The 56,846-nt window shown below is 60.0% G+C and carries 53 protein-coding genes and 4 tRNA genes (2 of these 57 cut by a window edge); 41 read left to right on the top strand and 16 right to left on the bottom strand.

Annotated features, from left to right (window positions below):
* The 3 genes from AAE484_RS12920 to AAE484_RS12910 form a co-directional block, all read right to left on the bottom strand.
* Positions 1–296, bottom strand: partial view of a hypothetical protein gene (locus AAE484_RS12920; protein WP_341938818.1) — the 5' portion only. The gene continues 352 nt to the left of window position 1, outside the view; only the first 296 of its 648 coding nucleotides appear in the window; its start codon is at positions 294–296; its stop codon lies off the left edge, out of view.
* 710 nt (positions 297–1,006) lie between these two features.
* Positions 1,007–1,897, bottom strand: a complete 891-nt coding sequence (locus tag AAE484_RS12915) for a hypothetical protein (RefSeq protein ID WP_341938817.1) — start codon at positions 1,895–1,897, stop codon at positions 1,007–1,009.
* Positions 1,898–1,909: 12 nt separating this feature from the next.
* Positions 1,910–3,037 (bottom strand): hypothetical protein, encoded by a 1,128-nt coding sequence (locus tag AAE484_RS12910; RefSeq protein ID WP_341938816.1) that lies wholly within the window; start codon positions 3,035–3,037, stop codon positions 1,910–1,912.
* Positions 3,038–3,436: 399 nt separating this feature from the next.
* Here AAE484_RS12910 and AAE484_RS12905 point away from each other — a divergent pair, with 399 nt between their 5' ends.
* Positions 3,437–4,144, top strand: a complete 708-nt coding sequence (locus AAE484_RS12905) for a transposase (protein WP_341938815.1) — start codon at positions 3,437–3,439, stop codon at positions 4,142–4,144.
* A gap of 68 nt (positions 4,145–4,212) precedes the next feature.
* Here the strand turns inward: AAE484_RS12905 and AAE484_RS12900 are convergent, their stop codons facing one another.
* On the bottom strand, positions 4,213–6,042 hold the full coding sequence (locus AAE484_RS12900) for an ABC transporter ATP-binding protein (protein WP_341938814.1): 1,830 nt from the start codon (positions 6,040–6,042) through the stop codon (positions 4,213–4,215).
* 124 nt (positions 6,043–6,166) lie between these two features.
* On the opposite strand from AAE484_RS12900, the gene AAE484_RS12895 reads away from it, so the two are divergent.
* The gene (locus AAE484_RS12895) at positions 6,167–6,559 is read left to right on the top strand and encodes a hypothetical protein (protein ID WP_341938813.1); all 393 of its coding nucleotides are present in this window, start codon (positions 6,167–6,169) and stop codon (positions 6,557–6,559) included.
* Positions 6,560–6,674: 115 nt separating this feature from the next.
* On the opposite strand, the gene AAE484_RS12890 is transcribed toward AAE484_RS12895, so the two are convergent.
* Together AAE484_RS12890 and AAE484_RS12885 are read right to left on the bottom strand one after the other, a co-directional pair.
* Positions 6,675–7,526 carry a pirin family protein gene (locus tag AAE484_RS12890; protein ID WP_341938812.1) on the bottom strand — a complete coding sequence of 284 codons (852 nt, stop codon included), beginning with the start codon at positions 7,524–7,526 and terminating at the stop codon, positions 6,675–6,677.
* Between the two features lie 27 nt (positions 7,527–7,553).
* Positions 7,554–8,159, bottom strand: coding sequence for an FMN-dependent NADH-azoreductase (locus tag AAE484_RS12885; RefSeq protein ID WP_341938811.1), 606 nt, complete (start codon positions 8,157–8,159; stop codon positions 7,554–7,556).
* Positions 8,160–8,289: 130 nt separating this feature from the next.
* On the opposite strand from AAE484_RS12885, the gene AAE484_RS12880 reads away from it, so the two are divergent.
* Positions 8,290–9,177: a LysR family transcriptional regulator gene (locus tag AAE484_RS12880; protein ID WP_341938810.1), complete on the top strand. Its 888-nt coding sequence runs from the start codon at positions 8,290–8,292 to the stop codon at positions 9,175–9,177.
* Between the two features lie 183 nt (positions 9,178–9,360).
* On the opposite strand, the gene AAE484_RS12875 is transcribed toward AAE484_RS12880, so the two are convergent.
* A complete protein-coding gene (locus tag AAE484_RS12875; RefSeq protein ID WP_341938809.1) occupies positions 9,361–10,746 on the bottom strand; it encodes a class II fumarate hydratase in 1,386 nt (461 codons plus the stop codon).
* 53 nt (positions 10,747–10,799) lie between these two features.
* On the bottom strand, positions 10,800–11,645 hold the full coding sequence (locus AAE484_RS12870; RefSeq protein ID WP_341938807.1) for a fructosamine kinase family protein: 846 nt from the start codon (positions 11,643–11,645) through the stop codon (positions 10,800–10,802).
* 228 nt (positions 11,646–11,873) lie between these two features.
* On the opposite strand from AAE484_RS12870, the gene uvrB reads away from it, so the two are divergent.
* The 4 genes from uvrB to uvrC all read left to right on the top strand — a co-directional run bounded on the left by uvrB (position 11,874) and on the right by uvrC (position 17,414).
* The gene (gene uvrB, locus AAE484_RS12865) at positions 11,874–13,883 is read left to right on the top strand and encodes an excinuclease ABC subunit UvrB (protein ID WP_341938806.1); all 2,010 of its coding nucleotides are present in this window, start codon (positions 11,874–11,876) and stop codon (positions 13,881–13,883) included.
* Positions 13,883–14,527, top strand: coding sequence for an alpha-ketoglutarate-dependent dioxygenase AlkB family protein (locus AAE484_RS12860; protein WP_341938805.1), 645 nt, complete (start codon positions 13,883–13,885; stop codon positions 14,525–14,527). The genes uvrB and AAE484_RS12860 overlap by 1 nt, the downstream gene beginning before the upstream one ends.
* Positions 14,528–14,697: 170 nt before the next feature.
* Positions 14,698–15,333 (top strand): response regulator, encoded by a 636-nt coding sequence (locus AAE484_RS12855; RefSeq protein ID WP_445928857.1) that lies wholly within the window; start codon positions 14,698–14,700, stop codon positions 15,331–15,333.
* Positions 15,334–15,581: 248 nt separating this feature from the next.
* Entirely contained in the window at positions 15,582–17,414 is a 1,833-nt protein-coding gene (uvrC, locus tag AAE484_RS12850) for an excinuclease ABC subunit UvrC (RefSeq protein ID WP_341938803.1), read from the top strand.
* Positions 17,415–17,616: 202 nt separating this feature from the next.
* On the opposite strand, the gene AAE484_RS12845 is transcribed toward uvrC, so the two are convergent.
* From AAE484_RS12845 to AAE484_RS12830, 4 genes are all read right to left on the bottom strand, one after another.
* Positions 17,617–17,704: transfer RNA gene (locus tag AAE484_RS12845), tRNA-Leu, on the bottom strand.
* A gap of 18 nt (positions 17,705–17,722) precedes the next feature.
* Positions 17,723–17,796, bottom strand: a tRNA-Cys gene (locus AAE484_RS12840).
* Between the two features lie 91 nt (positions 17,797–17,887).
* Entirely contained in the window at positions 17,888–18,457 is a 570-nt protein-coding gene (gene pgsA, locus AAE484_RS12835; protein WP_341938802.1) for a CDP-diacylglycerol--glycerol-3-phosphate 3-phosphatidyltransferase, read from the bottom strand.
* Between the two features lie 154 nt (positions 18,458–18,611).
* The gene (locus tag AAE484_RS12830) at positions 18,612–19,115 is read right to left on the bottom strand and encodes a MarR family winged helix-turn-helix transcriptional regulator (protein WP_341938869.1); all 504 of its coding nucleotides are present in this window, start codon (positions 19,113–19,115) and stop codon (positions 18,612–18,614) included.
* 301 nt (positions 19,116–19,416) lie between these two features.
* On the opposite strand from AAE484_RS12830, the gene ectA reads away from it, so the two are divergent.
* From ectA to AAE484_RS12745, 17 genes are all read left to right on the top strand, one after another.
* A complete protein-coding gene (gene ectA / locus AAE484_RS12825) occupies positions 19,417–19,938 on the top strand; it encodes a diaminobutyrate acetyltransferase (RefSeq protein WP_341938801.1) in 522 nt (173 codons plus the stop codon).
* Positions 19,939–19,975: 37 nt separating this feature from the next.
* Complete coding sequence (locus AAE484_RS12820) at positions 19,976–20,374, top strand: ectoine synthase (protein ID WP_341938800.1); 399 nt, start codon at positions 19,976–19,978, stop codon at positions 20,372–20,374.
* Between the two features lie 85 nt (positions 20,375–20,459).
* Positions 20,460–21,896, top strand: a complete 1,437-nt coding sequence (locus tag AAE484_RS12815) for an aspartate kinase (protein ID WP_341938799.1) — start codon at positions 20,460–20,462, stop codon at positions 21,894–21,896.
* Positions 21,884–22,792 (top strand): CDC27 family protein, encoded by a 909-nt coding sequence (locus AAE484_RS12810; RefSeq protein ID WP_341938798.1) that lies wholly within the window; start codon positions 21,884–21,886, stop codon positions 22,790–22,792. The genes AAE484_RS12815 and AAE484_RS12810 overlap by 13 nt, the downstream gene beginning before the upstream one ends.
* Positions 22,793–22,867: 75 nt before the next feature.
* Entirely contained in the window at positions 22,868–24,469 is a 1,602-nt protein-coding gene (locus AAE484_RS12805; RefSeq protein WP_341938797.1) for a BCCT family transporter, read from the top strand.
* A gap of 23 nt (positions 24,470–24,492) precedes the next feature.
* On the top strand, positions 24,493–25,398 hold the full coding sequence (locus tag AAE484_RS12800; protein ID WP_341938796.1) for a 5'-nucleotidase: 906 nt from the start codon (positions 24,493–24,495) through the stop codon (positions 25,396–25,398).
* A 223-nt stretch (positions 25,399–25,621) separates the two neighbouring features.
* Positions 25,622–26,596, top strand: a complete 975-nt coding sequence (gene cysB, locus AAE484_RS12795) for an HTH-type transcriptional regulator CysB (RefSeq protein ID WP_341938795.1) — start codon at positions 25,622–25,624, stop codon at positions 26,594–26,596.
* 367 nt (positions 26,597–26,963) lie between these two features.
* Positions 26,964–27,929 carry a YbgA family protein gene (locus AAE484_RS12790; RefSeq protein WP_341938794.1) on the top strand — a complete coding sequence of 322 codons (966 nt, stop codon included), beginning with the start codon at positions 26,964–26,966 and terminating at the stop codon, positions 27,927–27,929.
* Positions 27,913–28,884, top strand: coding sequence for a MerR family transcriptional regulator (locus tag AAE484_RS12785; protein ID WP_341938793.1), 972 nt, complete (start codon positions 27,913–27,915; stop codon positions 28,882–28,884). The genes AAE484_RS12790 and AAE484_RS12785 overlap by 17 nt, the downstream gene beginning before the upstream one ends.
* Positions 28,884–29,324 (top strand): nuclear transport factor 2 family protein, encoded by a 441-nt coding sequence (locus tag AAE484_RS12780; protein ID WP_341938792.1) that lies wholly within the window; start codon positions 28,884–28,886, stop codon positions 29,322–29,324. The genes AAE484_RS12785 and AAE484_RS12780 overlap by 1 nt, the downstream gene beginning before the upstream one ends.
* Positions 29,325–29,330: 6 nt before the next feature.
* Positions 29,331–30,773, top strand: a complete 1,443-nt coding sequence (phrB, locus tag AAE484_RS12775) for a deoxyribodipyrimidine photo-lyase (protein ID WP_341938791.1) — start codon at positions 29,331–29,333, stop codon at positions 30,771–30,773.
* Positions 30,760–31,524: an SDR family NAD(P)-dependent oxidoreductase gene (locus AAE484_RS12770; RefSeq protein ID WP_341938790.1), complete on the top strand. Its 765-nt coding sequence runs from the start codon at positions 30,760–30,762 to the stop codon at positions 31,522–31,524. The genes phrB and AAE484_RS12770 overlap by 14 nt, the downstream gene beginning before the upstream one ends.
* Positions 31,521–32,798 (top strand): NAD(P)/FAD-dependent oxidoreductase, encoded by a 1,278-nt coding sequence (locus AAE484_RS12765; protein WP_341938789.1) that lies wholly within the window; start codon positions 31,521–31,523, stop codon positions 32,796–32,798. Before AAE484_RS12770 ends, AAE484_RS12765 begins: the two co-directional genes overlap by 4 nt.
* The gene (locus tag AAE484_RS12760) at positions 32,798–33,586 is read left to right on the top strand and encodes a DUF1365 domain-containing protein (protein ID WP_341938788.1); all 789 of its coding nucleotides are present in this window, start codon (positions 32,798–32,800) and stop codon (positions 33,584–33,586) included. The genes AAE484_RS12765 and AAE484_RS12760 overlap by 1 nt, the downstream gene beginning before the upstream one ends.
* Positions 33,587–33,588: 2 nt before the next feature.
* Entirely contained in the window at positions 33,589–34,857 is a 1,269-nt protein-coding gene (locus tag AAE484_RS12755) for a cyclopropane-fatty-acyl-phospholipid synthase family protein (protein WP_341938787.1), read from the top strand.
* Between the two features lie 3 nt (positions 34,858–34,860).
* Positions 34,861–35,382: a DUF2878 domain-containing protein gene (locus tag AAE484_RS12750; RefSeq protein ID WP_341938786.1), complete on the top strand. Its 522-nt coding sequence runs from the start codon at positions 34,861–34,863 to the stop codon at positions 35,380–35,382.
* Positions 35,367–36,074 (top strand): hypothetical protein, encoded by a 708-nt coding sequence (locus tag AAE484_RS12745; RefSeq protein ID WP_341938785.1) that lies wholly within the window; start codon positions 35,367–35,369, stop codon positions 36,072–36,074. The genes AAE484_RS12750 and AAE484_RS12745 overlap by 16 nt, the downstream gene beginning before the upstream one ends.
* Here AAE484_RS12745 and AAE484_RS12740 read toward each other — a convergent pair.
* The gene (locus AAE484_RS12740; protein WP_341938784.1) at positions 36,071–36,364 is read right to left on the bottom strand and encodes an EscU/YscU/HrcU family type III secretion system export apparatus switch protein; all 294 of its coding nucleotides are present in this window, start codon (positions 36,362–36,364) and stop codon (positions 36,071–36,073) included. The genes AAE484_RS12745 and AAE484_RS12740 overlap by 4 nt on opposite strands.
* On the bottom strand, positions 36,361–37,902 hold the full coding sequence (gene fliK / locus AAE484_RS12735; protein WP_341938783.1) for a flagellar hook-length control protein FliK: 1,542 nt from the start codon (positions 37,900–37,902) through the stop codon (positions 36,361–36,363). Before fliK ends, AAE484_RS12740 begins: the two co-directional genes overlap by 4 nt.
* Positions 37,903–38,036: 134 nt before the next feature.
* On the opposite strand from fliK, the gene ccmA reads away from it, so the two are divergent.
* From ccmA to AAE484_RS12700, 7 genes are all read left to right on the top strand, one after another.
* Entirely contained in the window at positions 38,037–38,717 is a 681-nt protein-coding gene (gene ccmA, locus AAE484_RS12730; protein WP_341938782.1) for a cytochrome c biogenesis heme-transporting ATPase CcmA, read from the top strand.
* The gene (ccmB, locus tag AAE484_RS12725) at positions 38,701–39,399 is read left to right on the top strand and encodes a heme exporter protein CcmB (RefSeq protein WP_341938781.1); all 699 of its coding nucleotides are present in this window, start codon (positions 38,701–38,703) and stop codon (positions 39,397–39,399) included. The genes ccmA and ccmB overlap by 17 nt, the downstream gene beginning before the upstream one ends.
* Before the next feature lie 82 nt (positions 39,400–39,481).
* Positions 39,482–40,270 (top strand): heme ABC transporter permease, encoded by a 789-nt coding sequence (locus AAE484_RS12720; protein ID WP_341938780.1) that lies wholly within the window; start codon positions 39,482–39,484, stop codon positions 40,268–40,270.
* Positions 40,270–40,467, top strand: a complete 198-nt coding sequence (ccmD, locus tag AAE484_RS12715) for a heme exporter protein CcmD (protein WP_341938779.1) — start codon at positions 40,270–40,272, stop codon at positions 40,465–40,467. Before AAE484_RS12720 ends, ccmD begins: the two co-directional genes overlap by 1 nt.
* Positions 40,468–40,546: 79 nt before the next feature.
* Positions 40,547–41,014, top strand: coding sequence for a cytochrome c maturation protein CcmE (ccmE, locus tag AAE484_RS12710; protein WP_341938778.1), 468 nt, complete (start codon positions 40,547–40,549; stop codon positions 41,012–41,014).
* Positions 41,004–42,986, top strand: coding sequence for a heme lyase CcmF/NrfE family subunit (locus AAE484_RS12705; RefSeq protein WP_341938777.1), 1,983 nt, complete (start codon positions 41,004–41,006; stop codon positions 42,984–42,986). Before ccmE ends, AAE484_RS12705 begins: the two co-directional genes overlap by 11 nt.
* The gene (locus tag AAE484_RS12700) at positions 42,983–43,513 is read left to right on the top strand and encodes a DsbE family thiol:disulfide interchange protein (protein WP_341938776.1); all 531 of its coding nucleotides are present in this window, start codon (positions 42,983–42,985) and stop codon (positions 43,511–43,513) included. The genes AAE484_RS12705 and AAE484_RS12700 overlap by 4 nt, the downstream gene beginning before the upstream one ends.
* 717 nt (positions 43,514–44,230) lie before the next feature.
* On the opposite strand, the gene AAE484_RS12695 is transcribed toward AAE484_RS12700, so the two are convergent.
* Both AAE484_RS12695 and AAE484_RS12690 read right to left on the bottom strand, forming a co-directional pair.
* Positions 44,231–44,307 (bottom strand) — tRNA-Asp (locus tag AAE484_RS12695).
* Positions 44,308–44,320: 13 nt separating this feature from the next.
* Positions 44,321–44,396 (bottom strand) — tRNA-Val (locus AAE484_RS12690).
* Positions 44,397–44,582: 186 nt separating this feature from the next.
* Here AAE484_RS12690 and AAE484_RS12685 point away from each other — a divergent pair.
* From AAE484_RS12685 to AAE484_RS12640, 10 genes are all read left to right on the top strand, one after another.
* Positions 44,583–45,098 carry a cytochrome c-type biogenesis protein gene (locus tag AAE484_RS12685; protein ID WP_341938868.1) on the top strand — a complete coding sequence of 172 codons (516 nt, stop codon included), beginning with the start codon at positions 44,583–44,585 and terminating at the stop codon, positions 45,096–45,098.
* The gene (ccmI, locus tag AAE484_RS12680; RefSeq protein ID WP_341938775.1) at positions 45,095–46,384 is read left to right on the top strand and encodes a c-type cytochrome biogenesis protein CcmI; all 1,290 of its coding nucleotides are present in this window, start codon (positions 45,095–45,097) and stop codon (positions 46,382–46,384) included. Before AAE484_RS12685 ends, ccmI begins: the two co-directional genes overlap by 4 nt.
* Before the next feature lie 205 nt (positions 46,385–46,589).
* Positions 46,590–50,099, top strand: a complete 3,510-nt coding sequence (gene smc / locus AAE484_RS12675; protein ID WP_341938774.1) for a chromosome segregation protein SMC — start codon at positions 46,590–46,592, stop codon at positions 50,097–50,099.
* Between the two features lie 69 nt (positions 50,100–50,168).
* Positions 50,169–51,314 carry a cell division protein ZipA gene (zipA, locus tag AAE484_RS12670; protein ID WP_341938773.1) on the top strand — a complete coding sequence of 382 codons (1,146 nt, stop codon included), beginning with the start codon at positions 50,169–50,171 and terminating at the stop codon, positions 51,312–51,314.
* Between the two features lie 73 nt (positions 51,315–51,387).
* Positions 51,388–53,430, top strand: coding sequence for an NAD-dependent DNA ligase LigA (gene ligA / locus AAE484_RS12665; protein ID WP_341938772.1), 2,043 nt, complete (start codon positions 51,388–51,390; stop codon positions 53,428–53,430).
* Positions 53,427–54,032 carry a transglycosylase SLT domain-containing protein gene (locus AAE484_RS12660; protein WP_341938771.1) on the top strand — a complete coding sequence of 202 codons (606 nt, stop codon included), beginning with the start codon at positions 53,427–53,429 and terminating at the stop codon, positions 54,030–54,032. Before ligA ends, AAE484_RS12660 begins: the two co-directional genes overlap by 4 nt.
* A 98-nt stretch (positions 54,033–54,130) precedes the next feature.
* Complete coding sequence (locus AAE484_RS12655; RefSeq protein WP_341938770.1) at positions 54,131–54,556, top strand: hypothetical protein; 426 nt, start codon at positions 54,131–54,133, stop codon at positions 54,554–54,556.
* A 270-nt stretch (positions 54,557–54,826) separates the two neighbouring features.
* Positions 54,827–55,807 (top strand): porphobilinogen synthase, encoded by a 981-nt coding sequence (gene hemB / locus AAE484_RS12650; protein WP_341938769.1) that lies wholly within the window; start codon positions 54,827–54,829, stop codon positions 55,805–55,807.
* 34 nt (positions 55,808–55,841) lie between these two features.
* Positions 55,842–56,174, top strand: coding sequence for a DUF3012 domain-containing protein (locus tag AAE484_RS12645; protein ID WP_341938768.1), 333 nt, complete (start codon positions 55,842–55,844; stop codon positions 56,172–56,174).
* Positions 56,175–56,183: 9 nt separating this feature from the next.
* Positions 56,184–56,846 carry the 5' portion of a Wadjet anti-phage system protein JetA family protein gene (locus AAE484_RS12640; RefSeq protein ID WP_341938867.1) on the top strand. The gene runs 846 nt beyond the window's last position, so 663 of the gene's 1,509 nt are visible here — the first part of the coding sequence; its start codon is at positions 56,184–56,186; its stop codon lies beyond the right edge, outside the window.

Raw genomic sequence — 56,846 nt, 5'->3', positions numbered from 1 at the left:
GTACAGCGTGCCCCAGAAACGGGCAGATCCCGCAATGGCCTCCAGTTCATAGGGCCTCGGCACGGAAAGCCAGCATCAACACCGCTGTGCCCGTATTGTGCGTTCAGGAAGTCCGCCACCACATTCTCAAAAACGCGTGGATGAAAAAAGGATGCGTTTTGATACTCATGGTCTTTATCACGCCCCACAATAGTTACAGCCATGACCAGCTGAGCTTTGGCTCCAGTCATCCAGGGTCCCCAAAAAGCCCATTCCCGTCGAAATATCGTCCGCGAGCGCCAGAAATTATTGGCCATTACGTCACTCGCATATGGCTGAAGGCCTCCGGACAACTCATCATGCTTGTACTTGTTGGGCTCCGTGCTAATGTTTTGTCGCCGGTGAGGACTGTGTTTTGGAGCACCGAACTTTAGTCGACTACCCCCAATGGTGAAGCTTATCGGTTGAGCATTTGATATGCTCGGCCCACGAGGAGTGCAAGAATTATCGCGCTTTCGCCAATCTAGTGGTAAATACTTGACAGAGTTCCACATACAATCACCCTTTTCTACCTAGGCGTTTAAACTTGTGCGCATGGGGTTGCACGATATCCTCCGCGATGGCGCGCGCCTAGAGCAGCAGATGCCGTTCCAGTCGCACTTCCCAGCGCTGAGGTGATTGCCGACACCATGGGGAACGTCCCGCCAAGGAATCCGCCCGCTGCGGCACCTACCCCCGACACAACAACCATCTTACCAACGGTTGTCCAACGAGCTTTGCGGTGGGCTTTAGCCTAAGAAGGGGACGGAGGGATTAAATAATAGACAAACTGGTAAAGTTAACATCGCTCCGTCCCTTACATTCAACGCTCCGTTGGACCTGTCGATATCAAGGCGCGTACTGCCATTGATCAGGGACGAGTCTGTGGGTGCTGGTGGTGACGTAGGTCTGGTTATTGGCGTGGAAATTAAAGCCTATTTGGCAAGTTTTAATCGAATATCTCTCACGGATCGGCTTGTTTAGATAGTCAGGCCGCGCCGCTATTGAGATATCTTCGCTCTTCCTCGAGAGTGGCGTTGTCCCACTTCAACGGAGGAAAGCCCTTGACCAGGTTGGTATTGTCCAGCCCGGCCAGCGCCCTGACTTTTTGGGCTTTGGCTTCGGGAGACAGTTCCAGTTGAATGCTGCTGATAATATTGTCCATCAGATCGAGCATTGGCTCAATACTTACCCGCTTGTCTAGTTCCGAGCGAGGCAGACCAAGTATTCGGCTGGGCATAAAATGTAGCTTGGCCATAACGTTATCCGCAATGGGAAAGAACATTAAATGACTTATTGTTCTATGAGCTGAAAAATCTCTTGGAGTCGCTTCCATTTTGACCGCGTTGACTGGTAAATGACGCAGAGGCTGCCAATTAACTGGTGCATCAAATTCCTGAATGTAACCGCGAGTTACACTTAAATGATGCGAATACATGAAGGTTAAATACTCGCCGATGAACTGTTCCATTGCTCGAGGATGAAACAACGACATAGAACTGGGGAAGTTAACCGCTTTAATGAAGTCAAACGACAAATTCAGCTCTGCCACGGTGCCGGAGAACCAAGGGCCGCAGAAGGCCCAGGCGTGGTAGAAAAACTGTAGTTTCTCAAAATGATCTTTCAGTCCCGCTTCAGCCTTGTGGTCGCTATACATGCTGCAAAAAGGCAACGTGCCATCCGAATAGCGAGCTGATCGGTAGTGGTGATCGGGCAGTCTCGGTAAGTGATTGGAGCGGCGAGGGCTATGCCGGGGTGCTTTAAAACTGATATACGTGCCATCCACGTCACTGCGGAAGGTTCGCGCCCGGCGAAAATCGGGGCCTTTGGGGACGACTAACTGTTTTGGTTGCCGCAGTTTTAGGCGAAAATTCATCATCGGCCAGATCCTTTATTTGTACTTTTTGCCTTTGAGTTTTTGGGCGCCAGACTGCACGGTAGTGCTTACATAGTACATGGCGCCACCCAACCCCACAATGCCGGCGGCGGTGGGTCCTAGTCCGAGAACACCAAAAGCGGCGCTGGCTGTCGATAGGCCAAACAGCCCGGTTTTAAGCGCCCCTTGGGCTGAAACATCCGAGCGCAAGTGGTTGCCAGTGATCTCTGAAGGGCGTAACCCAGCTATCTTACCTTTCTCGGCCAACGTCATCTTAAGATCTGCGGCCATTTTTAAAGCTTCGGAACTGCTAGAGGTGGGGCGGTTGAGGAACACAGAGTGTTTATCCAACTTAATGTTTTGGCCCTTTAAAACCTGCAAGGCGCGCGTCAGCACCGCCGAGCCACCCCAGTCGGCGAACCAAAGTACTCCTTGAACATCCCGCGATCTATGCATGGTATTGGCCAGCAGGGTGGCAGATTCCACCAAGGCCTGATCTTTCGAAGTGGCTAAGGCATCTTTGGCCTTCTTCAGACCCACTATCCCACCGTCGCCGGGGGTATGGTGCAAGTCAAATCCTGAGTTTCTCACCATGTCTTTGATGGTGGTGTTGATCGTAGTCAAATCATCACGTGCCGCCTGGGCGACTTGGTGAGGGTCATTATTCGCCCTGTCACCAATCACCACGGGACGATATTTCTCGTTTAGAATGCGCCCGTCTTTCTGGAATATCGGGCGCTCTTCTGCGTCCTCCAGCACCCGCCAGAGTCCTGGTTTCTGCTTGTTCTCCTGGTGCTGTAGATAATTCATGTCCGCTTTCAGCGTCTGCAGTAGGTAGGTTCCATCCGTACGATCTTCCAGGGTAGCAGTTACTCCCGGCAAGACCACGTAAAACAGCCCCTTTCCGTAAGCTAGGTTGGTTTCCTTTTCCACATAGATATTGTCCATGTGCAGTCGGCCGGAGGCCAGTCCCCTGATGCCTTTGACAACGAGACCGGCCCAGTAATTGCCGTTGGAAAGTGCGACCAGCTGATTAAATACCGGCAGCGCTTGCGGAGAACAGGAGACACGTTTGCCTGCGGACTGGCCGGCGATAGTGGCGGGTTTACGGTCCATTGAGTCTAGACGATTTTGCTGAAGCATTAATTACTCTCCTTTTGATCCTTTTAATGCTGGTTTAAGCTATTGATTGTATATTCCGTTCTATCCGGTGTCCACAGTCGTATTTTATACCTTTCAGGATCTCAAAGCCCTACGAGAAAATGCTTCGCAATGACAGCGCGTTTGCGATGTCGTTTTTTGGTTTAGACATGCGCCACTTCGAATGTAGGTATACGAATTCAGTGAGGAGTCATTCTGCGATAGCTGCAATTAATGTGATGTGTGTCACAGAACGCATTTGATCGCGTAGTGTAGAACGAAAGTGCACGGTATCTTTATTATCGCTGTTCTGTGAAGCATAGAACCTACTTGTTTCAAGTAGGGAGCAAAGGATTGTTTTCGACCAACCTTTTCTACCAGGCAATTATAAAGGAGCTATATATGCCAAGGCGAGCACGCCATTATCTTGCCGGCTTTCCGTACCACATTGTCCAGCGCGGAAATAATCGCCAGAACTGCTTCCTGGATGATGAGGATCACCAGTTCTATCTGGAGCTCTGGCAAAAGCAGTCCGAACGCTACGGCGCTCAGGTTCATGCCTACTGCTTGATGACCAACCATATTCATTTTTTGGCTACGCCTCTGGAAGAAGATGCGTTGTCCGCCACCATGAAAGTGGTCGGCAGCCGCTACGCGCAGTTCGTCAACCGAAAATATGAAAGAACCGGAACCCTCTGGGAAGGACGCCACCGCGCCAGCCTGATCGAGACCGGTCGTTACCTTTTGTGTTGCTATCGCTATATCGAACTGAATCCGGTTAGAGCCGGTATGGTGAGCGCCCCCGAGGAGTACCCCTGGTCGAGTTATGCCGCCAATGCCCTGAACCAGGAGAGCTGGATTGTGCCGCACTCCGATTACTTGTCTCTGGGAAGTACTGAGGAGGCTCGGTCACAGAACTATCAATCGCTGTTCAACCAACAACTTAATCACGAAGACATCAAACGGTTTCGAAAAGGTGCTCACTACTGTCACCCGGTCGGCAGCCAGGCGTTTCTGGAAGAAGTCGAGTCCAGATACAACCTCAGAGTCGGCAAGATGGGTCTCGGTCGCCCACGGAAAAGGGAACGACTCAATAAAGGGGATCAATAAAGGGGACGGAGGGATTAAAAAATGATCAAATTGATCAAAATAAAATCCCTCCGTCCCCTTTTTGGGGGTCAGGATTCGCCGAGGAAGCCGCCGGACTGGTGGGACCAGAGTTGGGCGTAGAGGCCGCGGTGGGCGATGAGCTCGGAGTGGGTGCCTTGCTCGACGATTTTGCCTTTGTCCAGGACGATGAGGCGGTCCAGGGCGGCGATGGTGGAGAGGCGGTGGGCGATGGCGATCACCGTTTTGCCTTCCATCAGGCGGCTGAGGTTGGACTGGATGATGCTTTCCACTTCCGAGTCCAGGGCGGAGGTGGCTTCGTCCATGATCAGGATGGGGGCGTTTTTGAGCAGCACCCGGGCGATGGCGATGCGCTGGCGTTGGCCGCCGGAGAGTTTGACCCCGCGCTCGCCCACGTGGGCGTCGTAGCCGGTGCGGCCCTCGGCGTCGCTCAGGCCCTGGATGAAGTCATGGGCTTCGGCCTGGCGGGCGGCTTCGATCATCTGCTCTTCGGTCGCGCCCGGTTTGCCGTAGAGCAGGTTGTCGCGCACGGAGCGGTGGAGCAGGGCGGTGTCCTGGGTGATCATGCCGATCTGGGCGCGCAGGGTTTCCTGTTGCACTTGGCAGATGTCCTGACCGTCAATCCGGATCTGGCCTTTTTCCAGATCGTAGAAGCGCAGCAATAGGTTGACCAGTGTGGACTTGCCCGCACCGGAGCGACCTACCAACCCGATTTTTTCGCCGGGCTTGATGTCCAGTGAAAAGTCTTCCAGCACGCCTTCGCTGTCGTCGTAGTGAAAGCTGACGTTGTCCAATTCGATTCGACCTTCCTGCACTTCGAGCGGCTGGGCCTGCTCTTTGTCTCCGACTTTGCGTGGATGGGACAGCGTATTGATACCGTCTTTGGCGGTGCCGATGTTTTCAAACAGGGTGGAGACTTCCCACATGATCCATTGCGACATGCCGTTCAGTCGCAGAATCAGGCCCATGGAGGCGGCAATGGCACCGACGGACACAAGGTTGGCGCCCCAGAGCCAGAGTGCCAGCGCGGCACTGGAGAAGATCAGCAGGGCGTTGATGGTCCAGACACCGCTGTTGAGCAAGGTGGCCAGACGCATCTGCGGGTAGACGGTGTGCAGAAACCGGTCCATGCCCGAGCGGGCGTAGTCGGACTCGCGCCGGGAGTGGGAGAAGAGTTTGACCGTGGCGATGTTGGTGTAGGTATCGACCAGGCGCCCGGTCATGTCGGCCCGGGCGTTGGCCTGGCGGGTGGCGACGGCGGACAGGCGCGGCAGGAAAAAGCGCAGGAGCGCCACATAGGCGACAAACCAGACGGCCAGGGGAATCATCAGTCTCAGGTCGAGCGAGCCGAGCAGGAGCATCATGCTGGTGAAGTAGACGAGCACGTACACCAGAATATCCAGCAATTTCATCACGGTTTCGCGCACGGCGAGGGAGGTCTGCATGACCTTGGTGGCGATGCGCCCGGCGAATTCATCCTGAAAAAAGCCGACGCTCTGACCCAGCAGGTAGCGGTGTGCCTGCCAACGGATGATCATGGGGTAGTTGCCCAACAGAGTCTGGTGAATCAGCATGGAGTGGAAAAACACCGTGACCGGTATCGCGAACAGCACCACCGCGCCCATCAGAAACAGGTGAGTTTTGTGTTCTTCCCAGAGGCTTTGCGGTGAATGCTCGCCCAGCCAGTCGACCACCAGCCCCAGAAACTGAAACAGGGCGACTTCCATCACCGCGATCATGGCCGCCATGATCGCCATGATGATCAGAAAGCGTCCGGCCCCTTTGGTGTAATGACGGCAGAAGTCGTACAGCCTTTTGGGCGGCTGCTTTGGCTCTTCCGGCGGAAAGGGTTTGAGTAGGCTTTCAAAAAAGGCGAACATAGTCAGTCAGCGGCTCAGAAATGGAGGCAAGTTGAGAGCCGTTATACTACAGGTTTTTGCGAGGCAGGCGTAGGGTGAAAGGGAGGCACCCGCCGGTTTTTTGATCAATTGATGGGGAGTGAGAATGCGACGATTGCTGGTGGTCTTTGGTGCCGGGGCTCTGGGTGGTCTGGTGAACAGTCTGGTGGTCTGGCTTTTCGGATTTTATGACATCAATCAGTCGCTGGGCGTGGAGATTACCCCCGCGCTGACCCCGGATTGGTTGTATCCGCGGGTGGTCTGGGGTGGCCTCTGGGGCTTTCTGTTTCTGTTGCCGATGTTGCGCAGCCGGATGCTGGCGCAGAGTTTTGTGTTGAGTCTGTTCCCGACGATTGTGCAGTTGTTGGTGGTGTTTCCGTACCAGATGGGTGTGGGGATTGCCGGGTTTCAGTTGGGGTTGCTGACGCCGGTGTTGGTGGTGTTTTTCAATTGGGTGTGGGCTTTGACCGCGGCGGTTGCGTTGCGGTTGGGGCGGTGATGGTAGAGGCGGAAAGTGGGGTTGTGGCGGATGCGCTTGACGCTCCGATACGTCGGACCGATCCGCCCTACAGAAACCTCGAGGGTCGCATCCGCCACAACAACTCCTTCTAATATTAACCGGCCAACTTGCCCGCACGGTAATCGTTGATGGCTTCCTCGATTTCATCCGAGGTGTTCATCACGAAGGGGCCGTACTGGGCGATGGGCTCGCCGATGGGCTTGCCGGCCAGCACCAGCGCGCGGGCGCCCTTGTCGCCGGCGGTGAGGGTGAGCTCATCCCCGTCGCTCAGGATACCGGCGCTGCCGCTTTTCAGCTGGCGCGGTGGTTCGCCCACGGTCAGCTCCCCTTCGAACACGTACAGAAAGGCGTTCAGGCCTTTTGGCAGCGCCTGGTCAAAGCGGGCGCCGGCCGGAAGCTGCACATCCCAGTAGCGCGGCTCGGTGCTCAGGCCCTGGATGGGACCCTCCGCAACCTGATCGCCCACACTGACGGCGCCGGCGATGACTTTCACCTTGCCGCCGTTGGCCAGATCCAGCCTCGGAATGTCGTTGGCCGGAATGTCGCGATAGTGCGCTGGCTTCATCTTCTCCGCCGCCGGGAGGTTCAGCCACATCTGAAAACCGTGCATGCGGCCTTCTTCCTGTTGCGGCATTTCCGAGTGGATGATGCCGCGACCGGCGGTCATCCACTGAACGTCGCCACTGCGCAGGTTGCCCTGATTGCCCATGTGGTCTTCGTGCAGCATGTGACCCTCGAGCATGTAGGTCACGGTTTCGAAACCCCGGTGCGGGTGCGACGGGAAGCCGCCGATGTAGTCGTCCGAGCTTTCGGAGTTGAACTCGTCCAGCATCAGGAAGGGGTCAAGGCGCGCCTGCTGGCTTTGCCCCAGGCTGCGTCTGATTTTCACCCCGGCACCATCGCTGGTGCCGAGTGCCGGAATTAACTGTTGCAGTTGGCGTTGCATGATTGCTACCTCCAATAGAGGCCGTTATTACGCGGCCGCCAGTTGTGTGATTTCGGCCTGAGCACTTTCCAGAGCTTTCTCTTTGTGGTCACCGCTCATGGCCATGCCTTCGGCGTAAACAAAGTGGGTGTCGGTCAGCCCCAGGAACGCCAGGAAGGTATTCAGGTAGCCGGTCTGCGAGTCGGCGTCCGTCCCCTGATAAATACCACCGCGCGCGGCAAAAATATACACCGGCTTGTCGTCCAGCAGACCTTCGGGGCCGCTGCTGGTGTAGCGGAATGTCTCGCCCGAGCGTGCCACATGATCAAAGTAGGCTTTGAGGGTGGAGGGTACGCCGAAATTGTACATGGGCACACCGAAGACCACTGCATCGGCCCTACGCAGCTCGTCGATCAGTTGATCCGAATAAGCCACAATCTCTTCCTGCGCTTGGGTGCGCTTGTCCGCCGGGGTGATGAACGCATTCAGGCGCTCGGCATCCAGGTGCGGAATGGCCTGACGGGCCAGATCGCGCACGATCACCCGACCGCCGGGGTTGCGCTCGCGCCAGCGCTCGGTGAATTGGTTGGCCAGCGCACTGGAATGTCCCTGGTCGCCCGACAGGCTGCTGTTGATCTGCAGTAATGTAGCCATAACGCGTCTCCTTGAAGAGGTTTGAGTAGACTGAATGTCTATGGGCTTATTAAACGATTTGACGAGCGAATGATAAACAGCGATATTTAGCTAGGTTTGATCGAAAAATTTGATGTATGGAGGTTTGCCTGTGGAACCCAGGGTCAGTCTGGAGCAGTGGCGCGCGTTTCTGGCGGTGATTGACGCCGGCGGTTACGCCAAAGCGGCGGAGCAGTTGAGCAAGAGTCAGTCGGCCGTGTCCTACGCCATCTCTCAGCTGGAGACCGCGCTGGGTGTGGCGGTGTTCGAGTTGCAGGGGCGACGGGCGGTGCCCACGGCGGCGGGCGATATGCTGTCCCGGCGTGCCCGGCACCTGTTATTGGAGGCCGAGCGGCTGGAGAGCGCGGCCTGTCAGCTGCACAATCAGGTGGAACCGCTGATCAGTGTGGCGGGGGATGTGATTGTGCCCCCGAGCCAGGTGCTGGCCTGTTTGAGCCACTTTGCCGAGCGCTTTCCGGAAACCCGGGTTGAGCTGTATGAGTCTGTGATGGGCGGTACCGAGGACGCGCTGGTGCAGCACAAGGTGGATCTGGCGATTGCTGCCCGGGTGCCGCCCGGATTCTCCGGCGAGTATCTGATGTCGGTGACGTTTCGCGGGGTAACCAGTCCGGAGCATCCGTTGCAGAAGCTGGGCCGGCCCGTCAGCTTTGAGGATCTGCGTCATTACCGCCAGTCCATCGTGCGCGATTCGGGCATCCACCGGCGCTATACCGAGGGCTGGCAGGAGGCCGAGCAGCGCCTGACAGTGAGCCACATCCACACCTCGCTGGAGGCGATTCGTCTGGGTTTGAGTTACGCCTGGCTGCCGGAGGCGTACCTGCATGAAGATCTGGAGCAGGGACGCCTGAAGCTGTTGCCCATGGAGACCCCGAGCGAGCGGGTGCATGCGTTGTATCTGATTTTCGCGGATCGGGAGTTGGCCGGGCCGGCGGCGCGGCATTTGGCGGAGGTGCTCCAGGCGCGGTTGCCGTTAATGTAGGTTTTGGCGGATGCGCATTAGGCTCGGAGACGTCGGACCGATCCGCCCAACGGATGGCCTGGTGGTTGTTTGGGCGTTTTGTGGCGGATGCGCTTGACGCTTATCCGCCCTACGATAACTTCGTACCAAGGTTGCCCGTAGGGCGGATAAGCCTAAGGCGCATCCGCCACAGAATAGCCGAGGTTATTCGCCCGGCAAGCCTCCGCGTGTCAGCTTCTCCGGATCGAGGAGCTGTTCCAGCTCGTCGCGGGGGAGGTCGGTTTCCTGTTCGGCGACGTCGATGATGGGGCGGCCTTCGGCGTAGGCTTTTTTGGCGATGGCGGCCGCTTTGGCGTAGCCGATGATGGGGTTGAGGGCGGTGACCAGGATGGGGTTGCGGGCCAGGGCGGCGTTGAGGTTATCGGCCCGGACGGTGAAGCTGGCGATGGTTTTGTCCGCCAGGGCGGTGCTGGCGTTGGCCATCAGGGTGGTGCTGCTGAGCAGATTGTGGGCCACCAGCGGTAGCATCACATTGAGCTCGAAGTTGCCCGACTGGCCCGCGACGGTGATGGCCGTGTCATTGCCCATGACCTGGGCGCTGGCCATGGCGACCGCTTCGGGGATCACCGGGTTGACCTTGCCGGGCATGATGGAGGAGCCGGGCTGCAGCGCTTCCAGTTCGATTTCTCCCAGACCGGCCAGCGGGCCGGAGTTCATCCAGCGCAGGTCGTTGGCGATCTTCATCAGGGACGTGGCCAGGGTTTTCAGTGCGCCGGAGGTGGCCACGGCGGTGTCCTGACTGCCCTGGGCGGCGAAGAAGTTCTCGGCCGGGGTGAACACCAGGCCCAGGTTCTCGGTCAGTTGCCGGGTAAAGCGCGCGGCAAACTCCGGGTGGGCGTTGATGCCGGTACCCACGGCGGTGCCGCCCTGGGCCAGGGCGCAGAGCTGATCCAGGGCCTGATGCAGGCGCTGCTCGTTGCTCTCGATCTGATTCGCCCAGCCGCGCAGGCTCTGACCCAAAGTCACGGGCATGGCATCCATCAAGTGGGTGCGACCGGTTTTCACCACCTGATCCAGCTCTCCCGCACGCGTCTCCAGAGTCGTGCGCAGATGCCGCAGGGCGGGCAACAGCTGGGTATTGAAGGCGAGGGCGGTGCTCAGGTGGATCGCCGTGGGAATCACATCATTGCTGCTCTGGCTCATGTTGACGTGGTCATTGGCGCCTACCGTCTGGCCGCAGCTCTCGCTGGCCAGATGAGCCACAACTTCGTTGACGTTCATGTTGGTGCTGGTGCCGGAGCCGGTCTGAAACACATCCACCGGAAACTGGTCGGCATGGCGGCCGGCGATGATGGCATCGCAGGCGGCGACAATGGCGTTGGCCGGCACCTCCTCCAGCAGTCCCAGTGACTGGTTGGTCTGCGCGGCGGCTTTCTTGATCTGGGCCACGGCCTGGATGAACCGGCCGGGCAGGGGGGTGCCGCTGAGGGCGAAGTTGTCGATGGCCCGCTGGGTCTGGGCCCCGTAGAGTGCCTCCGCGGGGACCTGAATCTCTCCCATACTGTCGGTTTCTGTGCGGTAATCGCTCATGGCTCGGGCTCCCTAAACGGTGAGTGAATAGATTTCACTTTAACTAATGGACTTTAACTGTATCTCTCAAGTATCTGAATTACCTGGGGATGATAGCTGCTGCCAAACAGGTTCAGGTGGTTCAGCAGGTGGTAAAGGTTGTGCAGCGGTACCCGTTCCTGCCAGCCCGGCTCCAGCGGATGAACCTCCTGGTAGCTCGCATAGAAGTGGGGACCAAAGCCACCGAACAGTCGGGTCATGGCGATTTCGGCTTCGGGCCAGCCCCAGTAACAGGCGGGGTCGATCAGCACGGGCGCGCCCTGTTCATCGTTGTGAATGTTGCCCGCCCAGAGGTCACCGTGCAGCAGGGCCGGCGACTGCTCGGGAATCAACTCCGGCAAACGCTGACAGAGCCGCTCCAGCTGTTCGAATTCGCTCTGGGTCAAATGCCCGGCCTCCTCGGCCAGCTCGCCCTGATAGAGCAGCCGCTGGTCGATATAGAATGAGTGCCCCTTGTCGCTGCGGGGGTTGGGTTGCCGGTTGGTGCCGCAATAGTTGTCCCGGGTGAAGCCGAAGGCGGGGGCGGGCTGGTTGTGAAGCTCGGCCAGGCCGTGCCCCAGCTGCTCCCAGTAGTCCGGGCGGCGACGGCCCGCCTCGATGTATTCCATGGCGATGAAGGCCGGCTCGGCGGCGTAGACCTCCGGAACCCGAAGGGTCCGGCTGTCGCGCAGGGCGGCGAGGCCGGCGGCCTCGGCGGGGAAAAAATCACTGGGCGCTTCGGGTTGTTGCTTGACGCACAGGGCGCGGCCGTCGGTGGTGACGATCCGTTCGGTCTGGCAGATGTCACCCCCGGCCAGTACGTCGCGCCGGTCGATGTCGGTGTTAAAGGTGCTTTTGAGCCACTGTTTTACGTCGTTCATGATCCGTCGGGTCCGTTCGTTGGTACATTCGGGTCATTTTGTTGTCAATGGTGGGCGGAGCCCATCATCCGTAGGGTGGGGTTTCCCCACCGGGGCCAATCGTAGGGTGGGGTTTCCCCACCTTGTTTTTTGGTGGGCGGAGCCCACCCTACACTCTGGTGCGGGCAGGGTTTACAATGCCCTGTTCGTCTTCTGCTTCGATTCCGATCATCAAGGTATCCCGTCTCCATGTCCAAGAAGTTTGTGGTTCAGAGCAATTTTCAACCCGCCGGCGATCAGCCCAAGGCAATTGCCGGCCTGGTGAAGGGGATCGACGCCGGTCTCGCGCACCAGACCCTGCTCGGGGTGACCGGTTCCGGCAAGACCTTCACCATGGCCAATGTGATCGCCTCCGTGCAGCGGCCTACCTTGATTATGGCACACAACAAAACACTCGCGGCCCAGCTGTACGGCGAGTTCAAGGAGTTTTTCCCCAATAATGCGGTGGAATACTTCGTCTCCTACTACGACTATTACCAGCCGGAGGCCTATGTGCCCTCGTCCGATACCTTCATCGAGAAGGACGCCTCCGTCAACGAGCATATCGAGCAGATGCGCCTGTCCGCCACCAAGGCGTTGATGGAGCGCAAGGACGCCATTGTCGTGGCGACGGTCTCCGCCATCTACGGCCTGGGTGATCCGGATTCCTACCTGAAGATGGTGCTGCACCTGGTGCGCGGTGACAACGTGGACCAGCGCCAGATCCTGCGGCGCCTGGCCGAACTGCAGTACACGCGCAACGATACCGACTTTCAGCGTGCCACCTACCGGGTGCGCGGCGATGTGATTGATATTTACCCGGCCGATTCGGAATACGAGGCGATCCGGGTCGAACTGTTTGATGACGAGATTGAACAGATCTCCATTTTTGACCCGCTCACGGGCGAAGTGCAGGGCAAGGTGGCCCGGGCCACGATTTACCCCAAATCCCACTATGTGACGCCGCGCAGCACCATTGTGGATGCCATTGAGCACATCAAGGTGGAGCTGGAAGAGCGCCTCAAGCAGCTGCGGGACAATCACAAGCTGGTGGAGGCTCAGCGGCTGGAGCAGCGCACCCGCTATGACCTGGAGATGATGCAGGAGCTGGGCTACTGCAACGGCGTGGAGAACTATTCACGCTATCTGTCGGGGCGCGAGCCGGGCATGCCGCCACCCACGCTGTTTGACTATCTACCCGATGAAGCGCTGCTGATCGTGGACGAATCCCACGCGACCATTCCCCAGATCGGCGCCATGTACAAGGGCGACCGCTCGCGCAAGGAAACCCTGGTGGAGTATGGCTTCCGGCTGCCCTCGGCGCTGGATAACCGGCCCATGCGGTTCGAGGAGTGGGAGCGGCTGGCGCCCCAGATGATTTTTGTCTCGGCCACTCCGGGACCCTATGAGCAGGAGCACTCCGGACAGGTGCTGGAGCAGGTGGTGCGGCCCACCGGTCTGGTGGATCCGATGATTGAGGTACGCCCGGCCACGACCCAGGTGGATGATGTGCTCTCGGAAATCCGGCTGCGGGTGGATCTGGACGAGCGGATTCTGCTCACGGTGCTGACCAAGCGCATGGCCGAGGATCTGACCGAGTATCTGGCCGAGCACGGAGTGCGGGTACGCTACCTGCACTCGGATATCGATACGGTCGAGCGGGTGGAGATCATCCGCGATCTGCGCCTGGGCGAATTTGACGTGCTGGTGGGCATCAACCTGCTGCGCGAGGGCCTGGATATGCCCGAAGTCTCGCTGGTGGCGATTCTGGACGCGGACAAGGAGGGCTTCCTGCGCTCCGAGCGCTCGCTGATCCAGACCATCGGCCGGGCGGCCCGTAACCTCAACGGTCGGGCGATCCTGTACGCGGATCGGGTGACCGGCTCCATGCAGCGGGCCCTGGACGAAACCGAACGGCGTCGGACCAAGCAGCTGGCGCACAACGAAGAGCACGGCATTACCCCGATTGGCATCCGCAAGAGCGTGACCGACATCATGGAAGCCGGGCCGGTGCCGGGCTCCGGCGGCCGAGCCCAGCGCAAGGCGGCGGTGGCCGAGAAGCGGGCCCGCTATGAAATTGAAGCCACCGATGGCGATGTCATGAAGGCGGTGGCACGCCTCGAGAATGCCATGCATCAGGCGGCCAAGGATCTGGAGTTCGAGGAGGCGGCCCGTCTGCGCGACCAGATTCAGAAGCTGAAGCATCTTGGCGCTGCGTGATGGTGGAGCCGGGCACTCAATCGTCCCTGTTTGGCGGTGAATCCGCACCGGACCAGCCGGAACAGCTGATCCGCGAGGACGGCGATGTCCGACTGTATCGACACTGGTGGTCGGAGGAGGTGGCGACCGAGCTGTTCGCGCGCCTCAAAGAGGAGCTGGCCTGGCAACAATCCCACATCCGTATGCACGGAAAGGTGGTTGCCGTGCCCCGACTGGATATCTGGTATGGTGACCCCGGTCGCCGTTATCGTTATTCTGGCGTCCAGTTCGACCCGGAGCCCTGGACGCCCACGCTCAAAGCGATAAACGGTGAGTTAAAGGCGCGAGAGGGCTTGACCTTTAATAGCGTCTTGGCCAATCTTTACCGGAATGGTCAGGACAGCGTGGCCTGGCACAGTGACGATGAGCCCGAGCTGGGGCGCAACCCGGTGATTGCCTCGCTCAGTCTCGGCGCCGAGCGGCGGTTTTCCCTGCGGCATAAAACGCGACGGGACCTGTCGCCGGTGCGCCTGGATTTGCCGGCTGGATCCCTGTTGATCATGGCGGGGACGACGCAGCACCACTGGCAGCATCAATTGGGCAAGACCGCGCGGGCGGTCGGCCCACGAATTAATCTGACGTTTCGAACGGTGTTCGAACGTTGAGCTTTGAATTATCATACGTTTAATGGAGAAGACTGACAGTCATCGAGGGAGCGGGCGTGTGGCCAGTTCCTTCACGCCTGCTCCCATTGCGACGCAGTCGATTCAATAAGAACAAGCGGAACACACTGGCAAGAGCCAGTTGGGGGCTAAAGTTGACAAAGATTCTCGTTGTGGACGACCACGACCTGGTACGCATGGGCATCGTGAGAATGCTGGCGGACGTGGACGGTTTTGAAGTGGTCGGCGACGCCAAAAGTGGAGAAGAGGCCGTTTCCAAGGCCCGACAGTTGGCGCCCAATGTGGTGCTGATGGATGTGAAAATGCCCGGTATGGGTGGTCTTGAGGCGACCCGGCGCCTGCGCCAGGTCAATCCCGAGATGAAGATCATTGCCGTCACCGCCTGTGACGACAGCCTTTATCCGACGCGCTTGATGCAGGCCGGTGCGGTGGGCTATGTGACCAAGGGCGCGGAGTTTACCGAAATCACCGATGCCATCAACAAGGTGATTCGCGGCGACCTGTACATGAGCAACAGCATCGCCCAGCAGCTGGCCCTGAAGAATTTTGGCGGGGAGGGGGAGTCCAGCTCGCCGTTTGAAAAGCTGTCCCAGCGGGAGCTGCAGACCGCCATGTTGATCGCCAACGGCCAGAAGGTGCAGGACATTGCCGATACTTTCTGTGTCAGCCCCAAGACTGTGAACAGCTACCGCTATCGCATTTTCGAGAAGCTCGATATCAACAGCGATGTGGAGTTGACCCTGCTGGCAGTAAAACACGATTTCCTGGATCCGGAAGCGGTGGTATAGCCACCACCAAAATGAGTAGGGTGGGCTCTGCCCACCGTTCGTTTTTCGGGGTGGTGGTGGGCGGAGCCCACCCTACGGTGGGGTTTTTCCGCCGCCGGTAGGGTGGGGTTTCCCCACCATGGTCTTCTGGTGGGCGGAGCCCACCCTACGGTGGGGTTTTTCCGCCGTCGGTAGGATGGGGTTTCCCCACCATGGTCTTCTGGTGGGCGGAGCCCACCCTACATCCAAATCTGGTATTCTTGCCCCCCATGACTGCCCCCGACGTATTTGACCACAAGCGCTTTCTCGCCAACACCACCCAGCAACCCGGCATTTACCAGATGTACGATGCGCAGGGTGGTCTGTTGTATGTGGGCAAAGCCAAAAATCTGAAAAAACGCCTCGCGAGCTATTTCCGTCCGACCGGGCTCTCCCCGAAAACGGCCGCGCTGGTGGCCAAAATCCAGCAGATTGATGTCACGGTCACTGGCAGCGAAACCGAAGCGCTGATTCTTGAACAGAACCTGATCAAGTCCAATCGTCCGCCCTACAATATTCTGCTGCGGGACGATAAGTCCTACCCCTATATTTTTCTGTCCAGCAACGACACCTTTCCACGCATCAGCTTTCACCGGGGCTCCAAGAAAAAGCGCGGTGAATACTTTGGCCCTTACCCCAATGTGGGCGCGGTGCGCGACAGCATGAATTTTCTGCAGAAAACCTTCATGGTGCGCCAGTGTGAAGACAGTGTGTTCAGAAACCGTTCGCGCCCCTGCCTGCAGTACCAGATCGGTCGCTGCACCGCTCCCTGTGTCGACTACATCAGCGCCGAGGATTACGCCAGCGATGTGCGCCATACCCGCATGTTCCTCCGGGGCGAGAGCGATGAGCTGATGCGCGAGCTGGCGGACCAGATGGAGGCGGCCTCGGTAGCGCTGGAGTTTGAGCGGGCGGCGGCGATTCGCGATCAGATTACCGCGCTGCGCGCCATCCAGTCGCAGCAGCTGATGGAGGAGGGTAGTGGCGACCTGGATGTGATTGCGGTGGTGCTGCAGGCCGGATTGATCTGCGTACATGTGCTGTTTGTCCGGCGCGGCCGGATTCTGGGCAGCCGGAGCTTCTATCCCAAGGCCAGCCTGGCGGATTCGGAAAGCGAAGTGTTGAGCGAGTTTCTGCCGCAGTTTTATCTGGCGAGCGAAGGCCGGGAGATTCCACGGGAAATTGTGGTGAGTCACCCGGTCGAGAGTGCCGAGGTGCTGGTGGATGCCTTGCGTCAGGCGTCCAACCGCCAGATTCACTTGACCGACAAGGTGCGTAGCCACCGCGCCCAGTGGTTGCAGATGGCTGCGACCGCCGCGCAGCAGAACCTGGCCAGCCGGGTGAACAGCCGTCAGAACAGCATGGACCGCTTTCTGGCGCTGCAGGATGCGCTGGGTCTGGATGAAATGCCCCAGCGGCTGGAGTGCTTTGATATCAGCCACAGCAGTGGTGAGCTGACCCAGGCTTCCTGCGTGGTGTTCGATACCAACGGGCCGCTCAAGTCCGATTATCGCCGGTTCAATATCGAGGGGATCACGCCGGGTGACGATTACGCGGCCATGGCCCAGGCCCTGCAGCGGCGCTATACCCGTCTTCAGAAAGGCGAGGGCAAGTTGCCCGATATTCTGCTGATCGATGGTGGCAAGGGGCAGTTGGGGAAGGTGCGCGAAGTGTTGGCGGAGCTGGGGGTCAATGACGTGCCGCTGCTGGGTGTGGCCAAGGGCTCGACCCGCAAGGCCGGCTTTGAAACGCTCTATTGGGATGAAACCGATGAGGAGATCGTCATGCCGGGCGATTCCTCGGCGCTGCACCTGATTCAGCACATTCGCGACGAGGCCCACCGTTTCGCCATCACCGGGCACCGCGCCCGGCGCGACAAGAAGCGTCGCACCTCGACCCTGGAAGATGTGCCCGGCATCGGCGCCGGTCGGCGGCGGGAGTTATTGCGCTATTTTGGCGGTCTGCAGGAGGTGCAGAAGGCGAGTGTGGCGGATTTGAGCAAGGTACCCAGCATCAGCCGCCGCTTGGCGGAGGAGATTTATGAGCATTTTCATAGTGGTTGAGGGGGGTGCGGCGGTTGGGCATCGGCGGATGCGCATACAGTTCCGAAGCGTCGGACCGATCCGCCCAGCGAAACCACCGTGCCATTTTTGACCTTATGGCGGATGCGCTTGACGCTTATCCGCCCTACGGGAGACCGTGGCACGGAGTAGCTGTAGGGCGGATAAGCCTAAGGCGCATCCGCCGTTTACCGAAATAGGGATATGGTGCCCGGAGCCGGACTTGAACCGGCACAGCTGCGATAGCCGGCAGATTTTAAGTCTGCTGTGTCTACCTATTCCACCACCCGGGCTAAGGGAAGGTGTAAAAGTGGAGGCGCGAGCCGGAGTCGAACCGGCCTAACCGGATTTGCAATCCGGGGCATAACCGCTTTGCTATCGCGCCTTATTGAAGAGGGCCGAATTCTATCGGAATCGGCTGAAAAATCCTAGGGTTTTCTGGCACTTATCCCGAAATTCTTGTGGCTCAAGCCGATTTATGGCTCCTCCGGCTCGTCCTCGGGAGTCGCGGTGGCGCGCATATAGGGCCAGGCGGCGCGCAGGTAGAGGATCATGGACCAGAGGGTGAGGCCGGCCGCGCCGTAGAGGGCGATGTAGCCCACCCAGAGCAGCAGCGGAATGTCCGCCAGCAGGACGATCAGGGCGGTCATCTGCATGGTGGTTTTGATTTTTCCGATATAGGAGACCGCGACGCTGGCGCGTTGACCCAGCTCCGCCATCCACTCGCGCAGGGCGGAGATCACGATTTCACGACCCACAATGACAATGGCCGCAGCGCTGAACCAAGGGGACTGGTGCAGGCCTACCAGCAGCACCAGGGCGATGACCACCATCAGCTTGTCGGCTACCGGATCGAGAAAGGCGCCAAACGGGGTGCTCTGATGGTATTTGCGTGCGACATAGCCGTCGGCCCAGTCGGTGATGGCCGCGACACTGAAAATCAGGGCCGAGACGAAATGCGCCCAGCCAAAGGGCAGGTAGAACACCACCACGAACAGTGGGATGAAGACGATGCGTACGAGTGTCAGTTGGTTCGCCAGGGTCATGGAGCGGGTCTGTCTCTGAGGCTGGTTGTCGGGGCGGACCACAGTGGCGGAGGCCGCTGGGCACATCGTTGTGATGGGCGAATGATACAGCCGTCAGAGACCGCTGGCCAGCCCGAAAAACGACTCGGCACCCCGGGAGCCGGCGCCCGGGATGTCAGGGGGTCGGGCGCTCGGGAATGGCCCGATCGAGAGCACCGATGTCCAGGAAAGGAGAGGCGTCAATATCCTTGGCGTCCATCATCTCTGCCACCCGCTGCAGTGAGGCCAGGATCATGCTCTGTTCCCACTCATCCAGCTCCCGGAACCGGCGGACAAAATTGTCCTGCAGGGCGGTCGGGGCATTTTCCAGTATCTTGCGCCCGTGAGAGGTCAGCCTGGGGTGGACCTTGCGCTTGTCGGTCTCGGAGCGGACCCGCTCCACCAGCTCGCGTTTCTGCAGGCGGTCCAGAATGGTGGTGACCGTCGCCTGGCTCAGGCTCATGTCCTTGGCCAGATCGCTGATGGTCATCTCCCCCTTGTTCTGCACGATCTGCAGCAGCAGCAACTGGGGGCCGGTCACGCTCATGGTCTTGACCAGCTGTTTGGAGTGCAGGTCGGTGGCGCGGATGACCCGGCGCAGGGAAACCAGCACCTGCTCGATCTTGTCGGAAGTGCTCATGGCTTTGAAAACAGCGCGATTCTGCTCCGCTTTGGAGGCCAGGCAGGTGGCCTCGGAGTGGGGCGCGTCGGTGTTCTGGTCGGTCATGTTGATGGCTCCTTAACAATTCCGGTTTGTCAGTGGTGTGCTGGACTCGTCATAAACCTTAGTGTACTATAGATATATCTTTAGTTCCCTAATTATTTCAACTCAAAGCAACATTGAGTGGTTTCTGATGGGTCTTGAAAGGCCTGCTAGACTTGATGTGTTGGGGTTTGCACCCATAGACCCTATAATGTTTTTACTTGGTGAAGGATCTGATATGAACGACAAACCCTCAGACAATCTGGAGTTTCGTCGCCCCACGGCCGAAATGGGGTACCCCCTCCATCGCCTGATTGCCGACAGCCCGCCCCTGGACCCCAATTCCATCTATTGCAATCTGCTGCAGTGCTCCCACTTCGCCGACACCGGTGTGGCGGTGTTTGATGGCGAGCAGCTGGTGGGTTTTGTCTCCGGTTACGTCCTCCCCAACAAGCCGGACACGCTCTTTGTGTGGCAGATCGTCATCTCGAGCGAGGCGCGGGGCAAGGGCCTGGCCAAGCGCATGCTCAAGCACCTGCTGGAGCGTGAGGCCTGTGTCGATGTACGCTATATCGAGACCACCATCACCCCCGATAACGAAGCGTCCTGGGGGCTGTTCCGCAGCCTGGCGCGGGACCTGGATACCGAGCTGGACAGCGAAGTTTATTTCGAGAAGGACACGCATTTTGGCGGTCAGCACGACGATGAGCACCTGCTGATCATTGGCCCCTTTCACGTTGAGCGGGGCTCGGAAGTTTAACCCTTAATGATCGATTAACAGACTATTGGAGTAGCATATGATCGTCCGCAAATTACAAGACGCTGAAAAGTCCAGCCGCAAAATCGAATCCACCGGTTTCGACAGCACCCGGCTGCTACTGAAAAACGACAATATGGGATTTTCATTCCATATCACCACGATTTACCGCGGTGCCGAACTGCATCTGCATTACCAGAACCACCTGGAGTCTGTGTACTGCATCAGCGGCAAGGGTGAGGTGGAAACCCTGGATGATGGCAAGGTTTACCCCATCGAGCCGGGCACCATTTACATCCTGGACAAACACGACAAGCACATTCTGCGTGGCTTTGAAGAGATGAAGATGGCCTGTGTTTTCAATCCGCCGCTGCATGGCAACGAGAAGCACAACGCCGAAGGCGCCTATGAATTGACCGGCGACGAAGTGTCCGACTGATCGGAAGCGCTTGGTAGGTCGACCCGGTCGTCAATGTTCACAGAAACAGACACGACCGGATTATTAAGTCCAAAATGGAGGAACTATGTCACATACCGTAGAGAAAATCGGCGGTACTTCAATGAGTGAGTACGAGGCCGTGCGCGACAATGTCGTGCTCAAGAACGGTAGAGACGAAGATCTGTATAACCGCATCTTTGTGGTTTCCGCCTATGGCGGCCTGACCGATCTGCTGTTGGAGAACAAAAAGAACGGTCAACCGGGTGTTTACGGTCTGTTTTCCAGCACCAATGACGACGACCCCTGGATGGAAGCCTTTGATGCGGTGCGCAAGAAGGTGCATGAAATCAACAAAATGTACTTTGCCGATACCGAGCTCCTCAAGGAGGCGGACGATTACATCAAGCTGCGCCTCGATGATGCCGAGCGCTGCCTGACCGACCTGCAGCGTCTGTGTCAGCACGGTCACTTTGAGCTGAACGCGCACCTGTTCACCGTGCGCGAAATGCTCGCCAGCATCGGCGAGGCGCACAGCGCCTGGAACATGGCCCGACTGCTCCAGCGCGATGGTGTCAATGCCCGGTTTGTCGACCTGTCCGGCTGGAAAGCCGACGGCGCGCTGCCGCTGGATGAGATGATCCGCAAGTGCTTTGAGGGTATCGACTTCGCCAAAGAGATCCCCATTGTCACCGGCTACACCCACTGTAAAGAGGGCCTGATGGCCAGCTTTGACCGTGGCTACAGTGAGATGACCTTCAGCCGCATCGCGGTTTTGACCGGTGCTCACGAAGCGATCATTCACAAGGAGTTCCACCTGAGCAGTGCGGACCCCCGTCTTGTCGGTGCCGACAAAGTGGTTCCCATTGGTCGCACCAACTATGACGTGGCGGACCAGCTGGCCAACCTGGGGATGGAAGCCATTCACCCCCGCGCCGCCAAAGGCCTGCGTCAGAGTGGTATTGCCCTGCGGGTGAAAAACACCTTTGATCCGGATCACGCGGGTACGCTGATCACTGGCGATTACGTAAGCGAGAAGCCCTGCGTGGAGATCATTGCCGGTCGCAAGCGTCTGTACGCCATCGAGTTGTTCGACCAGGACATGATGGGTAACATCGAGAAGTACGACTCGGGTATTCTGCATGAGATTTCACGCTTCAAGGCGCACGTGGTGAGCAAAGACATCAATGCCAACACCATCGTGCACTATGTCTCGGGCAACCTGAAAACCGTCAACCGGATCCGTAATATTCTGGAAGAGAAGTACCCGGATGCGGAAATTGACGTGCGCAAGGTCGCCGTCGTCTCCGCCATTGGCAGTGACATGAAGGTGCCCGGCATGTTGGCCAAAACCGTCTCGGCACTGTCGTCAGCCAATATCAGCGTATTGGCGATGCATCAGTCGATCCGTCAGGTGGATATGCAGTTTATTATCGACGAGGACGACTATGAGCTCGCTGTGCAGAGCCTGCACCGTTGCCTGGTAGAAGTACATGACCACGGTGACGCCATATGCGCCGCCTAGCTCTGCTGACGACGTTTATGATGCTACTGCCTGTCGGGTCCGCGTTCGGCGATGAAGAGCCGGACGCGGGCCGACAGCGCGTGGCCGAAGAGATCGACAAGCTGCAGGAACCCATGTACAACCCGTTCATTGAGCGCTACATGCTCGATGAGCTGAAACAACTGCGGGTGGATCTGTCCAACCAGCGGGCGGATCTGATCCAGCAGGTGGTGGATCGAGAGATTTCCTCCATTGATCGCGGAGTGACCTACGCCACCAACACGGTGACCTATTTTTTCTATCTGATTGCAGCGGTGAGCTCCATTCTGGTGCTTCTGGGGTGGAATTCCATTCGCGACATCAAGGAAAAGATGAGTCACCTGGCGGATGAGGAAGTCGGCAAGCTGGTCAATGCCTACGAGGTCCGCCTGCGGGGCATTGAAAAGCAGCTGACACAGAAAACGCAGCATATTGATGCCAATCGGGAAGAGATTGAGCGCACGCAGGAGCTGCATTCGCTCTGGTTGCGCGCCAATCTGGAGCACACGCCCGCCAACAAGATCGCCATCTACGATCAGATTCTGCTGATGAAGCCCGAGGATTGTGAGGCCTTGGCCTACAAGGCCGATGTGGTTCTGGAGTTGGGTGAGCCGCAGTGGGCGGTCAACCTGTGTCAGCAGGCGCTGGCCATTGATTCCGATAACGCTAATGCGTTTTATCAGCTGGCCTGTGCCCACACCACCCTGCATCACTACGATGACGCCGTCCACTTTCTGGGCGAGGCACTCAGGCGCGCCGAGAGCTATCGGGACGCGGTGATGGAAGACCCCGCACTCTTCCCACTGCACGATCTGCCGGCGTTCAGGGAGCTGCTCGGCCAACCCCTGGCCGAAGAACCCAAGGGTGATAACAGCTGAGCTTTTGAATAATAATGATGATCCTAATAAGATAAGGCGTCGCCACACCGGCGGCGCCGCCAGAAGGAGCACCAGATGTTCGAGAAATTGGGGCAAAAGTTGGGGCTGAGCGCGATTCCCCAGATCTTTTTCATTTCCGTTGCAATCGTTGTCCTGTTCGTCGGCTTTGCCATTCCCTTCAATGAGGAGTTCGCCGCGTTTTTTGATACGCTCGGCGGCTTCACTTTCTCCAATTTCGGCTGGTTTTATGTACTCAGTGTCAGTGGTCTGTTGCTGTTTCTGATCTGGGTCGCCTCGAGCCGCTACGGGAAAATCCGCCTGGGGCCCGATGACGAGGGCCCCGAGTACGCTACCACCACCTGGTTCTGCATGCTGTTCGCGGCGGGTATTGGCACGATCCTGATGTTCTGGGGCGTGGCCGAGCCCATGTATCACTTCGCTTCGCCCCCGCTGCCGGAAGTGGAGGGTGGCACCAAGGATGCAGCACGGCTGGCGATGACCATCTCGCTGTTTCACTACGGGCTGCATACCTGGACCATTTTCACCCTGCCGGCGCTGGCCATCGGCTACTTCACCTATCGCCAGGGCCTGCCCATGCGCATCAGCAGCGTGTTCTACTCGGTGCTGGGCAACCGCATTTACGGCCCCATTGGCTGGACCATCGATATCATTGCGCTACTGGGTACGCTGTTTGGTGTCGCCGTCTCGGTGGGGCTGGGGACCATGCAGCTCAACAGTGGCATGAACTACCTGTTTGGTCTGCCGGTCAACCAGGTGTCGCAGATGTTCATTGTCGCCGCCATTACTTTTGTCGCTTCCGTCTCGGTCGCCCTGGGGCTGGATAAGGGCATCAAGCGACTCTCGGAGTTCAACATCGCTCTGGCACTGGTTATTCTGCTGTTTGTGGCGGTGGCGGGGCCCACGCTGTTTATCGTCTCCGGCACCGTTCAGAATATCGGGGCTTACCTGGATAATCTGGCCTGGCTGGCGTTCTGGACCGAGGCCTATAACGAAGGCAACTGGCAGCGCACCTGGACGGTCTTCTATTTCGCCTGGACCATTTCCTGGGCTCCCTATGTGGGCATTTTCATCGCCCGCATCTCCAAGGGACGCACCATCCGACAGTTTGTGTTCGGCGCCCTGGGCTCGCCCCTGATTTTCACCGTGGTCTGGTTCTCGGTCTTCGGCCTGGCCGCCATCGACCTGGAACTGAATCAGGGCGTCGCTATCTCGGAGCAGGTTCAGGAGGATGTATCGGTGGCGCTGTTCAGTTTTCTGGAACAGTTTCCCTGGGCAGGCGCCATCTCAGCGCTGGCGGTGGTGGTGATTGTTGTGTTTCTCACCACCTCGGTCGACTCGGCGGCGCTGGTGGTTGATCTGCTTTCGCGCAAGGACGACCAGCCATCACGCACCGTTCAGCGTGTGTTCTGGACCGTGCTGTTGGGACTGGTGGCCGCGACCCTGTTGCTCGGCGGCGGGCTCCAGGCATTGCAGAATGTGATTACCGCCCTGGGTTTCCCGTTCTGTGTACTGCTGGTCTTCATGGCGGTATCCTTGACCCGCGCGCTGCACGCTGACTATCTGGGGTATTCCCTGAAAGACCTGGCCGAGGGCGAGGCACCGCCTTTGAGTCCCATGGGTTCCATGCCCCATGAGCGCAAAGACCAGCAACCCTAACCGACAGCGGGACACACAACCCTATGCCCAAAGGCTTTGGCAACAAACTGGTGATCGCCATCTCGTCCCGGGCGCTGTTCAACCTGGACGAGAGTCACGAGGTGTTCGTGAACGACGGGCTGGAAGCCTACGCCCAGTACCAGATCGAGCGTGAGGACGAAGTCCTCAAACCCGGCGACGCCTTTCCCATGGTGCAGAAGCTGTTGCACCTGAACGAGAGCCTGGAAGGGGACCCACGGGTCGAGGTGATCCTGCTGTCGCGCAACAGTGCCGATACCGGGCTGCGGGTGTTCAACTCCATCGAACACTACGGCCTGAACATCACCCGCGCCGCCTTCTGCAGTGGCAGCAGCCCTTATCGCTATGTCTCGGCCTTTGGTTGCCATCTGTTTTTGTCCACGGATGGCGAAGATGTCCGCCAAGCCCTGAACCAGGGCGTGGCCGCCGCCACGCTGGTCGCCGCCAAGAATAAATCCGAACACGAGGAAGAGTTGCGCTTCGCCTTTGACGGGGATGCCGTGCTTTTCTCGGACGAAGCCGAGCAGGTGTTCAAGAGCCAGGGGCTGAGCGCCTTCACCGAGAGCGAGCGGGCGTCGGCCAAAACCCCGCTGACCGGCGGACCCTTCAAGGCCTTTTTGTCGGCGCTGCAGGGCCTGCAGAGCGAGTTCACCGAATCCCGCTGCCCGATCCGCACCGCACTGGTCACCGCCCGTTCGGCGCCGGCCCATGAGCGGGTGATCCGTACCCTGCGGGCCTGGAATGTGCGGATTGACGAATCCCTGTTTCTGGGCGGGCTGCCCAAGGGAGAATTCCTAAAGGCCTATGGCGCCGATGTGTTCTTTGATGACCAGCAACAGCACTGCGTCTCGGCCAGTGAGCATGTGGCCACCGGCCATGTGCCTCATGGGGTCGCAAACAATGGATCTTGAAAGTCGCGAACAATGAGGTCTGACGGTAGCCTGACATCTGTCGTTATATAGTCTAAAGTTATAGCAAGCGGCAAAAATGTGCTGTCAGGGCTGGAAATTTGCCTGGCAAGCCTCTATTCTGCAGAGGAATAATTACCGTAATTTTAATAACACCATCCTTCAGGCCGTTGGATATGTCGGTGGTTTGCAATGGCCTGCCGCAAGGGGCCGTCCGGAGGGCAATATGAAGCTGCAACAACTGCGTTATATCTGGGAAGTGGCGCACCACGATCTCAACGTCTCTGCCACCGCTCAGAGCCTGTACACGTCCCAGCCGGGGATCAGCAAGCAGATCCGACTGTTGGAAGACGAGCTCGGTGTTGAGATATTCTCCCGCAGCGGCAAGCATCTCACCCGCATCACGCCGGCCGGTGAGGCCATTCTGAAGACCGCCGGAGAGATTCTGCGCAAGGTCGACAGTATCAAGCAGGTGGCCCAGGAGTTCAGTAACGAGCGCAAGGGCAGTCTGTCCCTGGCCACTACGCACACCCAGGCGCGCTATGCGCTGCCTTCCGTTATCGGGCCCTTCATCGAGCAGTATCCGGATGTCTCCCTGCACATGCACCAGGGCACGCCCATGCAGATTTCGGAAATGGCGGCCGACGGCACGGTGGACTTTGCCATTGCCACTGAGGCGATGGAGCTGTTCAGTGATCTGGTGATGATGCCCTGTTACCGCTGGAACCGCTGCATTGTGGTGCCCCGCGATCATCCTCTGGCGCAACTTCAGCATCTGACGCTGGAGGAGGTGGCCAAGCACCCGATTGTGACTTACGTGTTCGGTTTTACCGGCCGCTCCAAGCTGGACGAGGCCTTCATCAATCGCGGTCTGGCGCCCAAGGTGGTGTTCACGGCGGCGGATGCGGATGTGATCAAGACCTATGTCCGCCTCGGGCTGGGCATCGGTATCATCGCCAAGATGGCCTACGACGAGCGCCAGGACACGGATCTGGTGGCGCTGGATGCGAGCCATCTGTTCGAGAGCAGTGTCACCAAGATCGGCTTCCGCCGGGGCACGTTCCTGCGCGGCTTCATGTACGATTTCATCGAGCGTTTCGCCCCCCATCTGACCAAAGATGTGATCGACGAGGCCTACAACCGCCACTCCCGCGCGGAGCTGGAGGAGCTCTTCCAGCACCTTGAGTTGCCGTCTTATTGAAGCGGTGATTGGGGCGGGGGGTTGCGTCACGCCCGGCCCGCTCAGGGGTAGGCTGTTCCCGGACACGGCGTGAACCCGGTCCCCTTCGCGCTCCCGGCGCTTCGGGACACTTCCCACATCCATGTGGGGCGTCCACGGGGCCTCTCCACCGACATCCTGTCGGTGACGGTCCGGGAAGACCTTACCCCAGATCGGTCCTCCGTACCCCGTAGAACCCACCATTGCGATCCCGTAGGGCGGATAAGCCTAAGGCGCATCCGCCGCAATCCCTCTCCGCCATTAACAAAACTTATACAAAACCACTTGCTTTGTACAAGGCTCTGAGCTAATACTTATACAACGCTCACCAACTTGTACAAGGTTTGTTATGGACACCGGTTCTCAGAAAATACCCGTCGGAATCAGCGAATGCCTGCTGGGCGAGCCCGTGCGGTTCGATGGGGGACACAAACGCAACCGCTTCCTCACCGACGTCATGAGCCGGTACTTCGACTACCGGCCCGTCTGCCCCGAGGTCGCCATTGGCCTGGGCATTCCGCGCAAACCCATCCGCCTGGTCGCCACCGACAAGGGCACCCGCGTGCGCGGTGTGGCCGACCCCAGTCTGGATGTGACCGAAGCCTTGGCCGCCGAGGCCGACAAGGCCGTGGCGGCAATGCCCGATATCTGTGGCTATGTCCTGATGCAGAACTCTCCCAGCTGCGGCGCCTTCCGGATGAAGCGCTACGGCGAGAATGATCATCCGCTCGACAGCGAAGGGCAGGGCGCCTATGCCCAGCGACTGATGGAGCTGCATCCGCTGCTGCCGGTGGAAGAGGCCGGAAGGCTGACCGATCCGGGGCTGCGGGATAACTTCATCACCCGGGTATTCGCCTACTGGGACTGGAACCAATCGGTCGCCTTTGAGCCCACGCCGGCCCGTCTGGTGGATTTTTACTCCCGCTACAAATACCAGGTGATGGCACATCACGTACCCAGCTACAAAAGCCTCGGCCGACTGGTCGCGCAAGCGGGCTCGCGCGACATTCACGAGTTGCGCGACGAATTTCTGCGCGAGTTCATGGCGGCACTGGGACACCGGGCGACCCGTAAGGGCAATACCAACGCCATAATGCACCTGCGCGGTTACCTGCGCGGGCTGCTGGATGCAGATGAACAGGACGAACTGTCCCGGGTGATTGAATCCTACCGGCTCAAAGAGGTGCCCTTGGTCGTGCCGCTGACCCTGCTCAAGCACTATCTGCTGAAAGTGGACAATCCCTATCTCCAGAAGCAGACCTTCTGGTCGCCACACCCGGAAAAGCTGGGGTTGCGCAATGCCAACGTCGACTGAACCTGACTCAGCCGAGCTGGCGTCCGCCGTTCCCATCCGGGAGGTTTCCCGGGTGACCGGAGTGAATTCGGTCACTCTGCGCGCCTGGGAGCGTCGCTACGGGCTGCTCAAGCCGTTGCGGACCGACAAGGGCCATCGCTTGTATCGGCCCGAGGACGTTGCGCGGGTCGAGGAAATCCAGAGCTGGCTTGCGCGGGGTGTGGCGGTCAGTCAGGTCAAGGCGCTGCTGGGCCGGCCCGCTCCCGAGAGCGGACTGGAGTCGGTGCCGGAAGACGGCCCCTGGGAAGCGTTTGCCCGGCGCCTGCAGGCCGCGGTGGGGTCGCTGCAGGGCCAGTCCCTGGACTCGTTACTGGCGGAAGTCGGCTCGCTCTACCCGACGGATATTGTGGTGGACCAACTGCTGGAGCCGCAGCTGCAGGCACTCCGGGTACCGCTGCAGCAACAGCGGGCGGACTATGGAATGGCCACCCGGCTGGCCTTTCTGGAGGCCCACCTGGAGGCCTATTTTGCCTCGGCGCTGCACCGGCTGCAGGCGGCAAACATAAGCCACAAAAACCCTCGACTCCTGTTGATGGATGTCAGTCGGGAGACAGATTCGGTTCTGCCTATGATCCTTGCCTACAGCCTGGCCGTAAATAGCAACCGAGTGGATTTTTTCGGCCCTGTCCCTCAGTCAGAGTGGGTGTTTGCGGTAGAACAGCTGGGCTCCGAGGCGTTGATCCTGTATTCGGATGGCGCGCCAACGCGTTATCTGGAACAGCAGCGGGGTGAAGTCGAGCAGCGTTTGCAGGTGCCGGTCTGGCTTGCGGGCCGCATGACGGCTTTATGCTCGCCCAGCGAGCACCCTCACTGCCTGGGGCAGACTCATCGCGATATTCTCCGTGCACTCAACACGACGGATGTCCGCACCAGGGCCGAAGATCCGTTATTCCCCGGCTCTGGAGTATCCGAATAATGACCCAATCCCTGATGCATCAGGTCATGAGCCTGTATGAGCGCTTTGACCCCGCCCTGATCAGCGCCCTCGATCAGATCTATGATATTGATGTGGTTTTTGAAGATCCGCTGCACCGGATACAGGGGCTGATAGAGCTGCGCCGCTACTTTTCCCGCCTGGTGCGCGGCCTGGATGAGTGCCGGTTTGAATTTACCGATGTGATTGAGCAGTCGGGAGCGGGGGATGAGCCCGATCAGGCCGTGCTGTTTTGGCACATGCAATACAGGCATCGTAAGCTGCGCCGGGGTAAATTGCTGACACTGGCCGGCTCCAGTCACCTGAAATTTGGCGAGCGGGTGCTCTACCATCGCGATTACTTCGATGCGGGCGCCATGCTGTACGAGCATCTGCCGGTGCTCGGTTCTGTAATTCACACCATTAAACGGAGGCTTGGATAAGTTTCAATGAACACGCACAACCGAACACTGGTCTGGCTGCGCAATGATCTGCGCCTGCGCGACAACCCCGCTCTGTTCCACGCGTCACAGACGGGGCAGGGCGTGGTGGCGGTTTATGTGCTGTGCGAGGAATTTGTCCAGCGCCATGTCATGGCGCCGGCCAGGCTGGATTTTATCCGTCGGCACCTGACGTTGCTGTCGGCCGAACTGGCGGAGCTGAATATTCCTCTGGTGCTGTTGCGAGAGCACAAGGCCATGGGCATACCCGACAAACTGCTCAGCCTCGCGCGCCGGGAGAACTGCGACGGCATTTACTTCAATGCCGAATACCCGCTGGACGAACTCAACCGGGACCGGGCCGTGGCCGATCTGTTTCAGGACAGCGGGATGCATTTCAAACGGTTTCACGACCGGGTCATTCTCCCGCCCGGCCACGTTCGCAACGGCCAGGGGGAACCCTACAAAGTGTTTACCGCCTTCAAACGGCGCTGGCTGCAACTGGCCAGTGAGCGGCCCATGGACCCCCATCCCGCTCCTCCGGTTCAGCCTGAGGACACCGCGCGGGTGCACGATGCCGGTGTGCCCCTGAACAAACTGTTTGACCAGACGGCCCTTCGGGATCTGTCCGAACTCTGGCCGGCGGGGGAGGAAGAAGCTCTGCAGCGCCTGGCTGACTTTACCGAGGAGCGGATCCACCGCTACCAGCAGGACCGGGACTTTCCCGCTCTGGCCGGCACCTCGGAGCTGTCTCCCTACCTGGCGGTGGGCAGCCTGTCGCCGCGTCAGTGCCTGAATGCCGCTCTGCGCGCCAACCGCGGGCAGTGGGACGGAGGCAACCCGGGCGCCGAAACCTGGATCGGAGAGCTGGTGTGGCGGGATTTTTATCAGCACGTGAGTGTGGATTTTCCCGAGGTGTGCAAGCACAAGGCGCTGCAGCGCCACACCGAGGCCTTTCCCTGGCGCTGGGATGAAGACGATCTGAATGACTGGCGACGGGGCCGTACCGGCATTCCGATTGTGGATGCGGCCATGCGCCAGCTGGCGCAAACCGGCTGGATGCACAACCGGCTGCGCATGGTGGTGGCCATGTTCCTGACCAAGAACCTGCGCATCGACTGGCGCCTGGGCGAAGCCTGGTTCATGTCCCAGCTGATTGATGGTGATTTCGCCGCCAACAACGGGGGCTGGCAGTGGAGCGCCTCAACCGGTACCGACGCCGCGCCCTATTTCCGCATTTTCAACCCGGTAACTCAGTCGGAGCGCTTTGATCCGGAGGGCACCTTCATCCGTAAATATGTACCGGAGCTAAAGGATTTGCCACGCAAGCAGGTTCACCGGCCACCGCCGGTGGCGGGCTATCCCAGGCCCATGGTGGATCTCAAAGCCAGTCGCAAGGAAACCATTGAATTGTTCAAACAACTGAATCAGGGGCCAAATGATGACGCATGATAGGGCCGATTGGGTCTGGATCACCGGAGCCTCCAGCGGGATTGGCGAGGCACTGGCGCGCCGGCTGCTGGGCGAGGGGCGGCAGGTAGTGATTACGGCCCGCAGCCGCGAGAAACTCCAGTCGATCGCCGACGATTTTCCCGACAACTGTCATGTTCTCCCGGTCGATCTGACAGACCGGCAGGGGCTAGACAGTGCCCGTGAGGCCATGATGGCCATTAACGATCACCTGGACGCGGTGGTGCTCAACGCCGGCACCTGTGAATACATCGATACCAGACACTTTGATGCCGGGCTGTTCGAGCCGGTAATGAATATCAACGTGCTCGGTAGCGCCAACACACTGGAGCTGGCGCTGCCCATGCTGCGCCGCTCGCCCAACCGGGCGCAGGTGGTGGGGGTTGGCAGTATGGCAGCGGTGCTACCGCTGACGCGCAGCGAAGCCTACGGCGCTTCCAAAGCGGCCATGGAGTATTTGATGAATTCGCTCCGGGTCGATCTCGCCGCCGAGCGCATCGACGTCACGTTGGTGCGGCCCGGATTTGTCAAAACGCCGCTGACCGACCGCAACGACTTTGAAATGCCCTTTCTGATCGACGCCGAGCAGGCCTCCGGTCATATCGCGCGAGGAATGGACAAACGCAAATTGACTGTCCAATTCCCCTGGCAACTGGTGTGGATCATGCACCTGATCAGCTGGTTGCCTCTGGGCTGGCAAACCGCACTTTTGAAAAAGATGGTGAACAATTGAACGCCAAAAACCAATCCGAAAGCAAAAATATCGCCGTCATAGGCTCGGGAATCAGCGGGCTGACCGCCGCGCATTTACTGTCCCGACGTCACCGGGTCACCGTGTTTGAAGCCGGCCCGCAGATCGGCGGCCACACCGCAACCAGGCCCGTGGAGCTGGAGGGGCGTCGATACGATGTCGACACCGGCTTTATTGTGTTTAACGACCGGACCTACCCCAACTTCATCAAACTGATGTCCCGGCTGGGCGTGCCCAGCCAGTTGACCGACATGGGCTTCAGTGTGACCGGGCCCGATCATGCTTACGAGTACAGCGGCTCCGGCTTCAATGGCATTTTCGCCCAGCGCCGCAACCTGTTCAGCCCGGCCCATTGGGGGATGCTCAGGGAGATAATCCGCTTCAACAAGGCCTGTACCCGCGATTTCGAGCAGGACAGTGTCGACCCCGACCTGACACTCGGGGACTACCTGCACAACCAGGGGTACAGCGCCTTTTTCCAGCGCCACTATATTCTTCCCATGGTGTCGGCCATCTGGTCCTCGGGATTGCCCGGCGCGGCTCAGATGCCATTGTTGTTTTTTGTCCGCTTTTTTCACAACCATGGCCTGCTGACGGTCACCAACCAGCCTCAGTGGTACACCATCAAGGGCGGCTCCCACAGCTACCTCGCGCCCCTGACGCGCGACTTTCAGGAGGATATCTACACCGACTGCCCGGTGACCCGAGTGAAGCGGCTGGAAAAGGGTGCGCTGGTCACCACTGAGAAATTCGGTGAACAGAGCTTTGATGAGGTGATTTTCGCCTGCCACAGTGACCAGGCCCTGAAGCTGCTGGCCGACCCCAGCCAGCACGAAAGCGAGGTCCTGGGCGCGATCCCCTACCAGCAGAACGATGTGACCCTGCATACCGATGAAAGCGTTCTGCCGGAGGCCAGACGCGCCTGGGCCAGCTGGAACTACTGGCTCACCGAGCGCGACAGCGAACAGGCTGTGCTGACCTACAACATGAATATTCTCCAGCGCCTGCGAGCGCCCAAGACGCTCTGCGTCAGCGTCAACGCCACGCCATGGTTGGATGAGAGCAAGATCCTGGGTCGCTACCAGTACAGCCATCCGGTCTTCAACCGGGAGAGCATTGCCGCCCAGCAACGCTGGGATGACATCAGTGGCCGACAGAATACTCACTACTGTGGTGCCTATTGGCGCAATGGTTTTCACGAAGATGGCGTGGTGTCGGGGCTGCGTGTCGCCGCCGCCCTGGGGGAGGAGTTCTGATGCACAGCGCCATCTATCAGGGCTGGGTCCGTCACCGTCGGTTTGTGCCCAAAGCGCACGAATTTCGCTATCAATCGACCCTGTTCTATCTGGACCTGGACGAGCTGCCCGGGCTGTTTGAGGGCATTCGCGGCTGGTCCTGGAATCGTCGCAACCTGGGGTGGTTTCGCCGGGCCGACTACCTGGACCCCGAGACTCCGGATTTGCGCGATGCGGTGCGGGCGGAAGTGACCCGGCAGAAGGGCACTTGCCCGCAGGGACCGATCCGTATGCTGACCAACCTGCGCCTCTGGGGGATGTGTTTCAACCCGGTCACGTTGTATTACTGCTTCGAGCCGGAATCCGAATACCCCAGTGTCATTCTGGCCCAGGTGAACAACACGCCCTGGGACGAGCGCCACTGCTATGTGATTCCCTGCAATCCCGCCACGGGAAAGAGTCGTCTGGCATTTGCCAAGGAGATGCATGTTTCACCCTTCAACCCGATGGACATGCAGTACCGCTGGGTGAGCACGGCGCCTTCCGACAAACTGCTGGTGCACATGGAAAATCACCGCGACGGTGAATGCCATATGGACGCGACGCTCAGCCTGGAACGCCTGGAATGGCAAGCGTCCAGGCTGACCCGCGTTCTGTGGCGCACGCCCTGGCTTACGGCCAAGATTCCCGCTGCCATCTACTGGCAGGCCCTCAAACTCTGGCTCAAACGGGTGCCGGTTTACCCGCACTCAAAAGCGCCCGAATCCAAAACACTGAACACCCGCATTACGCTGGTATCCAGGAGGTAGTCGTGACTCAATCCAGCTCCAGTATTGCGCGAACCAAGGGACATCGACAGGCCGGCCTGCGCTGGAATCACTCCCTGGCCAAGCGCCTGATTCTCAAATCCCTGAGCCACATGCGCGAAGGCTGTCTGCGTGTGCATGAAGGCGATGAACGTTACGAGTTTGGCCAGCCCGCTGACCAAGCGGAGTTGGTCGCCGACCTGCACGTGCACGATCCGATTGCCTACGCCGAAGTGGCGTTTGGCGGTGCGGTGGGCGCGGGTGAGGCCTATATGAGTGGTTACTGGTCCACTCCCAACCTCACTCAGGTGACCCGTATTTTTGTGCGCAACATCAATGCGCTCGATGCGATGGATTCCAGCCAGTCCTTCCTGGGGCGGTTGATGCTGAAATTTTTCCACCGGTTCAATCGCAACTCCAAAGAGGGCGCCCGGCGCAATATCGCCGCCCATTACGATCTGGGCAATGATTTTTTCAAGCTCTTTCTCGATTCGAGCATGATGTACTCCTCGGCGATTTACCCCCGGCCCGATGCCGACCTGGAAGAGGCGGCCGCGTTCAAACTACAGACAATCTGCGAGAAGTTGCAGCTCACTCCGGAGGACCATCTGCTGGAAATCGGAACAGGGTGGGGCGGTCTGGCCATTTATGCCGCCCGGCACTATGGCTGCCGAGTGACCACCACCACCATTTCCCGCGCCCAGTGGGTGGAGGCCCGGGCCAAAGTGGCTGACGCGGGGCTCGAAGACAAGATCACCCTGTTGTTTGATGACTACCGGGATCTGACCGGACAATATACCAAGCTGGTCTCGGTGGAGATGATCGAGGCGGTCGGGCATGAACATTTCATGGAGTACTTCGACCGCTGCTCGAAGCTGCTGACCGACGACGGCCTGATGCTCCTTCAGGCAATCACCATTGCCGACCAGCGCTATGAGCGCTCACGCACCCATGTGGATTTTATTCAGCGCTATATCTTTCCGGGCGGTTCGCTGCCCTCCGTGGCGTTGATGACCGACCTGGTGCGCCGGGTCACCGACATGAATATGCTGCACATGGAAGATATCGGACAGCACTACGCCCGAACTCTGCACGACTGGCGCCTGGCCTTTGAGGCCAAGCTGGATGAGGTGCGTGACATGCAGTTTGATGAGCGTTTCATCCGCATGTGGGAGTACTACCTGTGCTATTGCGAGGGCGGCTTTATCGAGCGCAGCATTGGTACCGCCCAGTTGTTGTTTGCCAAACCCAAGTACCGGCCGGAGTGGCGTTGATTCATGCGGATTTCACGCTACGTAGTGATCAATGCCATTGCCTTTCAGACCGGATGGTTTGTGTGCGTGCTCCTTGGAACCTGGGCCGGCGTTGCCTACACCCTCGTGGCCGCCGTCCTGCATTTCCGGTTTGCTCCCTTCCATCGGCTCGATTGGCTTTCAATCTGCATCGCCTTGCCGCTTGGAGTCGCCCACGACAATTTGCTGGCCTATGCCGGGGTGCTGGATTACTCGGCGGAGACCAGTACCGGCCTGGCACCCTTCTGGTTGACCTGCCTCTGGGTCCTGTTGGCGCTCACCTTCAACCACTCGTTGCGTTGGTTTTATCAGCGGCCCTGGGTGCTCGCCCTGATGAGCCTGTTCGGCGGACCCATGGCTTATTTTGGCGGCGTGACGCTTTCGGATGTGCAGTGGGTCATTTCGCCGATTCACGGGTTTCTGATCCTGATGGCGATCTGGGTCTGGTTGTTGCCGCTGCATCGTTTTCTGGTAATTCAGGGAGACAAGCTATGTTCACTCGACTGATCGGACTGGTATTGCTCGGGGCCTTGGCGTCGGCCAGTGCCGAGGACTACGAGATTGAGGGCAAAGCCTACAATGTCGATGACATCGAACAGCTGTTGTATGTCGAGCGCTACACCCCGGTGGACGACAATGACCGGGGCGAAGTGCACTATGAATCGCCGGAGGGCGAACGCCTGGCAACCAAAACACTGGACTACAGCGCGGGGAATACGAAACCGGATTACGAACTGATCGACGAAAGAGGGGACCGGCACTGGTCGGTCACCCTGGAAGACGGCTCACTCAAGTTATCGAAGGGTCCAAAGGACGATCCCGAGACTGACACAGTATCGGCCGAAGACCCGCAGGTGATCGATGCCGGTTTTGACGCCTTTGTGCAACTGGAGTGGGACAAGCTCATGGATGGCAAGCGGGTGACCTTTCACTTTGCCTTCCCCAACCGCCTGACCAACGTTCGCCTCCGAGCCGTGCATATCGAGCGGGGCGACTCTCCCATCGAGCAGGACGGTGAGGACTGGGTCTGGTTCCAGATAAGGGTGGACAGCGCCCTGATGTCGCTGTTTGCGGACAGCCTTTACCTGGCCTACGAACGCGACACTAAACGCTTGATGGTGTTTCGCGGACGTTCCAATCTACCCGCCGCGGATGGCGATAGTTGGGATGTAGAGATTCGCTACACTTATTCTGATTAAATACCGCCGAAGCCTGCTGGCTTTTTGCCCTGCAGCTCGTAGGCGAAGGCGATGATGTGAGCCACCGCGCGGTAAAGGCTCTCGGGAATTTCATCGCCCAGCTCCAGCGTCACCAACAACTCCACCAGCTCCCGGTTGTCGCACAGCGGCACGCCTTCAGCCTCCGCGATGGCGATGATTTCGCGCGCAACGTCGCCCTGACCCGTCGCGCTCACATGGGGCGCGTGGGTGCCGTCATAGAAAAGGGCGACCGCCTTGTCCAGCTCTTCCTGGGTAAAATCGTTGCTCATGTGGTGATGTCCACCAGAGAATAGTGAATGTCGGTTTTGCGCCGGGGTGGGGCGCCGTAGTGGCATTCCAGACGGGTCACCTCCAATCCCTCTTCTTCCAGACGTTGATGCAACTGTGCCAGGCGCTTGCGCACAGCCTCGGCGGTGTCCGGCTGCTCTGCCCAGAGCCGGGCGGCCACCTGCGGGTCACGCACGGTAATCTGGGCATGAAAGGTGCCCGCCTCGGGAAGCTCAAAGGTCAGCAGAACCTGCCACTGGCGAACTTTTCCCGCCCCCTTTTTCCCGTCCTCATCCGACGACGCCCACTGTTCATCAATCTGCATAAACAGCGGCTGAACCTCCTGGCCCAGGCGCAACGGAATCTCCAGTGACCAGGATTGCGTGGGCTGGGCGGTCTCGCCCTGACTCAACTGGTGGCTCAGGCCACTGAGCTGCTGAAACTGGACCCGGGCAATACTGTGCAGCGTCTGCTGGTGCAACAGCTGCATCAACTGGCTGCGCAGGGCCCGATCGTTCAGTTCGGGCGCGGGCCGGTTGGCGAGCTCCGCCAATAGTGTCCCCAGGTTGGCGGGCGCACCGGGCTTGAGCTCGGGTGACTGGCCCATTTGATTCAATTCGGTTTTGACCTGGGTCAGTACTTTGAGCAGCGCGGCTTTCCAGTCGCCGGTCAGTGCCCGACTGACCGCCTCGCTCTGGCGCTGTTGGTTCGCCTCGCCGGAATCGCGTCCCGTTTGAGCGGCCTGAGCGAGCTTGTGCTCCAGTTGAAGACCGCTGTTGGCGATTGTCCGCTGCAGGTTCGCCGGCTGGGTCACCATCTCCGGCTGACGCAATTGTCGGGCGGCCTGGCGCAGTGCCTGCTGCAGGTCGGTGGAGAACAGCTGGCGCTGCTGGGGCGAGGACAGCTGCTCGATCAGGGGCAGGGCAAGCGCCAGGTCCGGCTTGTCTTTCAGTGGCATGACCGAGCGCAGCGTCTGAACCAGTTGCGTTTTCAGGCTCTCCTGTAGTGTTTCGCCCCGGCCTCCGGCCGCCGCCTGGAGGCGGGCGGCCAGTGCCTGGGCGGCCGAGCTTTCACTGGCAAAGCGGGCTGTCGACTCACCCGCACCCGATGAGGCCGAACGGGTGCCGGGCGCCAGTTGCCAGAGCTGGTTGTTTTTCAGGTACACCTGCACGGTGTCGCCGGGCTTGAGCGGGCGGTCGGTATAGGTGGTAAGGGACTGATTCTGAATCTGCAGACGGACCAGCTTGAGCAGGGGCGAGTTCAACAGCAGGCGCTCCTCACTCAGCCGTGCCAGCTGTTCCTGCTTTTGCGGGCTGTCGGGCTTGCCCTGTAGCGGTATCAGCGCATCCAGCAGGCGGTTGAATAACTGCTGGCGCTGCTCGTTGTTGGCCGGGGCGACAGACTGAACTTGCGCTTCGCGGGTTCCGGTACGGTTGATCCCGAGCGCCACCAACTGCCCCAGGGTTCCCGCGCGCTCGGCGCGCGCCTCCTGCACGGGCCGGAGCAGGCCGGCAGTGGTGTCAGGCAGTTTTATGGCCATAGCCTCTCAGTCTCGCTATAATCGCGTCCGATTGATGCATTCTCAGGGTTTATTCTCTCGAATAAGTTCCCCCTCAGTATAGCCGCCCCGTGCCCACAGGCCTATGGGCGGCTCAGGCGAACGGCGGCGTTATTTTGGCGGAGCTTCTTCTCAGGCTCGAACAACTGAGCTGCGAGCGCGATGAGCGCCCGCTGTTCAGCGGTCTCGATCTGTCCTTGCACGGTGGTGACCTGGTGCAGGTGCTGGGCCCCAATGGCTCCGGTAAGACCACGCTGTTGCGGGCACTGGCGGGTGTCAGTGAGCCCGCTCGCGGGCGCCTGTTCTGGCGCGATGAGCCGATGAGCCGGGCGCGCTGGGCGTATCGCCAGGCGCTGCTCTATATTGGCCACTCGCCCGGCGTCAAGGCGGCCCTGACGCCGCTCGAGAACCTCGACTGGTACCGTGCCCTGAGCGGCGGCAGCCAGCGCGATGAGGGTCGGGCCGCTCTGGCCCAGGTCGGGCTGGAAGGCTACGAAGACATTCCCTGTTTTCAGCTATCGGCCGGACAATTGCGCCGGGTGGCGCTCGCGCGCCTGTACCTGTCGACCGCACCGCTCTGGATTCTGGATGAGCCTTTCACCGCGATTGACCAGAGCGGCGTCGCGGCCCTGGAGGAGCGCCTGCAGGCTCAGGCCGCAGCCGGAGGTGCCGTCATCCTGACCTCCCACCAGGAGGTTCGGCTGCCGGGGCTGCGCCGGCTGAACCTGCGCGACTATCCTCCGGTTGACCCTTTCATAGACGAGGCCGGGGAGGGCGATCATGTCCCGACCTCATAATTCGTCATCTCCCGGTGCCTTTGGAGCAACGCTGCGGCGGGACCTGTTACTCTCCGGGCGCAACCCGGGCGACTGGGTGAACCCGCTGGTTTTCTTTCTGATTGCCATTACCCTGATTCCTTTGGGGGTAAGCCCGGAGCGGGAGTTGCTGGCGCTGCTGGCACCGGGGCTGCTCTGGGTGATGGCGCTGCTGGCGACACTGCTGTCGCTGGATGGCCTGTTCCGCTCGGACTTTGACGATGGCGCCCTGGAACAGATGCTGGTCAGCCCCCAGTTGCTGTATTTTACCGTGCTGGCCAAGGTGCTGGCTCACTGGCTGGTTACCGGCCTGCCCCTGACGCTGCTGGCGCCGGTGCTGGGCGTGATGCTGGCACTGCCGGCCGATGGTTTTGTGGCATTGTGTGTGTCATTGTTGTTGGGGACCGCCACCATGAGTCTGGTGGGTGCTGTGGGCGCGGCGCTGACCGTGTCCCTGCGCCGGGGCGGGCTGTTGCTGTCCCTGATTGTGATGCCGCTTTATGTTCCGGTGCTGATTTTTGGCGCCAGCGCGGTGAGCAATGCGGCCCTGGGCTCAGCCGTGGGAGGCCAGCTGGCGGTACTGGGCGTTTTTTCCGCGCTGGCATTGATGCTTGCGCCTCTGGCGGCCGCGGCAGCCCTGCGAATTTGCGTGGACAGTTACTGAAAAAAACTGCCTGAAGACTGATTGACTCGAGATTGAGACCGACTGACTCTTGATTGAGACCGACTGATAAGGGTTCGACACTATGGCTTCCTGGCAATGGTTTCACCGCCTGGGTTCACCCCGATGGTTTTATCACAAAACCGGTCCCTGGCTGCCCTGGCTCACGGTGGTGGCACTGACGCTGCTGGTGGTGGGCACTGTCTGGGGGCTGGCGTTCTCGCCCGCCGACTTCAAGCAGGGCAACAGCTACCGCATCATCTACATCCATGTGCCCGCCGCCTTTCTGGCGCTGGCCGGCTATTACGTGATGGCCATCTGCGGGGCCGTGGGCCTGATCTGGAAGATGAAACTGGCCTTCATGGTCATGAAGGCGGCCGCACCCATTGGCGCGGCACTGACCTTCGTGTCACTGGTCACCGGCGCGATCTGGGGCAAGCCCACCTGGGGCACCTGGTGGGAGTGGGATGCGCGCATCACCTCCATGCTGATCCTGCTGTTTCTGTATCTGGGCATCATGGCGCTGCAGAGCGCCTTCCAGAGCCGCGAGGCGGCCGACAAGTCCAGCGCGATTCTGGCCCTTGTGGGTACGGTCAATATCCCCATTATCTACAAGTCAGTGGATTGGTGGTACACGCTGCATCAGCCGGCGAGCCTCAAACTGACCTCCGCCCCCTCCATCCACAGCTCGATGCTGTACCCGCTGCTGCTGATGATTGTGGGGTTTTATGTGTTTTATGCACTGGTGCTGTTGCTCTATACCCGGCTTGAGATCGTAAAAAGAGAAGCGCGCACCGGCTGGGTGAAGGAACTTGTCAACCACGAGGGGACGTCGGGTGGGCCGTCTGATGGGCTGTCTAAGGAGGATCGATAATGCGATTTTACTTTGATTCGCTGAGCGACTTTGTACAGATGGGCACCCATGGGCCCTATGTCTGGGCCTCATTTGGTATCACCTGGGGGGTAATGGCCTATCTGCTGCTCAGCCCCTGGCTGCGCCAGCGTCGCTGGTTGCGGCAGCAGCGGGCCCGGGTGCGTCGTGATCAGGCCGCAAAAAGCGCCCAGCGCTGATACAATGAGGGCCAATGCTGATACACTTTGGCCCCGTCAGCACTCCCGGTAACGTTCGAATTTTTCTGGCGAAGTTTTTATGCATCCAGTCCGTCGACAGCGCTTGTTTCTGGTTCTCTTTATTGTGGTATTTTCCAGCGTCGCGGTGGGCCTGATGGCCTACGCGCTGCGGGCGAATATCAATCTGTTTTACCCCCCCATGCAGATCGTCGCCGGCGAGGCGCCGGTGGACACCCGGATCCGGGCCGGCGGCTGCGTACGGCCCGGCAGCATCGAGCGCTCCCAGGAAACCCTGGAAACCCGCTTTGCCCTGACCGACGGCGTGGTGGACTTTATCGTGACCTATACCGGTATCCTCCCGGACCTGTTCTCGGAGGGCGAGGCCGCCGTGGTGAATGGCACACTGAGTGCCGACGGCGTCTTTCATGCGACCGAGGTCCTGGCCAAGCACGATGAAGAATACATGCCCCCCGAAGTGGCCGAGGTGATGAGTGCCTCCGGCGGCGATCACGATAAAACCTGTGGAGTAATGGCCTATGGTCCCTGAGATTGGCCACTTTGCGCTGATCCTGGCGCTGGCATTCAGTCTGGCGCTGACGATTTTGCCCCTGGCCGGGGCCCAGCTGGATAACCTGCTTTTGATGCACACCAGTCGCTCCCTGGCGACCGGCTTCTTTTTCTTTGTGGCCGTTGCCTTTGGCTGCCTGACCTATGCCTTTGTGGTGGACGACTTCTCCGTGTCCTATGTGGCGGGCCACTCCAACAGCCTGATGCCGATCTACTTCAAAGTCAGCGCTGTCTGGGGCGGGCACGAGGGCTCGTTGCTGCTGTGGGTGCTGATGCTCGCCAGCTGGACCCTGGCGATCGCGCTGCTGAGCAAGAGCCTGCCGTTGAGCCTGCGCGCTCAGGTTTTGGCGGTCATGGGCTTTATCGGGGTCGGGTTTCTGCTGTTCATGCTATTGACCTCCAACCCCTTCGAGCGGGTGCTGCCGTTACCGCCCACCGAGGGCAGTGACCTCAACCCGCTGTTGCAGGACTTTGGGCTGATTGTGCATCCGCCCATTCTCTATATGGGCTACGTCGGCTTCAGCGTCAGCTTCGCTTTCGCCATTGCCGCGCTGCTGAGCGGCCGGCTGGATACCGCCTGGACCCGTTGGGCGCGGCCCTGGACCAATGTTGCCTGGGGCTTTCTGACTGTGGGCATTGCCCTGGGCAGCTGGTGGGCCTACTACGAACTCGGCTGGGGCGGCTGGTGGTTCTGGGACCCGGTGGAGAACGCCTCCTTCCTGCCCTGGCTGGTGGGCACGGCGCTGATTCACTCCATGGCGGTGACGGAAAAGCGCGGCCTGTTCAAGAGCTGGACTCTGCTGCTGGCCATTTTCACCTTTGCGCTGAGTCTGCTGGGCACCTTCCTGGTCCGCTCCGGGGTGCTGACCTCCGTGCACGCCTTTGCCAACGACCCGGAGCGGGGCGTGTTCATCCTGCTGTTTCTGCTGGTCGTGGTGGGCGGCTCCCTGACGCTCTACGCGCTGCGGGCCCCTGTGGTCCAGAAAACCACCGAATTCACCTGGTTTTCGCGCGAGACTTTTCTGATGGCGAACAATATCCTGTTTGTCATCATCATGATCAGTGTTCTGCTCGGCACCCTCTACCCACTGATTGCCGACGCCCTGGGCTGGGGCAAGATTTCGGTGGGACCGCCGTACTTCAATCTGTTCTTTGTACCCTTGATGGGGGTCATCTGCCTTCTGATGGCCGCCGGCGCCCAGTCCAACTGGAAGCGCACGCCCGCCAGACAATTGGGGCAGCTGCTCTGGAAGCCCTGGGTGATCAGCATCGCCATCGGCGCGCTGTTTCCCGTTTTTTACGGGGAATCCTACCGCTGGGAGGCGGCGCTGGCGGTCTTTGTCGGCGCCTGGATTCTGACAGCTGGCGCTTCCGATCTGATTTATCGCGTGCGCCACAGCGATCGCTGGACCCAGGGGTTGAAGAAGCTCAGCCTCAGTTACTACGGCATGCAGCTCGCGCACGCCGGTATCGCGGTAACTCTGCTGGGCGTCTGTCTGAACAGTATCTACACCGACCAGCGCGACCTGCGCATGGCGCCGGGGCAGGAGATCAGCTCCGGGCGTTATGACTTTGTCCTGGAGGGAGTAGAAGAGGTCCGTGGCCCCAATTACCTGGCCCAGGAGGCCCGCATTCGGGTGATGGTCAACGGCGAGTACTACAAGCACATGAAGCCCCAGAAGCGGCGCTACTTTTCCGGTGGCAACCTCATGACTGAAGTGGCCCTGGACCCCGGCTTCTTCCGGGACCTGTACATCGCCATGGGCGAACAATTGAGCGGCGACGCCTGGGCCATGCGTGTGCACATCAAGCCCTTCGTCCGCTGGATCTGGCTGGGCGCCCTGATGATGGCCATCGGTGGCGGCATGGCGGCTCTGGACAAGCGCTACCGCAAGCTGGCCCAGAAGGCTTCGCAGGATAATGAGCCATTGGTTGAGGGGAGTCAGCCGTGAGCCGTCTGAAGCTGTTTATTCCGCTGATCATTTTTGCGGTTCTGGCGGTGCTGTTCTGGCGCGGTCTGAGCCTGGACCCCTCGGAAATGCCTTCGGCCCGGGTAAACAAGCCGGTGCCTGAGTTCAGTCTGCCCACGGTGGCCGACCCGGAGGCTCAAATCACTCAGGAGATTTTTCAGGGGCAGGTGAGTCTGCTCAATGTCTGGGCCACCTGGTGCGCCGCCTGCCGCATAGAACACCCGTTTCTGGTGGAGCTGGCGGAGCAGGGGGTGCCGATTTATGGCGTGGATTACAAGGATGATGTGGCGGAGGCCCGCAAGTGGCTGGAGCAGCTGCACGATCCCTATGAGTTGAGCGTGGTGGATGCCGAGGGCCGTCTGGGCCTCGATCTGGGCGTGTTCGGCGCGCCGGAGACCTATGTGATCGATAAGCAGGGCGTGATCCGCCACCGCCACGTCGGCGTGGTCGACCAACGCGCCTGGGACGAAGAAATCGGCCCGCTCTTCGAGCGCTTAAAGAACGAGTAGGGCAGGCATTAACGTAGGGCGAATAAGCCTAAGGCGCATCCGCCATCTTCACGTTCGGCCCACTCATCCGTAGGGTGCGGTAAGCGAAGCGCACCCACCGGTGTTGCATCACGTCCGGCCCGCTCAGGGGTAGGGTAGGTAAGCGAAGCGCCACCTGCCGTAAAAGAGTGCCAGCTTTCAGAGAAATATCTGGAGGAATAGGTTCTACAAGGCTCGTAGGACCGATTTGGGGTGAACTGTTCCAAGACCGTCAACCGCGGGACTAGTGTTGACGAGTTACAGGGACGTAGTTCACTCGCCACATCCATGTGGCTCGCCCTGCGGGCAGCCTTCGGCTGTGCTAATCGGCAATCCTGCCGATTAGTGCCACGTGTCTTGGAACAGTTCACCCCGAAGCGGGCCGGACGTGATGGAGTGACAGAAGGTTGGGCAACGGTGGGTGCGCTTCGCTTACCGCACCCTACGAATAACTGCGGCAGTTTCTGGCAGGCATAAAAAAAGCCCCAACTTGTGGGGCTTTTTTCGTGATATGGCGGACCGGACGGGAAACATGGGCGCCGTCCATGGCGCCCACCCTACGGGCAGCCTTCGGCTGTGCCAATCCGTTCCCGACGGATTGGTCGAACCCTGAGGTTCGAGCCCCGACCGCACCCGGGCCACGGCAGTTTCTTCTGGACATAAAAAAAGCCCCAACGCTGTGGGGCTTCTTTCAATGTATGGCGGACCGGACGGGACTCGAACCCGCGACCTCCGGCGTGACAGGCCGGCATTCTAACCAGCTGAACTACCGGTCCGCTGTTTTGAGCATGGTGGGTGGTACAGGAGTCGAACCTGTGACCTACGCCTTGTAAGGGCGCCGCTCTACCAACTGAGCTAACCACCCTCGCTCAAGAGGGGCGTATTCTAATGAAAAGCGGCGCTGGGTCAATCGCTTTTGGCCATTTTCTTAAAAAAGTTTTCATTCATCCCAACAAAGCCAATCAAAACCCGCTTTGCTCGCCACGAATGCGAGGGGCTTGTTATACTCGCGCTTCACTGAATTTACAGGAGGCGCTTAGCCTTGAGTCGAATGATACGAGTATGGGTCACCCTGGGTCTGGCCCTGGTGGTGATGGCCTCCGCCGGAGGGGCAATGGCGGCTGTGGACGTGCGTGACTTCGACAGTGAATCGGACCGTCAGCGCTACCAGAGCTTCATCGACGAGATGCGCTGCCCCAAATGCCAGAACCAGAACCTGGCGGGATCGGACTCGCCGATTGCCGAGGACCTGCGTGATCAGGTGTACCGGTTGATCGATGAGGGCAAGTCCGACAAGGAGATCATCGACTTCATGGTCGAGCGCTACGGCGAGTACATCCTCTACCGGCCGCGACTGAGCCCGGCCACCCTGGTGCTCTGGCTGACGCCCGTTGTGCTGATGCTGGTGGGCATCGTGGTGCTGATCCGGGTGGTCCTCAAACGCCGGCGCACGGCGGCCGAAACGGTCACCGACAGCGAAGATCTGAGCCCCGAAGAACGCCGGGAGCTCGATGAGCTGCTGCGCGACTCCCATGCCGACTCCGACGACGAGAAACGCGAATCATGATGTCACCTCTCTGGTGGGTCATCGCCCTGATGGTGGTGCTGGCCCTGGCTTTTTTCCTCTGGCCCATGCGACGCAAAGCCACCGGCTCGCACCTGGAGCAGGTCCGGCGTCGTTACTTGGAGACCAATGTGGTGCTCTTTCGGGAGCACCTGGCCGAGCTGGAGGCGTCGCGGGATGCCGGGCGACTGTCGCAGTCGGCGTTCGAGCAGCTCAAGCGCGAACAGGAGCGGGCACTACTGCAGGAAGAGCGGGAGCTGGCCACCAGCAAACCGACGCGCGGTCGCGCGCTGCCTGGCGGCCGGGTGCTGATGCTGTCCGCCGTGGTGCTGCTGGCGGGCAGTATCGGTTGGTACGAGTGGCGCGGAGCCAGTGAAGACCTGCATCTGGCCGAGCTGCAGATGGCCAAGAGCCTGCAGGATCGGGAAGACCGGATGAACGACCGCCGGGTGGACCCGGGCCTTACCTGGACGCTCGTGGAGCAGATCCAGAAGCGGCTGGAAGACAACCCCGACTCCACCCAGCATCTGTTTCTACTGGCGCTCTACTCACGCGAGCTCGGCCACTTTGATCGCGCGATCGAGGCCTACGAACGCATCCTGGAGCTGGAGCCGAAGTCTCCCCGCATTCAGGCCGAGCTGGCCGAGACCCTGTTTATCCGGGACGACAACCGCATCGGGAGCCGGGCGCGAGACCTGATTAAGGAAGCGCTGGAAAACGATCCCCAGGAAACCACCGCACTGGGTCTGGCCGGGATTGACGCCTTTGGCAACCAGAACTTTCAGGATGCCATCCGCTACTGGCAGCGTGCGCTGGATCAGATGGATCCGCGCTCGGGCAACGCCCAGGCCTTTCAACGCGGGGTCGAGCGGGCGCGCAGCGCCCTGGCTCAACGCGGAGAGACGCCAGAGGCCCAAACTGATGAGCCCAGTGCTGAGGCATCGATCGAGATTCCACTCCGGGTCCGCCTGGGCGACGAAGTAGACTTCGACGGCGATCAGTGGGTCTTTGTTTTCGCCCGGGCCTGGCAGGGTTCACCCATGCCCCTTGCCATTACACGCTTTCAGGCCAACCAATTGCCATCATCAATAGTGTTGGATGATACTATGGGCATGTCACCGGCAGCCTCTCTGAGCAGCGTCGAGGAAGTGGAGCTGGTGGCACGACTGTCAAAGGACGGGGATGCCACGCCCAAACCCGGCGACTGGCAGGGCCTTGTGGGGCCCATCTCGCTTGATGACGTGCCCGAGAATATCGAGCTGGTGATTGACGAACCGGTCACTGAATAGGTCCCATCCGACAGGGTAGCGGCTGGTGTAATATTTGCCGCTTCCGTGTAGAATTCCCGCTTTTGCAACCGACCTCCGACCCCTCCTGCTCAAGGGCAGCCGAAGGGCCGTCGGAGGCCGGATAATCATAATGATTTCAATGGGCTAGGCGGGTTCCGGCGCGCCGTAAGTTGAAATAACGTGACATTCAGGATAACAGGGATCTATGCGCCTCAAGTGTATCAAGCTGGCCGGTTTTAAATCGTTTGTGGACCCGACCACGGTCAACTTCCCGAGCAATCTGTGCGCGGTGGTGGGGCCCAACGGCTGTGGCAAATCCAATATCATCGACGCCGTGCGCTGGGTGATGGGGGAGTCCTCCGCCAAGAACCTGCGCGGCGAAGCCATGACCGACGTCATTTTCAATGGCTCCAATGGTCGCAAGCCGGTAGGCCAGGCCTCCATCGAACTGATTTTTGACAACACCGACAAAACGGTTCAGGGCGAATACGCCGCTTTTAACGAAATCTCGATCAAACGCAAGGTCACCCGCGACGCCCAGAACGTCTATTACCTCAACGGCACCAAGTGCCGCCGCCGGGATATTACCGACATCTTCCTGGGTACCGGTCTGGGTCCGCGCAGCTACGCCATTATCGAACAGGGCATGATCTCCCGCCTGATCGAGGCCAAGCCGGAAGAGCTCCGGGTATACATCGAGGAAGCGGCGGGCATCTCCAAGTACAAGGAGCGGCGCCGGGATACCGAGAACCGGATGCGCCGCACTCTGGAAAACCTCGAGCGGCTGACCGATATCCGAGACGAGCTGGAGCGCCAGCTCAGTCGCCTGCAGCGTCAGGCCCAGGCGGCCGAAAAGTACACCGAATACAAGAAAGAAGAGCGACTGCTCAAGGCCCAGGTGCAGGCATTCAAGTACCGCCAGCTGGATGAGCAGGCCAAGATCAAGCAGACCGGCATACGCGACCTGGAGCTGCGCATGGAATCCTTCGTGACCGATCAGGTCAACAAGGACACCCAGATCGAGAAATGTCGCAGCCAGTACACCGAGCTGCAGGACAAGTTCAACGAGGTCCAGGGCCGCTACTACTCCATTGGTGCCGATATTGCGCGGATCGAGCAGACCATTCAGCACGCCCAGGAACGCAGCCGCCAGCTCCAGACCGACCTGGAACAGACCGACCGGGACAGCCGCGAAGCCGAAGACAGCCTCCAGTTTGACCGCGAGAAAGCCGAGGGATGGGAGGCCGAGCTGCTGGAGCTGGAACCGGAGCTGGAGCTGGTGCGCGCCGCTGAGGAGAGCTCCGGCGACGCACTGCAGGAAGCCGAAGAGGCCATGCAGCGCTGGCAGAGCGAGTGGGATGCCTTCAACCAGCGCGCGGCCGAACCGCGTCAGCGCGCTGAGGTGCAGCAGTCGCGCATCCAGCACCTGGAGCAGGTTCAGCAGCGCTTGTTGCAGCGCATCGACAAGCTCAAAGAGGAAAGGGCCAATCTGCAACAGGGCGACGCCGACGAGGAAATCGATCAGCTCAATGAACAGCTGGCCGAGCTGGACCTGGTGGTGGAAGAAAAACGCACCGGCAGTGAGTCGGTGGGCGAGCGTCTGGAAGCCCAACGGCAGAAGAACAACGAAGTGGCGGATGAACTGGACGTGGCCCGCAGCCAACTGCAGAGCCTGCGCGGCCGTCACGCCTCACTGGAAGCCTTGCAACAGGCCGCTCTGGGCGAGAAAAGCGAAGCGGTATCGGACTGGCTGAACGAACACCAGCTGACCGACCAACCCCGTCTGGCCGAGACCCTGAGCGTCACCGACGGCTGGAACCAGGCCGCCGAAACCGTGCTGGGCAACAGCCTCCAGGCGGTCTGCGTCGAGGGCTTCGATGCGGTGGCCAGCACGCTCGCCGGCCTGAGTCAGGGCGAACTGGTGCTGCTCGACACCGCCAGCCGCCCGAATGCCCAGACCGGCGACAAGGCGCCGCGTCTGCTGGACAAGGTCACCGCCGACTGGGATCTGAGCGATCTGCTCAGCGGTGTCTATCTGGCCGAAGATCTGCCCGAAGCCCTGGCGCTGCGCTCGCGCCTGGAAGCGGGGGAGTCGGTGATTACCCGCGATGGCCTCTGGCTCGGCCCGCAATGGCTCAAGGTCGCGCGCGATACCGACGCCAGTGCCGGTGTGATCGCCCGCCGTCAGGAGCTGGAAGAGCTGGATACGGACATTACCGAACTCGAAGAGCAGGTCGCCCGCCTGGACGAAGCCCGCACTGAGGGCCGCGAGACCGTGCAGAACCTGGAACGCGAGCGGGAAACCCTGCGCCGTGAAGCCGACGAACAGAACCGCCGGGCGGGCGAATTGCGCGCCCAGCTGAGCGCCAAGAAAGCCCGCATCGAGCAGATCAGCATGCGGCGCGAGCGGGCCGAGACCGAAATTCGCGAAGCCGGCGAGCAGATGGATCAGGAGTCGGAGCAGCTGGCCGAAGCGCGCATGATTCTTAGCGAAGCCATCGAGGCCATGGAAAAGGACACCGATGAGCGCGAGCGCCTGCTCGAGGAGCGCGACCGCTTCCGGGGCGGGCTGGATCAGGCCCGCCAATCGGCCCGGCACGACCGCGACAAGGCCCACGAAATGGCCATGCGCGCCCAGTCCCTGAAAACCCAACTCGACAGCATCCGTCTGGGCATCACCCGGCTGCAGGAACAGACCCAGCGCCTGCGCGAGCGGCGCGAGCTGTTGATGGAGTCGCTGGGCGAGAATCGCGACCCGATCGAAGAGCACCAGCTGGAGCTGGAGGCCAACCTGGACAAGCGCCTGGCGGTCGAGGGCGAACTGTCCGAGGCGCGCACCGCGCTCGAGGCTGTGGAGCACGAGCTGCGCAGCGCCGAACAGGCGCGCCACAAGGCCGAGCAGGAAGTCCAGGCGGTGCGCTCGCACCTGGAGCAGGAGCGCCTGGCGGCGCAGACCTTCGAAGTCCAGCGCGCCGGCCTGGCCCAGCAGCTGGAGGAAGACAACTTCAATCTGGAGGAGCTGCTCAGCCAACTGCCGGAAGAGGCCGAACTCAAGCCGATGGAAACCGAGCTGGAGCAGGTAGCGGCGCGCATTGCCCGCCTGGGCGCGATCAACCTGGCGGCCATCGACGAGTACCAGACCGAATCCGAACGCAAACAATACCTGGACGCCCAGGACGAAGACCTGCGCGACGCGCTGGAAACTCTGGAAAACGCCATCAAGAAAATCGACCGCGAGACCCGCACCCGCTTCAAGGAAACCTTCGACCAGGTCAACAAGAGCCTGCAGGAGTTGTTCCCCAAAGTATTCGGTGGCGGGCACGCCTATCTGGAACTTACCGGCGAAGATCTACTCGATACCGGTATTGCCATCATGGCGCGGCCACCGGGCAAGCGGAACAGCACCATCCACCTGCTCTCGGGCGGGGAGAAGGCGCTGACCGCCATTGCCCTGGTGTTCTCGATTTTCCGGCTCAACCCGGCACCTTTCTGTATGCTGGATGAGGTGGATGCGCCCCTGGATGACGCCAACGTGGGTCGCTACGCCCGGATGGTTCAGGAGATGGCGGAACATGTACAGTTTATTTATATTACCCACAACAAAATCGCCATGGAGATGGCGCACCAGTTGATGGGTGTTACCATGCACGAACCGGGCGTTTCCCGCCTGGTGACCGTGGATGTGGATGAAGCGGCCGAGCTGGCAGCGGTATAATGTCGGTCTGTGTGCTCACACTCGCCGGCGCCAGCGACGGACACATGACGGAAACTGACGGATAACACTATGGGTGATTGGTTAACGGTAATCATAGTCTTGCTGATAGTCGGGATTCTTCTCGACGGCTGGCGGCGTATGCGCAACGCCCAGAAAGACTCCCTCAGGGTGTCGCGCTCCATGCGCAAGAGCGCCGGTAGCGGTTCCTCCCCGGCGGACAGCTACAACAGCGCGGAGCTGCCCAATGGCGGCGCCCGCGTGGTCGGTTACCGTGACCGTCAGGCCGAGAGCGGCGCCCGGCGTGAACCCGAAATGGTGGAAGACGAGTACGCCGACAGCGACGACACCGAGGAACTCGAACCCGATTACGACCAGTACGAGGAGGACTTCGACGACCTGGAGCCGGTCGGATCCGAGCCGGAGGAAGAAACACCCGCCGAGGCGGAGCCCGTCTCACGACCCAAAGGCAGCATCCCCCAGCAGGTTGCACTGAATCTGGACGAGTCGGTGCCCATCCTCATGGAGACCACCGAATCCGACGACCAGGACAGCTCGGGTCGCATCGAACCCACACTCGGGGGAAAGGAAAAATCGGCGGAACCGAAAAAGACCGCTTCCAGCGAGGCCAAACCCCGTACGTCCGCCGCGCCAGCCGCGAAGGACAAACCCAGAGACAAACCCAAAGACAGGCCCAGGCCGGAAAAGACACCGCCCCCCGAGCCCTCCGATGTGGGCGAACAGGAGCGCGAGCCGGCGCCCGCGCCGCCGGACCCCGAGGAGGTGCTGATCGTGAATATCATGGCGCCGGCGGGGCAGCAGTTCCGCGGCGATGCGCTGCTCGAGGCACTGCTGCAGGCGGGTCTGCGCTTTGGCGACATGAACATTTTTCATCGTTATCAGGAGCGCCATGGCGGGGGGCCGATCCTGTTCAGCCTGGCCAACATGGTCAAGCCGGGCGTGTTCGATCTGGATACCATGGATGAGTTTTCCACTCCCGGCGTCAGCCTGTTCATGACGCTGCCGCTGGACGGAGCCCGTATGGAGAACGTGGAGGTGTTTGAGCTCATGCTGGAGACCGCCCGCTCGATCGCCGATGAGCTGGGTGGAGAGATGAAGGATGAAAACCGCAGTGTCATGACCCGGCAGACCATGGAGCATTGCCGCCAGCGGATTCACGAATTCGAGCGCAAGCAGCTGTCGCGTTCTCCGGGCTAACCACAACCCCGGGCCAGAGACGGCCAGCCCAATGTGAATCAACCCGAGTCTGAATTGCAGGAAGTCGACGTTAATGGCCAAATCTGCCGCCGCCATCCCCGCTGAAGTCAGCGCCGAGGCGCAAGCGCTGCGCGCTGAACTCCAGGAACACAACTACCGCTACTATGCGCTCGATGACCCGCAGATTCCCGATGCGGAATACGATCGTCTGCTGCAGAAACTGCAACGGCTCGAGGCCGATTATCCGGACCTGATCACCCCCGATTCTCCCACCCAGCGGGTCGGGCAGACGCCCCTGAGTGCCTTTGCCACCGTCACCCACGAGCTCCCCATGCTGTCGCTGGACAATGCCTTCAGCGAAGAGGACATCTGGGCGTTTGATCGCCGGGTCAAAGATCGGCTTCAGGATGACAGCGACATCGAGTACGCCTGCGAGCCCAAACTGGACGGCATCGCCGTCAGCCTTCTGTATCAGGACGGCATGCTGGTACGCGGCGCCACGCGCGGCGATGGCACCCAGGGCGAAGACATCACCCAGAATGTGCGCACCATCGACTCCATTCCCCTGCGTCTGCGCGGCCGTGACTATCCCGCCGTGCTGGAAGTACGCGGCGAGATCTACATGCCCCGGGCCGGTTTTGAGCGGCTCAATGAGAAAGCGCGCGAGGCTGGAGACAAGACCTTCGTCAACCCACGCAATGCCGCCGCGGGCAGTCTGCGCCAACTGGATGCGCGCATCACCGCCCGACGCCCCCTGGAAATGTGCGCCTACAGCATCGGCTACGTCGAGGGCGAGGTGCCCGGGCGCCACTCGGACATTCTCGAGGCCCTGCGCGGCTGGGGCCTGAAAATCAATCGCGAAATACAGGTGGTGCAGGGCGCTCAGGCCTGCATCGACTACTATCGTGAGCTGGGGGAACGCCGCACCGGGCTGGCTTATGACATTGACGGTATTGTGTTCAAGGTCAACCGGCGCGACCTGCAGGAAGAACTGGGGTTTGTCGCCCGCGCCCCACGCTGGGCCATCGCTTACAAGTTTCCCGCCCAGGAGGAAATGACCGAGCTGCAGGATGTCGAATTTCAAGTGGGCCGCACCGGTGCCGTCACTCCGGTGGCGCGCCTGAAGCCGGTGTTTGTCGGCGGAGTGACGGTCTCCAACGCCACGCTGCACAATCGCGATGAAATCCAGCGCCTGGGCGTAATGATCGGTGATAGCGTGATCGTACGCCGGGCGGGCGATGTGATTCCGCAGATTGTCTCGGTGGTGACAGACAAGCGACCGGACAATGCCCGTGCCATCGAGTTTCCGGAACATTGCCCGGTGTGCGGTTCTCCAGTGGAAATGGTGCCGGGCGAGATCGTGGCCCGCTGTGACGGCGGACTGATCTGCCCGGCGCAGCGCAAACAGGCGATCAAGCATTTTGCCTCGCGCAAGGCCCTGGATATCGACGGCCTGGGCGATAAGCTGGTGGAACAGTTGGTCGACAAGGGCCTGATCCAGGCGGTCGCGGACCTGTATCACCTGACCCGGGAGGACCTGTCCGGCCTGGAGCGTATGGGCGAGAAGTCCGCCGAGAACCTGCTGGAAGCGTTGGAAAAGAGCAAGAACACGACCCTGGCGAAGTTCATCTATGCGCTGGGCATCCGCGAGGTGGGCGAGGCCACCGCCCGCAACCTGGCGCAGCATTACGGTAGCCTGGACGAGCTGGCCAGCGCCGACGAGTCGAGCCTGCAACAGGTGGATAATGTGGGGCCGGTGGTGGCACACTTTGTCGCCGAGTTCTTTGAGCAGGAGCACAACCGGGAGGCGGTCGACAAGCTGAGAAAGGCCGGCGTGACCTGGACCGAGCAGGCGCCGGTGGACCGGGACTCTCTGCCCCTGGCGGGGCTGACCTATGTACTGACCGGCAGCCTGGAACAATTGACCCGGGATCAGGCCAAAGAGAGGCTGCAGGCACTGGGCGCCAAGGTGGCGGGCAGTGTTTCCAAAAAAACCGATTATCTGGTGGCGGGCCCCGGGGCGGGCTCGAAACTGAAAAAAGCCGAGGAGCTGGAAGTGGATATCATGGACGAAGCCGGGCTGCTCGAGCTACTGAGCCAATGGGAGGCAGAGTGATACGAATTTTAATGCTGTTTGTGGCCGCCTCGCTGTTGAGCGGTTGCGCGTCCGGGCCACCGGAAAAGACCCAAAACCTCTGCGACGTATTCGATGAGAAACGCGGCTGGTACAAAGATGCCCGCCGCTCGGAGCGGCGCTGGGGCTCGGATATCGCCACCATGATGGCGATCATGTATCAGGAGTCCGGCTTCCGGCCCAAGGCCAAGCCGCCGCGCACCAAAATTCTCTGGATCATCCCCGGACCGCGGCTAAGCAGCGCCTACGGTTTCGCCCAGGTGAAAGACGAAACCTGGTCCGAGTATGAGCGCATGAGCGGCAATCACTGGGCGAGCCGCAGTCACTTTGCCGACGCCATCGACTTTATCGGTTGGTACAATGCCCAGAGCCACAAGCGGGTAGGCATCGGCAAGAACGATGCCCGCAATCTGTATCTGGCCTATCACGAGGGCCACACCGGGTTCAAAAATCGCAGCTACGATGCCAAGGGCTGGCTGACTCCGGTAGCGGGGAAGGTTGCGGTCAGAGCGGATAATTTCCGTCGGCAGCTGGACAGTTGCGAGCATCGGTTCAAGGGCCCCTGGTGGTGGCCATTGCGCTAGCCGGTTATTCGGTACTCTGGGTTTCTTCGGTTATTCGGTATTTGCGCTAGCGGTTTGTAAGATAAACAGTTCATTTCGGTCGCGGGATGGGAGCGGTTATGGATCAAGAGTCGATTGTTTACGGGTGTATCAAGGATACGGCGTATCTGCCGTCGGAGGGGCAGCGTCTGCGGGTGAATCGAGAGGCGATGTTGACGCTGCCGCACGCCGATGATTGGCCGTTTTTGTCGCAGGAGATGTTTGCGATTCCGCAGGTGGAGATCCGGCCGGGGCATTACCAGACGGAGGTGATGCATTTCGGCGCGTCTTACAAGGCGGTGGAGTATGAGTGGGATCAGTGGATCGCCCAGTTTGAGGATCTACTGAGCCGGATGTTCTGGGTGTCGGCGACGGTGCATCTGGAGACGGAGTTGTCGGGCACGCATACGTTCACCTGGGAGTCGACGGCCAGCTTTCACAAGCCCGGCTCAGGCGATATGCAGGTCCGCTGCGAGTGGTCCCACGAGGGCGCGTTAGCGGTTTGACCTGGAAGCTATCGAACGTTTGTTTGTTGCGTGACGCCCAGCGGCCACGGGGTATAATTTTTTGGAAACGCGGTGAATACATCCCTGTAGCTCCTGCTCTTCTTCCCTGAAGAGAAGGTTCCAAAAAATCATCCCCCGTACCCGCTTCAGCACTACCGTAGCCATCGTAGGGCGGATAAGCTGTAAGCGCATCCGCCACAAAGAGGCATTCGCCACAAAAAGCCGTCCATATTTATGGACGCCAAATTTTTTTGAACACCGAGGCAATGAATGACCAACGAAACCCATCCCGATTTCCGCTTCCGGCGCCTGCGCCGCACCTCGGCGCTGCGCGACATGGTGCGCGAAACCCGGCTGACGCCCAGCGATTTCATTCTTCCGATTTTTGTGGAGGAGGGCATTGACGAGCCGGTGACGATAGCGAGCATGCCCGGGGTGGTGCGCTACCCGGAGGCGCAGCTGGCGGAAAAGGTGCAGAGCGCCTGGCAGAAGGGCATTCGTGCGGTGCTGTTGTTCGGGGTGTCGCAGCACAAGGACGAGGTGGGCGCCGATACGTGGAATGACGAGGGCCTGATGGCGCGCATGATCCGCACGGCCAAGGAGGCCCAGCCGGAGATGTGCGTGATCAGCGACAACTGTTTCTGCGAGTACACCAGTCACGGCCACTGCGGGGTGGTGCACAACGGCGATGTGGATAACGATCTGACGCTGGCCAACCTGCAGATGCAGGTGGTGGTGGCAGCCAAAGCCGGGGTGGATGTGATCGCGCCCTCGGGCATGCAGGATGGCATGATCGCGGCCATCCGCAATGCGCTGGATACGGCGGGCTATGGCCACATTCCGGTGATGTCCTATTCCACCAAGTTCGCCTCGGCTTTCTATGGGCCTTTCCGGGATGCGGTGGACAGCAACTTCAAGGGCACGCGGGCGAGTTATCAGATGGACCCGGCAAACCGGCGTGAGGCGCTGGCCGAGTCGTTGCAGGACGAAGATGAAGGCGCCGATTTTCTGATGGTGAAACCCGGTCTTGCCTATCTGGATGTATTGGCCGATATTCGCGCGCACACCCAGCGCCCCCTGGCGGTCTATCAGGTCAGTGGCGAGTACGCCATGATCAAGGCCAGCGCGGCGGCCGGCGTGATTGACGAGCGGGCGGTGGTGCTGGAGAGCCTGCTCGCTTTCAAACGCGCCGGAGCAGATCTCATCATTACTTATTACGCGGAAGACGCCTGTAGCTGGCTGTCGAATTAACGCCTGTAGCGGGTTAACCAATTAAGGGGAGTTTATGAAGGCCGTTTATGCCCTGATCGGGGCAAGTCTGTTGATGATTGCGTTTGGTCTGTATCTGATTCTTCAGCAGCCTCCACCGGAGGAGGTGCAGGACGCACAGCCGGAAGCCGTGCAGGCACCCGAGGAAGAGCCTGAAGAGCAGCCCCGGGATATCGCGTTGGTTCCGGTCCCGGCCGAAGAGGCCGAGCGCGACGGGGAGATCCCGCAACTGGAAGTGGAGGCCGAGCCCGGTAGCGAAGAGTGGTGCGAGCAGATGATGAACCAGTCCAACGACCGCTGGAGCCGGGACGACTCCCAAACCTTTGCCGATCAATGCATCTATGAATAGCTATTTTTGATGTTCTTTACTCCCGAACGGCCCCACTTTTTCAATCCTCTGACGGGGAAATACCGGGAGGTGGTGGCCGAGTGTCTGCGATTACTGTACCAGCGTCTGTACACGGATCTGCGCGACTACGGCTCCGGTCTGAACCGGGAAGGGCTGGTGGATATTTTCAAAGAGGCCATCGCCCGCACCCCGCTTCTGGACAGCCAGGACGAAAGTGGGGAGAAGGAGGGACGTTTCAAGTCCCAGCGCGAGCTGGCCGGGTTCATGATCAACCGTCTGCTCGAGGCCGGTTGGTTAGAGCGGCGCGTGGACGAAGCCAACCTGCAAAGCAGCTACGGCTTCAGCCGCATGGGAAGATTGTTCACCCAGCCCTTTGCCGCCAGCACGCACAATGATTTTCGCACCCGTCACCGCAACACCCGCAACACCCGCAACAGCCTGCAGGCGTTTCTGGACCGGGGTGAGGTGCACGACCTGCTGGATGCCTACGAGTACTCCGAGCGGATCATCAGTGACTTCACCGATGTCATCGCCGAGCTGGAGGAGCGCAAGCGTCAACTGGTGCGCGAGGTTGAGGCGCGCCAGCTGGTTCAGCAGGCGAGCGACGAGTTTTTCGACTTCATGGAGAACGTCTTTAAACCGGACCTGGAAGTCCGCCTGTCCGCCGACAGC

The sequence above is a fragment of the Marinimicrobium sp. C2-29 genome, assembly GCF_038419845.1.
Classification (GTDB): domain Bacteria; phylum Pseudomonadota; class Gammaproteobacteria; order Pseudomonadales; family Cellvibrionaceae; genus Marinimicrobium.
The sequence above is the reverse complement of the archived record's forward strand: the minus strand, read 5'-3'. Positions and strand labels throughout refer to the sequence as shown.

Excerpts from the sequence above, each read along its gene's own strand:
- AAE484_RS12915 (WP_341938817.1), bottom strand. The coding sequence starts at position 1,897 with ATGATGAATTTTCGCCTAAAACTGCGGCAACCAAAACAGTTAGTCGTC.
- AAE484_RS12910 (WP_341938816.1), bottom strand. The coding sequence starts at position 3,037 with ATGCTTCAGCAAAATCGTCTAGACTCAATGGACCGTAAACCCGCCACT.
- AAE484_RS12905 (WP_341938815.1), top strand. The coding sequence starts at position 3,437 with ATGCCAAGGCGAGCACGCCATTATCTTGCCGGCTTTCCGTACCACATT.
- AAE484_RS12900 (WP_341938814.1), bottom strand. The coding sequence starts at position 6,042 with ATGTTCGCCTTTTTTGAAAGCCTACTCAAACCCTTTCCGCCGGAAGAG.
- AAE484_RS12895 (WP_341938813.1), top strand. The coding sequence starts at position 6,167 with ATGCGACGATTGCTGGTGGTCTTTGGTGCCGGGGCTCTGGGTGGTCTG.
- AAE484_RS12890 (WP_341938812.1), bottom strand. The coding sequence starts at position 7,526 with ATGCAACGCCAACTGCAACAGTTAATTCCGGCACTCGGCACCAGCGAT.
- AAE484_RS12885 (WP_341938811.1), bottom strand. The coding sequence starts at position 8,159 with ATGGCTACATTACTGCAGATCAACAGCAGCCTGTCGGGCGACCAGGGA.
- AAE484_RS12875 (WP_341938809.1), bottom strand. The coding sequence starts at position 10,746 with ATGAGCGATTACCGCACAGAAACCGACAGTATGGGAGAGATTCAGGTC.
- AAE484_RS12870 (WP_341938807.1), bottom strand. The coding sequence starts at position 11,645 with ATGAACGACGTAAAACAGTGGCTCAAAAGCACCTTTAACACCGACATC.
- uvrB (WP_341938806.1), top strand. The coding sequence starts at position 11,874 with ATGTCCAAGAAGTTTGTGGTTCAGAGCAATTTTCAACCCGCCGGCGAT.
- AAE484_RS12860 (WP_341938805.1), top strand. The coding sequence starts at position 13,883 with ATGGTGGAGCCGGGCACTCAATCGTCCCTGTTTGGCGGTGAATCCGCA.
- uvrC (WP_341938803.1), top strand. The coding sequence starts at position 15,582 with ATGACTGCCCCCGACGTATTTGACCACAAGCGCTTTCTCGCCAACACC.
- pgsA (WP_341938802.1), bottom strand. The coding sequence starts at position 18,457 with ATGACCCTGGCGAACCAACTGACACTCGTACGCATCGTCTTCATCCCA.
- AAE484_RS12830 (WP_341938869.1), bottom strand. The coding sequence starts at position 19,115 with ATGAGCACTTCCGACAAGATCGAGCAGGTGCTGGTTTCCCTGCGCCGG.
- ectA (WP_341938801.1), top strand. The coding sequence starts at position 19,417 with ATGAACGACAAACCCTCAGACAATCTGGAGTTTCGTCGCCCCACGGCC.
- AAE484_RS12820 (WP_341938800.1), top strand. The coding sequence starts at position 19,976 with ATGATCGTCCGCAAATTACAAGACGCTGAAAAGTCCAGCCGCAAAATC.
- AAE484_RS12815 (WP_341938799.1), top strand. The coding sequence starts at position 20,460 with ATGTCACATACCGTAGAGAAAATCGGCGGTACTTCAATGAGTGAGTAC.
- AAE484_RS12810 (WP_341938798.1), top strand. The coding sequence starts at position 21,884 with ATGCGCCGCCTAGCTCTGCTGACGACGTTTATGATGCTACTGCCTGTC.
- AAE484_RS12805 (WP_341938797.1), top strand. The coding sequence starts at position 22,868 with ATGTTCGAGAAATTGGGGCAAAAGTTGGGGCTGAGCGCGATTCCCCAG.
- AAE484_RS12800 (WP_341938796.1), top strand. The coding sequence starts at position 24,493 with ATGCCCAAAGGCTTTGGCAACAAACTGGTGATCGCCATCTCGTCCCGG.
- cysB (WP_341938795.1), top strand. The coding sequence starts at position 25,622 with ATGAAGCTGCAACAACTGCGTTATATCTGGGAAGTGGCGCACCACGAT.
- AAE484_RS12790 (WP_341938794.1), top strand. The coding sequence starts at position 26,964 with ATGGACACCGGTTCTCAGAAAATACCCGTCGGAATCAGCGAATGCCTG.
- AAE484_RS12785 (WP_341938793.1), top strand. The coding sequence starts at position 27,913 with ATGCCAACGTCGACTGAACCTGACTCAGCCGAGCTGGCGTCCGCCGTT.
- AAE484_RS12780 (WP_341938792.1), top strand. The coding sequence starts at position 28,884 with ATGACCCAATCCCTGATGCATCAGGTCATGAGCCTGTATGAGCGCTTT.
- phrB (WP_341938791.1), top strand. The coding sequence starts at position 29,331 with ATGAACACGCACAACCGAACACTGGTCTGGCTGCGCAATGATCTGCGC.
- AAE484_RS12770 (WP_341938790.1), top strand. The coding sequence starts at position 30,760 with ATGATGACGCATGATAGGGCCGATTGGGTCTGGATCACCGGAGCCTCC.
- AAE484_RS12760 (WP_341938788.1), top strand. The coding sequence starts at position 32,798 with ATGCACAGCGCCATCTATCAGGGCTGGGTCCGTCACCGTCGGTTTGTG.
- AAE484_RS12750 (WP_341938786.1), top strand. The coding sequence starts at position 34,861 with ATGCGGATTTCACGCTACGTAGTGATCAATGCCATTGCCTTTCAGACC.
- AAE484_RS12745 (WP_341938785.1), top strand. The coding sequence starts at position 35,367 with ATGTTCACTCGACTGATCGGACTGGTATTGCTCGGGGCCTTGGCGTCG.
- AAE484_RS12740 (WP_341938784.1), bottom strand. The coding sequence starts at position 36,364 with ATGAGCAACGATTTTACCCAGGAAGAGCTGGACAAGGCGGTCGCCCTT.
- fliK (WP_341938783.1), bottom strand. The coding sequence starts at position 37,902 with ATGGCCATAAAACTGCCTGACACCACTGCCGGCCTGCTCCGGCCCGTG.
- ccmB (WP_341938781.1), top strand. The coding sequence starts at position 38,701 with ATGTCCCGACCTCATAATTCGTCATCTCCCGGTGCCTTTGGAGCAACG.
- AAE484_RS12720 (WP_341938780.1), top strand. The coding sequence starts at position 39,482 with ATGGCTTCCTGGCAATGGTTTCACCGCCTGGGTTCACCCCGATGGTTT.
- ccmD (WP_341938779.1), top strand. The coding sequence starts at position 40,270 with ATGCGATTTTACTTTGATTCGCTGAGCGACTTTGTACAGATGGGCACC.
- ccmE (WP_341938778.1), top strand. The coding sequence starts at position 40,547 with ATGCATCCAGTCCGTCGACAGCGCTTGTTTCTGGTTCTCTTTATTGTG.
- AAE484_RS12705 (WP_341938777.1), top strand. The coding sequence starts at position 41,004 with ATGGTCCCTGAGATTGGCCACTTTGCGCTGATCCTGGCGCTGGCATTC.
- AAE484_RS12685 (WP_341938868.1), top strand. The coding sequence starts at position 44,583 with ATGATACGAGTATGGGTCACCCTGGGTCTGGCCCTGGTGGTGATGGCC.
- ccmI (WP_341938775.1), top strand. The coding sequence starts at position 45,095 with ATGATGTCACCTCTCTGGTGGGTCATCGCCCTGATGGTGGTGCTGGCC.
- smc (WP_341938774.1), top strand. The coding sequence starts at position 46,590 with ATGCGCCTCAAGTGTATCAAGCTGGCCGGTTTTAAATCGTTTGTGGAC.
- zipA (WP_341938773.1), top strand. The coding sequence starts at position 50,169 with ATGGGTGATTGGTTAACGGTAATCATAGTCTTGCTGATAGTCGGGATT.
- ligA (WP_341938772.1), top strand. The coding sequence starts at position 51,388 with ATGGCCAAATCTGCCGCCGCCATCCCCGCTGAAGTCAGCGCCGAGGCG.
- AAE484_RS12655 (WP_341938770.1), top strand. The coding sequence starts at position 54,131 with ATGGATCAAGAGTCGATTGTTTACGGGTGTATCAAGGATACGGCGTAT.
- hemB (WP_341938769.1), top strand. The coding sequence starts at position 54,827 with ATGACCAACGAAACCCATCCCGATTTCCGCTTCCGGCGCCTGCGCCGC.
- AAE484_RS12645 (WP_341938768.1), top strand. The coding sequence starts at position 55,842 with ATGAAGGCCGTTTATGCCCTGATCGGGGCAAGTCTGTTGATGATTGCG.